Origin of the sequence: Corynebacterium singulare, assembly GCF_000833575.1 — a bacterium.
GTDB classification, from domain to species: Bacteria; Actinomycetota; Actinomycetes; order Mycobacteriales; family Mycobacteriaceae; genus Corynebacterium; species Corynebacterium singulare.
This window is the reverse complement of record NZ_CP010827.1, coordinates 2351871-2408438: the sequence shown is the minus strand read 5'-3', so window position 1 is coordinate 2408438 and position 56568 is coordinate 2351871. Positions and strand designations below refer to the sequence as shown.

General features: G+C 61.0%; 51 protein-coding genes, 1 tRNA gene and 2 pseudogenes (2 of these 54 running past the window's edge). 29 read left to right on the top strand and 25 right to left on the bottom strand.

Annotated elements, in window-relative coordinates; genetic code table 11:
- Positions 1 to 126 carry the 3' portion of a hypothetical protein gene (locus CSING_RS11180; protein ID WP_042532315.1) on the top strand. Its footprint begins 84 nt before the window's first position, so 126 of the gene's 210 nt are visible here — the last part of the coding sequence; the start codon falls outside the window, past its left edge; it ends in the stop codon at positions 124 to 126.
- A gap of 42 nt (positions 127 to 168) precedes the next feature.
- Positions 169 to 396: a hypothetical protein gene (locus CSING_RS11175; protein WP_042532313.1), complete on the top strand. Its 228-nt coding sequence runs from the start codon at positions 169 to 171 to the stop codon at positions 394 to 396.
- A gap of 164 nt (positions 397 to 560) precedes the next feature.
- On the opposite strand, the gene CSING_RS11170 is transcribed toward CSING_RS11175, so the two are convergent.
- On the bottom strand, positions 561 to 1136 hold the full coding sequence (locus tag CSING_RS11170; protein ID WP_042532311.1) for a hypothetical protein: 576 nt from the start codon (positions 1134 to 1136) through the stop codon (positions 561 to 563).
- A gap of 282 nt (positions 1137 to 1418) precedes the next feature.
- Here CSING_RS11170 and CSING_RS11165 point away from each other — a divergent pair, with 282 nt between their 5' ends.
- The 11 genes from CSING_RS11165 (at position 1419) to CSING_RS11120 (ending at position 10459) form a co-directional block, all read left to right on the top strand.
- Entirely contained in the window at positions 1419 to 2003 is a 585-nt protein-coding gene (locus CSING_RS11165; protein ID WP_042532309.1) for a CarD family transcriptional regulator, read from the top strand.
- Positions 1975 to 2724 carry a 2-C-methyl-D-erythritol 4-phosphate cytidylyltransferase gene (ispD, locus tag CSING_RS11160; protein WP_042532307.1) on the top strand — a complete coding sequence of 250 codons (750 nt, stop codon included), beginning with the start codon at positions 1975 to 1977 and terminating at the stop codon, positions 2722 to 2724. The genes CSING_RS11165 and ispD overlap by 29 nt, the downstream gene beginning before the upstream one ends.
- Positions 2717 to 3208: a 2-C-methyl-D-erythritol 2,4-cyclodiphosphate synthase gene (ispF, locus tag CSING_RS11155; RefSeq protein ID WP_042532304.1), complete on the top strand. Its 492-nt coding sequence runs from the start codon at positions 2717 to 2719 to the stop codon at positions 3206 to 3208. The genes ispD and ispF overlap by 8 nt, the downstream gene beginning before the upstream one ends.
- Before the next feature lie 27 nt (positions 3209 to 3235).
- Positions 3236 to 3436 (top strand): hypothetical protein, encoded by a 201-nt coding sequence (locus tag CSING_RS11150; RefSeq protein ID WP_042532302.1) that lies wholly within the window; start codon positions 3236 to 3238, stop codon positions 3434 to 3436.
- A complete protein-coding gene (locus CSING_RS13025) occupies positions 3437 to 4171 on the top strand; it encodes a hypothetical protein (RefSeq protein ID WP_052471422.1) in 735 nt (244 codons plus the stop codon).
- A gap of 33 nt (positions 4172 to 4204) precedes the next feature.
- Positions 4205 to 5611, top strand: coding sequence for a cysteine--tRNA ligase (cysS, locus tag CSING_RS11140; protein ID WP_042532300.1), 1407 nt, complete (start codon positions 4205 to 4207; stop codon positions 5609 to 5611).
- A gap of 55 nt (positions 5612 to 5666) precedes the next feature.
- Entirely contained in the window at positions 5667 to 6614 is a 948-nt protein-coding gene (gene rlmB / locus CSING_RS11135) for a 23S rRNA (guanosine(2251)-2'-O)-methyltransferase RlmB (protein WP_042532298.1), read from the top strand.
- Positions 6615 to 6917: 303 nt separating this feature from the next.
- Positions 6918 to 7217, top strand: coding sequence for a lactococcin 972 family bacteriocin (locus CSING_RS13395; RefSeq protein ID WP_321969366.1), 300 nt, complete (start codon positions 6918 to 6920; stop codon positions 7215 to 7217).
- Positions 7218 to 7223: 6 nt separating this feature from the next.
- Positions 7224 to 9209: a hypothetical protein gene (locus CSING_RS11130; RefSeq protein ID WP_042532296.1), complete on the top strand. Its 1986-nt coding sequence runs from the start codon at positions 7224 to 7226 to the stop codon at positions 9207 to 9209.
- Positions 9210 to 9212: 3 nt separating this feature from the next.
- Positions 9213 to 9839 (top strand): heme ABC exporter ATP-binding protein CcmA, encoded by a 627-nt coding sequence (gene ccmA, locus CSING_RS11125; RefSeq protein ID WP_042532294.1) that lies wholly within the window; start codon positions 9213 to 9215, stop codon positions 9837 to 9839.
- 143 nt (positions 9840 to 9982) lie between these two features.
- Complete coding sequence (locus tag CSING_RS11120) at positions 9983 to 10459, top strand: helix-turn-helix domain-containing protein (RefSeq protein WP_144403140.1); 477 nt, start codon at positions 9983 to 9985, stop codon at positions 10457 to 10459.
- Between the two features lie 142 nt (positions 10460 to 10601).
- Here CSING_RS11120 and CSING_RS11115 read toward each other — a convergent pair whose 3' ends face one another.
- The 4 genes from CSING_RS11115 to CSING_RS11100 are packed head-to-tail and all read right to left on the bottom strand — an operon-like array spanning position 10602 to position 14183.
- Positions 10602 to 11402: an alpha/beta hydrolase family esterase gene (locus CSING_RS11115; RefSeq protein WP_042532290.1), complete on the bottom strand. Its 801-nt coding sequence runs from the start codon at positions 11400 to 11402 to the stop codon at positions 10602 to 10604.
- Positions 11403 to 11413: 11 nt separating this feature from the next.
- A complete protein-coding gene (locus tag CSING_RS11110; protein WP_186302162.1) occupies positions 11414 to 12367 on the bottom strand; it encodes a metal ABC transporter permease in 954 nt (317 codons plus the stop codon).
- Positions 12345 to 13046 (bottom strand): metal ABC transporter ATP-binding protein, encoded by a 702-nt coding sequence (locus CSING_RS11105; RefSeq protein WP_042532286.1) that lies wholly within the window; start codon positions 13044 to 13046, stop codon positions 12345 to 12347. The genes CSING_RS11110 and CSING_RS11105 overlap by 23 nt, the downstream gene beginning before the upstream one ends.
- Complete coding sequence (locus tag CSING_RS11100) at positions 13047 to 14183, bottom strand: metal ABC transporter solute-binding protein, Zn/Mn family (protein ID WP_042532284.1); 1137 nt, start codon at positions 14181 to 14183, stop codon at positions 13047 to 13049. It abuts the gene before it with no gap.
- 73 nt (positions 14184 to 14256) lie between these two features.
- Here CSING_RS11100 and CSING_RS11095 point away from each other — a divergent pair, with 73 nt between their 5' ends.
- Positions 14257 to 15381, top strand: a complete 1125-nt coding sequence (locus CSING_RS11095; RefSeq protein WP_042532282.1) for a LacI family DNA-binding transcriptional regulator — start codon at positions 14257 to 14259, stop codon at positions 15379 to 15381.
- On the opposite strand, the gene otsB is transcribed toward CSING_RS11095, so the two are convergent.
- The 5 genes from otsB to thrE are packed head-to-tail and all read right to left on the bottom strand — an operon-like array spanning position 15378 to position 20127.
- Positions 15378 to 16121, bottom strand: a complete 744-nt coding sequence (gene otsB / locus CSING_RS11090; protein WP_042532280.1) for a trehalose-phosphatase — start codon at positions 16119 to 16121, stop codon at positions 15378 to 15380. The two genes, CSING_RS11095 and otsB, sit on opposite strands and share 4 nt — an antisense overlap.
- A 16-nt stretch (positions 16122 to 16137) precedes the next feature.
- Positions 16138 to 16638: a hypothetical protein gene (locus CSING_RS11085; protein WP_042532278.1), complete on the bottom strand. Its 501-nt coding sequence runs from the start codon at positions 16636 to 16638 to the stop codon at positions 16138 to 16140.
- Positions 16638 to 18050 carry an alpha,alpha-trehalose-phosphate synthase (UDP-forming) gene (locus CSING_RS11080; RefSeq protein WP_042532276.1) on the bottom strand — a complete coding sequence of 471 codons (1413 nt, stop codon included), beginning with the start codon at positions 18048 to 18050 and terminating at the stop codon, positions 16638 to 16640. Before CSING_RS11080 ends, CSING_RS11085 begins: the two co-directional genes overlap by 1 nt.
- A gap of 2 nt (positions 18051 to 18052) precedes the next feature.
- Complete coding sequence (locus CSING_RS11075) at positions 18053 to 18400, bottom strand: hypothetical protein (RefSeq protein ID WP_042532274.1); 348 nt, start codon at positions 18398 to 18400, stop codon at positions 18053 to 18055.
- Between the two features lie 50 nt (positions 18401 to 18450).
- A complete protein-coding gene (gene thrE / locus CSING_RS11070; protein ID WP_042532272.1) occupies positions 18451 to 20127 on the bottom strand; it encodes a threonine/serine exporter ThrE in 1677 nt (558 codons plus the stop codon).
- Between the two features lie 185 nt (positions 20128 to 20312).
- Between thrE and CSING_RS11065 the strand changes: the two genes are divergently transcribed.
- Positions 20313 to 20385: transfer RNA gene (locus tag CSING_RS11065), tRNA-Thr, on the top strand.
- Positions 20386 to 20405: 20 nt separating this feature from the next.
- Here the strand turns inward: CSING_RS11065 and CSING_RS11060 are convergent.
- Positions 20406 to 20933, bottom strand: coding sequence for a TetR/AcrR family transcriptional regulator (locus CSING_RS11060; protein WP_042532270.1), 528 nt, complete (start codon positions 20931 to 20933; stop codon positions 20406 to 20408).
- Entirely contained in the window at positions 20917 to 22428 is a 1512-nt protein-coding gene (locus CSING_RS11055) for an MFS transporter (protein WP_042532268.1), read from the bottom strand. Before CSING_RS11055 ends, CSING_RS11060 begins: the two co-directional genes overlap by 17 nt.
- Positions 22429 to 22597: 169 nt before the next feature.
- On the opposite strand from CSING_RS11055, the gene CSING_RS11050 reads away from it, so the two are divergent.
- Entirely contained in the window at positions 22598 to 24343 is a 1746-nt protein-coding gene (locus tag CSING_RS11050) for a pyruvate dehydrogenase (protein ID WP_042532265.1), read from the top strand.
- A gap of 35 nt (positions 24344 to 24378) precedes the next feature.
- Here the strand turns inward: CSING_RS11050 and CSING_RS11045 are convergent, their stop codons facing one another.
- Entirely contained in the window at positions 24379 to 25668 is a 1290-nt protein-coding gene (locus CSING_RS11045) for an MFS transporter (RefSeq protein WP_407637930.1), read from the bottom strand.
- 79 nt (positions 25669 to 25747) lie between these two features.
- On the opposite strand from CSING_RS11045, the gene CSING_RS11040 reads away from it, so the two are divergent.
- The 3 genes from CSING_RS11040 (at position 25748) to CSING_RS11030 (ending at position 28821) form a co-directional block, all read left to right on the top strand.
- Complete coding sequence (locus tag CSING_RS11040) at positions 25748 to 26521, top strand: MerR family transcriptional regulator (RefSeq protein WP_042532260.1); 774 nt, start codon at positions 25748 to 25750, stop codon at positions 26519 to 26521.
- Between the two features lie 144 nt (positions 26522 to 26665).
- A complete protein-coding gene (locus CSING_RS11035) occupies positions 26666 to 27370 on the top strand; it encodes a response regulator transcription factor (RefSeq protein ID WP_042532258.1) in 705 nt (234 codons plus the stop codon).
- Positions 27371 to 27372: 2 nt separating this feature from the next.
- Complete coding sequence (locus tag CSING_RS11030) at positions 27373 to 28821, top strand: sensor histidine kinase (RefSeq protein ID WP_042532256.1); 1449 nt, start codon at positions 27373 to 27375, stop codon at positions 28819 to 28821.
- A gap of 9 nt (positions 28822 to 28830) precedes the next feature.
- Here CSING_RS11030 and CSING_RS11025 read toward each other — a convergent pair whose 3' ends face one another.
- On the bottom strand, positions 28831 to 29256 hold the full coding sequence (locus tag CSING_RS11025; protein ID WP_042532254.1) for an HIT family protein: 426 nt from the start codon (positions 29254 to 29256) through the stop codon (positions 28831 to 28833).
- Between the two features lie 34 nt (positions 29257 to 29290).
- Here CSING_RS11025 and purD point away from each other — a divergent pair, with 34 nt between their 5' ends.
- Both purD and purB read left to right on the top strand, forming a co-directional pair.
- A complete protein-coding gene (purD, locus tag CSING_RS11020) occupies positions 29291 to 30565 on the top strand; it encodes a phosphoribosylamine--glycine ligase (RefSeq protein ID WP_042532253.1) in 1275 nt (424 codons plus the stop codon).
- 28 nt (positions 30566 to 30593) lie between these two features.
- Positions 30594 to 32033, top strand: coding sequence for an adenylosuccinate lyase (gene purB / locus CSING_RS11015; protein ID WP_042532251.1), 1440 nt, complete (start codon positions 30594 to 30596; stop codon positions 32031 to 32033).
- Between the two features lie 80 nt (positions 32034 to 32113).
- Here the strand turns inward: purB and CSING_RS13390 are convergent, their stop codons facing one another.
- Genes CSING_RS13390 through CSING_RS10990 form a run of 3 tightly spaced genes read right to left on the bottom strand, consistent with a single transcriptional unit; the run spans position 32114 to position 35810 of the window.
- The gene (locus CSING_RS13390) at positions 32114 to 33598 is read right to left on the bottom strand and encodes an IS30 family transposase (protein ID WP_070536961.1); all 1485 of its coding nucleotides are present in this window, start codon (positions 33596 to 33598) and stop codon (positions 32114 to 32116) included.
- Positions 33526 to 34995 carry a hypothetical protein gene (locus CSING_RS13665; RefSeq protein WP_042532244.1) on the bottom strand — a complete coding sequence of 490 codons (1470 nt, stop codon included), beginning with the start codon at positions 34993 to 34995 and terminating at the stop codon, positions 33526 to 33528. The genes CSING_RS13390 and CSING_RS13665 overlap by 73 nt, the downstream gene beginning before the upstream one ends.
- Positions 34995 to 35810 (bottom strand): hypothetical protein, encoded by an 816-nt coding sequence (locus CSING_RS10990; RefSeq protein ID WP_042532243.1) that lies wholly within the window; start codon positions 35808 to 35810, stop codon positions 34995 to 34997. The genes CSING_RS13665 and CSING_RS10990 overlap by 1 nt, the downstream gene beginning before the upstream one ends.
- A 64-nt stretch (positions 35811 to 35874) precedes the next feature.
- Between CSING_RS10990 and CSING_RS13660 the strand changes: the two genes are divergently transcribed.
- The 3 genes from CSING_RS13660 to CSING_RS10975 are packed head-to-tail and all read left to right on the top strand — an operon-like array spanning position 35875 to position 39597.
- Positions 35875 to 36732, top strand: a complete 858-nt coding sequence (locus tag CSING_RS13660; RefSeq protein ID WP_042532241.1) for a phosphoribosylaminoimidazolesuccinocarboxamide synthase — start codon at positions 35875 to 35877, stop codon at positions 36730 to 36732.
- Between the two features lie 9 nt (positions 36733 to 36741).
- Positions 36742 to 38850 (top strand): S9 family peptidase, encoded by a 2109-nt coding sequence (locus CSING_RS10980; protein WP_042532239.1) that lies wholly within the window; start codon positions 36742 to 36744, stop codon positions 38848 to 38850.
- 60 nt (positions 38851 to 38910) lie between these two features.
- Positions 38911 to 39597, top strand: a complete 687-nt coding sequence (locus CSING_RS10975) for a DUF2334 domain-containing protein (protein WP_042532236.1) — start codon at positions 38911 to 38913, stop codon at positions 39595 to 39597.
- Positions 39598 to 39656: 59 nt separating this feature from the next.
- Here CSING_RS10975 and CSING_RS10970 read toward each other — a convergent pair whose 3' ends face one another.
- Together CSING_RS10970 and CSING_RS13940 are read right to left on the bottom strand one after the other, a co-directional pair.
- Positions 39657 to 40757: an HNH endonuclease signature motif containing protein gene (locus CSING_RS10970; protein WP_042532235.1), complete on the bottom strand. Its 1101-nt coding sequence runs from the start codon at positions 40755 to 40757 to the stop codon at positions 39657 to 39659.
- A gap of 105 nt (positions 40758 to 40862) precedes the next feature.
- Positions 40863 to 44918, bottom strand: coding sequence for an ExeM/NucH family extracellular endonuclease (locus CSING_RS13940; RefSeq protein ID WP_201773955.1), 4056 nt, complete (start codon positions 44916 to 44918; stop codon positions 40863 to 40865).
- A gap of 228 nt (positions 44919 to 45146) precedes the next feature.
- Between CSING_RS13940 and purS the strand changes: the two genes are divergently transcribed.
- From purS to purL, 3 genes are read left to right on the top strand one after another with little or no spacing between them, the layout of a single operon-like run.
- Positions 45147 to 45377 (top strand): phosphoribosylformylglycinamidine synthase subunit PurS, encoded by a 231-nt coding sequence (gene purS, locus CSING_RS10960; protein WP_039676532.1) that lies wholly within the window; start codon positions 45147 to 45149, stop codon positions 45375 to 45377.
- Positions 45377 to 46045 (top strand): phosphoribosylformylglycinamidine synthase subunit PurQ, encoded by a 669-nt coding sequence (gene purQ, locus CSING_RS10955; protein WP_042532233.1) that lies wholly within the window; start codon positions 45377 to 45379, stop codon positions 46043 to 46045. Before purS ends, purQ begins: the two co-directional genes overlap by 1 nt.
- Before the next feature lie 34 nt (positions 46046 to 46079).
- The gene (gene purL, locus CSING_RS10950) at positions 46080 to 48371 is read left to right on the top strand and encodes a phosphoribosylformylglycinamidine synthase subunit PurL (protein ID WP_042532231.1); all 2292 of its coding nucleotides are present in this window, start codon (positions 46080 to 46082) and stop codon (positions 48369 to 48371) included.
- A gap of 77 nt (positions 48372 to 48448) precedes the next feature.
- Here the strand turns inward: purL and CSING_RS10945 are convergent.
- Positions 48449 to 49341, bottom strand: a pseudogene (locus tag CSING_RS10945) (Abi family protein).
- Between the two features lie 363 nt (positions 49342 to 49704).
- Positions 49705 to 50742, bottom strand: a complete 1038-nt coding sequence (locus tag CSING_RS10940) for an alpha/beta hydrolase (RefSeq protein WP_042532229.1) — start codon at positions 50740 to 50742, stop codon at positions 49705 to 49707.
- A gap of 291 nt (positions 50743 to 51033) precedes the next feature.
- Between CSING_RS10940 and trhA the strand changes: the two genes are divergently transcribed.
- Positions 51034 to 51687: a PAQR family membrane homeostasis protein TrhA gene (gene trhA, locus CSING_RS10935; protein WP_042533436.1), complete on the top strand. Its 654-nt coding sequence runs from the start codon at positions 51034 to 51036 to the stop codon at positions 51685 to 51687.
- Positions 51688 to 51717: 30 nt separating this feature from the next.
- Here trhA and CSING_RS13645 read toward each other — a convergent pair.
- A pseudogene (locus CSING_RS13645) lies at positions 51718 to 52340 on the bottom strand (DUF6891 domain-containing protein).
- The gene (locus CSING_RS13370) at positions 52256 to 53251 is read right to left on the bottom strand and encodes a LysR family transcriptional regulator (protein WP_083280805.1); all 996 of its coding nucleotides are present in this window, start codon (positions 53249 to 53251) and stop codon (positions 52256 to 52258) included. Before CSING_RS13370 ends, CSING_RS13645 begins: the two are co-directional and overlap by 85 nt.
- 79 nt (positions 53252 to 53330) lie before the next feature.
- On the opposite strand from CSING_RS13370, the gene CSING_RS10920 reads away from it, so the two are divergent.
- The gene (locus CSING_RS10920) at positions 53331 to 54347 is read left to right on the top strand and encodes a TDT family transporter (RefSeq protein WP_052471420.1); all 1017 of its coding nucleotides are present in this window, start codon (positions 53331 to 53333) and stop codon (positions 54345 to 54347) included.
- Positions 54348 to 54460: 113 nt separating this feature from the next.
- Here the strand turns inward: CSING_RS10920 and CSING_RS10915 are convergent, their stop codons facing one another.
- Positions 54461 to 55096: a DUF6891 domain-containing protein gene (locus CSING_RS10915; RefSeq protein WP_042532223.1), complete on the bottom strand. Its 636-nt coding sequence runs from the start codon at positions 55094 to 55096 to the stop codon at positions 54461 to 54463.
- A 92-nt stretch (positions 55097 to 55188) separates the two neighbouring features.
- Positions 55189 to 56568, bottom strand: partial view of an acyl-CoA dehydrogenase family protein gene (locus tag CSING_RS10910; RefSeq protein WP_042532221.1) — the 3' portion only. 699 nt of this gene lie beyond the right edge of the window; 1380 of the gene's 2079 nt are visible here — the last part of the coding sequence; the start codon falls outside the window, past its right edge; it ends in the stop codon at positions 55189 to 55191.

Here is a 56568-nt window from a genome sequence, read left to right as displayed (position 1 = left end):
GCTCCGCAGCCGCTCGCAGATGTTCTGACCCAGATCACGAACGTTGCTGGCTACGATGCGCAGAACGTCATTCTTGTTCCGGCAGCCCTGTCCTCCTTGGGCTTTATTTCGAACGTTCTGTTCTAACCACGTAACTATCCCCTTCAAAGAATCATTCAAGGAGACACAATGAAGAAGATCCGCCGTTCCCTCATTGCACTTGCCGCCGCATCCGCCATCGCTGTGGCTGGCACCCCGGCCGCTTCCGCTGCGACGTACCCGGAGCCGCTGAACCAGGTTATGGACAAGATGATTGAGTACGGTGGCCCGCAGGCCCCGAACCTCCTGCTGGTTCCGGCTACGCTGTCCACCATCGGCTGGCTGCAATCAATCATCGCTAGCTCTTCCGTACGTTAGTAGCTGACAAGCCCAGCGCACTTTCACCGCCGTGCACATTTGTGCGCGGCGGTCTTTGTGATCGTGTCACCTGTGCGGCGGGGGAACTGTAGAGATGCTAAACCGCCCTCACTAACTGAAATTCAATCAGTGAGGGCGGTGAAAAGCAGGCAGAGGCCGGTGTCTTACTTGGACTCGGTGTAGCCTTCTTCGGACTGAGAATCACGGTCGAATTCGCCGGACTGCAGCGGGGAGGCGGACACGGTGGCATCCAGCTCGATGGTGCCGGTGTTGAAGGTGAACGTGACCGGGCGGGAGCCGCCGAAGGCAAAGCCATCGTTCTCCAGGGAGGTGGTCACGTAGGTGACGTTGCTGTCCTTCTCATCCTTCGGAACGTTCTCCAGGTTGGTGGCGGAATCGCCGTAGAGAGCCTGATCGCGAGCAATCGGGGTAGCGCCCTCGAGGACAACGTCCTGACCATCTACGGTGACGGAATCGAGGGTGACCTCGTCAGTCTTGTAGCCCTGGTTTACAGCAATGAACTTGAGGGAGGTCTCACCGGAGTCCGGCTCAACCTGAATGGTGACGTCACGTACGGTCACCTTGCCATCTTCGGTGCTGGCGGCTGCGCCGTCGACAGCTGCAACCTTCTCTGCGGTTTGCGCAACGTGGCCGGCCGAGCAGGACGCCAGCGCCAGCGCGGAGAGGGCGGTAACTGACATGATGGCACCGCAGCGAGCGGCGGACTTCAGGGACTGCACTGTGAGTGTCCTCCATTGAATTGCGATCACAAAGCTTATCAACGCTTTAGCCTAGTACCTATCCGGGAAAAGCACACAGTTTCCAGCAAACACCTTGGGTAAACCGGGGGTAGCCGTGCTTCACGGCATCCTCGTCGTGGTGTATGGCCTACTCCCGGCTGCCTCAGCGGGCGGGGGTGAAAACCCACGTGCTAGAATTGACTCCCTGTATATGCGGCCCACCGAGCGCATGTCACGCGCGCACGGCTGGGCACCGTCTCAAAGGCTTCACAAGGAGTGGCAATGGAATTTAAGGTCGGAGAGGTCGTCGTCTACCCGCACCACGGCGCCGCCAAGATTACGGCGATTGAAACGCGTGAGATGGGTGGCGAGACCCTCGAGTACCTCGTCCTCCAAATCAACCAATCCGACCTGGTTGTGCGCGTTCCCTCCAAGAACGTTGAGATGGTCGGCGTCCGTGACGTTGTGGGTAAGGAAGGCCTGGAGAAGGTCTTTTCCGTGCTGCGTGAGGTGGATGTCGAAGAAGCCGGCAACTGGTCCCGCCGCTACAAGGCCAACCAGGAGCGTCTTGCGTCCGGTGACATCAACAAGGTGGCCGAGGTTGTTCGTGACCTGTGGCGCCGCGATCAGGACCGCGGTCTGTCCGCCGGTGAGAAGCGCATGCTGGCCAAGGCGCGTCAGATTCTCGTCGGTGAGCTGTCCCTGGCCACTCCGGTTGATGACAAGAAGGCCGACACCATGATGGAGGAAATCGGCGCCACCATCGAGCGTCACCGCGCTGCTGGTCTGGTGGATGACAAGTCCATCACCACCGACGTCGATAGCGACATCGATCTTGATGACCTCTCCTTCGACGACGAAGACTAAACCCCGCGTCATCGCGCTCGTCGCCGCCGCGGGCAAAGGCACGCGCCTCGGTGCGGATGTGCCTAAAGCGTATGTCGAGCTGCGTGGGCGCACCCTGGTGGAGCGCTCCGTTCAGGCCATGGTGACCTCCGGCATCGTCGATGAGGTTATCGTGCTGGTCAGTCCGGCGATGGAAGACTTCGCTGCACGCATCCTCGAGCGCAGTGCCGCGGAAATCCCTGTCCGCCTCGTCCATGGTGGCGGGGAGCGCGCTGATTCCGTCTGGGCCGGCCTCCAAGCCATCCCGGACGAGGATGCCGTGGTGCTCATCCACGATGCCGCCCGCGCGTTGACGCCTCCGGGGATGGTGGCGCGCGTTGCCAAGCGCGTGCTCGACGGCGCCACCGCGGTTATCCCAGTCGTGCCCGTGGCGGACACGATCAAGGAGGTCGAGGGGGAGACTGTCCTGTCCACCCCGGATCGCTCGCGGCTGCGTGCGGTGCAGACGCCGCAGGGCTTTAACCTCGCAGCGCTGCGCCGCGCGAACCTTGATTATTGGGAACAGAACCCGGATTTCATCGCCACGGATGATGCCAGCCTCATGGAATGGCACGGCGCGCGCGTGGAGACCGTGCAGGGTGATACCTTCGCTTTTAAAATCACCACTCCCATCGATCTCGTCCTGGCCACAGCCGTGACGGATGAGGCCGAACCGACCATCTTTGAGGTGCCTAGTGACTAACCCCATCATCCCGCGCGTTGGCATCGCCACCGACGCCCACCAGATCGAACCCGGCAAGGAGTGCTGGATTGCCGGCCTGCTTTTCGAAGGCGCTGATGGCTGCGAGGGCCACTCCGATGGAGACGTGGTGGCGCATGCGCTTGTCGACGCACTACTGTCCGCCTCCCACCTCGGCGACCTCGGCTCCTTCGTCGGAGTAGGCCGCCCTGAGTACGACGGCGTATCCGGCGCGCAGTTGCTGCGCGAGTGCCGCGAGCTGCTGGGGAAGGAAGGTTTCGCTATCGGCAATGCGTCTGCACAGCTCATCGGCCAAACCCCGAAGATGGGTCCGCGCCGCGAAGAAGCCGAATCGGTGCTGAGTGAGATTCTTGGCGCACCGGTCTCCATTTCTGCGACCACGACTGACCGCCTCGGCTTCACCGGGCGCGAGGAGGGCCGCGCCGCCGTGGCGACCGCCGTGGTCTGGCGCGCCCCCAATTCCTAACGTAAAGTCGAGGGAGAGGAGGCTGCCGTGGCATTGACAATGCGAATTATAAATACCGAGGCCCTGCGGGCTCGGTATGGGGAACTCCTGCATGCCTTAGAAGTAGCCATTGGGGCGAACCTTAGTTCTGAAGATCTGCGCATGCTCGCAGAATCCGGCCGTTTTTCCACGGAAGAGCGCGACCTTTATGACGAACTCCGTCGCGTAGAGCTGATGCTTGAACGCTAAATGACGGTGCGCATGGGGGGACTAGGGCAACATCTGACAGCAGAATTTTTTAACTGGGTGCATGCCGTGCATGTGAAGGTTTTGCCCCTCAATGAAGATTCCGATATCCGCGTGTGGACAGATCTCAATCCAGACGATGGCACTGGATTGTTAGAACTTCACGCACCGTTGGTCTACGGGGTAGGAAGTCAGGGAGGCGATCGGTTTTCCTACAGCGACCTTTTCGAATCCGTTGTTCGCTTTCACACGTCCCTGTCGCCCGATGAATCATCTCTCAGCGTGAAGTCGAGCAAATTCGAGCTGCGTGTAGGAACAGCCCCAGGCGTTCGTTTCGAATATGAGCGAGAGAATCGTACTGCTCCGACGGCCCACATTCACCACTCAGGGGTGGCCGGACTGTTGAGTCCCGCACTAATGAAGAACTTTTCTGGGGTGAAGAACCCTCGAAAGAAGGGCCGAATTGAGGATATACATTTTCCTATTGGCGGCCGTCGGTTCCGGGTATCCCTGGAGGAATATTTTTTCTTTCTTTTTATGGAGTGTGGCTTTCGTTCACGTCCCGGTTGGAAAAGCTTTCTTGAGCAGAGCCGAGAAAAGTGGCTCGATGATCAGTTGCGCGGAGCGGTAGCCGATAATCAAGAGGTTGCTGCGCAAGTACTACGAGAAATGGGCTACACCGTCGAAAGGAAAGGCACGGCACCTAGTGCTGAGGCGCGGGGGCATCGGCCATGGTGAATTCCCACCGGAGGGTCAATTAGACTAGTCGGCGTGAGTACTTTGCGCATTTTTGATACCGCCACCCGCACCCAACGCGACTTTGAGCCGGTTCGCCCCGGCCATGCCTCGATTTATCTCTGTGGTGCCACTCCGCAATCCCAGCCGCACATCGGCCACCTGCGCTCCGGCGTGGCCTTTGATATTCTGCGTCGCTGGCTTCTGGCGCAGGGCTATGACGTGGCACTCGTGCGCAACGTGACGGACATTGATGACAAGATTCTGACAAAGGCCGCAGAAAACAACCGCCCGTGGTGGGAGTGGGTATCCACCTACGAGCGCGAATTCACCAAGGCCTACAACACCTTGGGTGTGCTGCCGCCGTCCGTGGAGCCGCGCGCGACGGGCTTTGTCACGCAGATGGTGGAGTACATGCAGCGGCTTATCGACGCCGGATTCGCTTACGCTGTGCCCGGCGAGGGTGATGCAGGTTCCGTCTATTTCGACGTTGCCGCGTGGAATGCCGCCGAGGGCTCTGACTATGGTGCGCTGTCCGGAAACCGTGTCGAGGAGATGGAGCAGGGCGAGTCGGAGGCCGAAGGCAAGCGTAGCCCGCAGGATTTTGCGCTGTGGAAGGCCGCCAAGCCGGGCGAGCCGTCCTGGCCCACCCCGTGGGGTAGGGGCCGCCCCGGTTGGCACCTGGAGTGCTCGGCTATGTCCACCTACTACTTGGGCAGCGAGTTTGATATTCACTGTGGCGGCCTCGATCTGCAGTTCCCGCATCACGAGAACGAGATTGCCCAGTCTCATGCAGCTGGTGACAAGTTTGCCAACTACTGGATGCACAACCACTGGGTCACCATGTCCGGTGAGAAGATGTCGAAGTCCCTGGGCAACGTGCTCTCCATCGCCAACATGCTGGAGATTGTTCGCCCAGTAGAGCTGCGCTACTACTTGGGCTCCGCGCACTACCGCTCCGTACTCGAGTACTCTGAGTCAGCTCTGACCGAGGCCGCCGCGGGCTACCGCCGCATTGAGGAATTCGTGGCCAAGTTCGAGGGCGTCGAGAAGGGAGAGTGGACCCCGGCTTTTGAGGAAGCCATGAATGATGACATCGCCGTGCCGAAGGCGCTGGCAGAAATCCACACCACGGTGCGTGCAGGAAATAAGGCCCTTGCTGAAGGCCGCCGGGAGGAGGCCGAGCGCCTCGCCGGAGCAGTGCGTGCCATGGCTGCGGTTCTTGGCTTTGATCCGTGCGATGAACAGTGGAAAGATGGTGGCGAAACACGCGGCGCTGACGCGGCATTGGACGTTCTGGTCCAGGCTGAGCTGGAACGCCGTACCACCGCCCGCGCAGAGAAGGACTGGGCTACTGCAGACGCTGTGCGCGACCGCCTGACGGCTGCGGGCATTACTATCACCGATACCGCCGACGGCCCCACCTGGTCCCTGGCGGACTAACCGTCCTTTGGCTAGGCCAAGGACAACAGGCCAAGGACAACAAAGGAGAAAAACTATGGCACGCACCCACGGCCGCGGTGGCGCGGGTATTCGTAAGAGCAACAAGAAAGGCGCCACCAAAGGCTCCGGCGGTCAGCGCCGCAAGGGCCTGGTAGGCAAGGGGCCGACGCCCAAGGCAGAGGACCGCGTTTACCACGCTAAGCACAAGGCGAAGCTGGAGCGCGAGCGCCGCAACTCTGGTCGCCACCAGAAGGAGACCGCGGAGATGGTTGTGGGCCGCAACCCGGTCATCGAGTGCCTGCACGCTAAGGTGCCGGCCACCTCGCTCTACATCGTGCAGGGCACGCGCAACGACGCCCGCCTGTCAGAGGCCGTGGCCATGTGCAATACTCGCAACATCCCTATCCTTGAGGTGCAGCGCCACGAGATGGATCGCATGACCGGCAACGGCATGCACCAGGGCATTGGCCTGCAGATTCCGCCCTACAAGTATGCCGAGGTCCACGATCTCATGGACCGTGCCCGCGATGCCCAAGAGCCGGGCATGTTTGTCATCCTCGACAACATCACCGACCCGCGCAACCTCGGCGCCGTCATTCGCTCTGTCGCGGCCTTTGGCGGCCACGGCGTCATCATCCCGGAGCGCCGTTCGGCCTCCGTTACCGCGGTGGCTTGGCGCACCTCGGCCGGTACTGCGGCTCGTTTGCCGGTGGCTCGCGTGACCAACGTGACCCGCACGGTGCAGGATTTCCAGAAGGCCGGTTACCAGGTCGTGGGCCTCGACGCGGGCGGCGAGCACACGCTCGACACCTACACGGGTGGCAAGGATCCCGTGGTCATCGTCATCGGCTCTGAGGGAAAGGGCATCTCCCGCTTGGTCCGCGAGAACTGTGACGTCATCATGTCCATCCCGATGACCGCGTGGGTCGAATCCTTAAACGCATCCGTTGCTGCGGGTGCAGTGCTTTCGGAGTTTGCTCGGCAGCGTCGCGCTGCGAAGTAACAAGTAATTTGGAAGGCGTCGCGTTGTGTGGCGCCTTTTTGTTTGCCTCCAATGTGTCTGCTGGGCAGCTCCCGCCGTCCTGGTCGCAAATGTCCAGGGCTGGAAACCCAGACCACCTGTTCGCATTTTCACGCGCTTGCCGACGCCCTGCAATCCACCAGAGAGCTGCGGATTGAGGCCTGGATATTTGCGCGGAGTTGATGAATCTGCGAAAGGTAACTTTTGACACTTGAATGCGGTTTAGGGGCAGCGTATATCTTTCAGTAGCGCGCGCTATAAGTTCGGATTCTTCTCAAGAAAGGAATGCTTATGAAAGTGAGCATGTCTAAGCGAGCAGTTTCAGGAACTCTCGCAGGTTTGTTGGCGTTGGGTGGTACAGGTGTTGCTGGGGCCACGATTGTAAATATCGATGGCGGCACGTGGGACTACGGTACGGGTAGTGGCCAAGTTTGGTCGCACTACTTTCACAATGGGGTGCGGCACGGTTCAACTGCTGTTGGTACCTTCAAGTCGGATAGCGGTTGCGTCAACAAAAACACTTGGTCACGAGCAACAGCTCCCAAGAAGCCCTCTGGAAATAAGTCCTATTACCGACACTGCTAAGGCTCGATGAAAACTTCAGTCAGACTACTAACCGTAGGGATTTTGCTCTCTACGGTTATTAGCGCATTCATTGCCTTTGTCGGAGCCAGCCTCTTATCGACTCTGGATTATCGGCTTGGCAACGAGTTTGTCCAGATCGAAGACTTCAAACCTGACAGTCACACAGAAACACTGTTTCCTGAGCTTTCTGAATTTGCAGGGGACTCAGGATTTGACGTATCGATTTATTACTCCTCGCTAGCTGATTCGGATGGTGAGCTGCGAATCTACTCCTCGGCTCTGCCTTCAGGTGTAGCTAGCTTTGAGTCTCAAAAGTTTCAGAGAGGCGAAAAGCTTGTTTGGTATCCATTGTCGGAAATTCCGACTAAGGAACCGCGCCAAGTTTTTAACATTAAAGGATCGGAAAACGACGCTCGAGACCTAACGACATGGTTGGAGGAGCGCGGGTATTCCGTGATAGGGCTCCAGAACTTGACTTGGAGTTTCGTCATGACTTCGTCGCTGCCTTTGTTGGTCGCGGCTGCTTTTCTACTCGCGCTCGTGTTGGGTGGCGGGCACTGCCTAGTGCGGGCTCGCGAAATCGGCATTCACAGACTTTTGGGGCTAAAGCTATCGCAGACGCTAAGGCTTGATGTAACGCGGCTTGCCAAGCAAACATGGCTACCATTTTTTCTTGCGATCATTTTTATTGCGGCGGCATTGTATCTTTACAACGACTGGGCAGAAGCGACGTTGTTTTGGGCCTTTTTCGGCGTTTCTGTGTTGCTCCAATGGGTCGGTTTGGCGCTGGGCTATGTGCTCGGGCAGTTATTGGTTCGAAATATTTCGATCCCGCAGGCCATCAAAGGCAAGGTTCGGGCGCGTCCAATTACCTACGCACTGTATGCTGTCCGGCTATTGGCACTCTTGACGAGCCTGACGGCACTTTCGCAGATGGTTGATACCGGTGCTGAGGTGTCCGCGCGAGAGGAATTGCAACCGTATTGGAGCGGACATGCCAATGAGCAAGAGTTTGCCCTGAGCTCGAATATCACTCCGGATGAAAAAGAACAGGCTGCAGCTGCAGCGCCCTTGCGTCAGGCGGACCGCGAAGGAAAGCTACTCTTAGCGGATCCTTTTTGGCTTACCTGGCCGACTCAACTGGAAGCCCCGGTTATTCTCAGCAACCATCGGTTCGCCGTTCAAGCTGGTGTTTCCCCTTCTGAAGAAGACGTAACCGTTTGTGCTCCCGTTGCCCTCAGTGAAGAATCCAAACAGACGATTATTGACTCCGTTGCATTTGAAGCCGAACTCGCGAAGAAGAAAGTTCCAGATTTTAACTGGAAAGAGGATTGTTCGCTTGGGCAAGTCTTTTCCTATGACGTTGAGCTGCGGCCAGTAATTAATGACCCCATTGTGGTCTCGTTACCAGTGGGGCTTGAAGCTATCGGTGACCGGAATTTACTCGCGAAAGCCTCGCAGAAAGTCCTCCTTGCCATCGAGCCAACTGTCGTTGGTGAGCTGAAAGATGGGACGGTGGGCAAGGTGCTTGCCACGGCACAACCGCATGCTGATTCCTGGCGATCGTCCCTTGAGGAAGCCAAAGATCAATTCAGCCTTTGGTCGTTAAATACGGTCGTAGCGATATTACTGGTTTCCTTGTTAATCGTCGCGGGGCTTTTCAGTTTCCAGGTGGCGTTCCGGCGAGAGCTCTATGTTTCCTTCATTTGTGGGCGCAGCCCGTGGAAGATGTGCAGGAAGATTCTGCTGGCCGAGCTATTCTTTTTCGTTACCACCATCGGCTGGGTTTTGTATCGTTTGCGCGAGCATAAGGAACAACTGGAATCGCACTATCCATCAACGTGGTCGATGGGGTTTGAAAACAGGTGGTCCACGGCAACCGTTCTTGCTGTCGTCGCATTTTCGATCGTGTGGATGTGTATTTCAATCGGTTTGACCTGGTGGATTAGTGCGCGAAATCAAATGCGCTGGACAGACAGCGAGGGAAATTAGGATATGGAAATTCAGGTTGAAGACCTTCACTACAGTGTGAAGGGAAAAATGATTCTTTCCGGCCTTACGCGGTCTTTTGCGGCTGGCCGGGTGACTGCATTAACCGGTGTCTCCGGAAGTGGGAAAACCACCCTGTTGAACCTCTTGGGCGGTCTGATCTCGCCGGACAAAGGCTCAATCATGTGGGATGGAAACAACATTGCATCGCTATCGGCAGGTCGACTGCGCAAGTATCGACGCGAATGCGTTGGGTATCTTTTTCAAGATTACGGCTTGGTTCCTGACCTCACCGTTGTCGACAACGTGAAGCTCGCAGCCAGTAACGTTTCGCGCCGTGCTTTCGACGAGGCGCTAGACAGCGCTTTGGCGCAGGTTGGTTTACGCGGCTATGAAAAGCGTGTGGTCAGCGGCTTGTCGGGCGGCGAACAACAACGAGTAGCCTTGGCGAGGATCCTCGTTTCCAAGCCCAAAATCGTATTGGCGGACGAGCCAACCGGTGCGCTTGACGAGGACAATGCTCAGCTGGTTGTTGAACACCTTCGTGCTTTCGCTGACCAAGGCGCCGTTGTCGTCGTCGCGACGCATTCCAAGCATGTAGCCGACCAAGCAGACTGCGAGGTAACGCTTTAGTGTGGCGATTGAAATACTCGGATATGCCGTGTCTGCTCGCTGGCATCCGAGACGATGAGCAACCGATACTCGATGAGCTAAGACGCTACTTCCTCTGGCCCCAGGTTGAATGTGCGTCCACTCAAAGGGAGCTGCTGAATGCATTGTCTCGCTCACAGGAGCAATTGCTGGTGTTGTGCGAGCGCAAAGACTCGGCGACCTGGGTATGGGATATACAAGAGTTAAAGAGCAGCGATTTCATTTACTTGGTGGATTATTCACAGCATTCGCGTGAGAAGCTTCAAAAGGCAATCAATTTGGGCGCGTCTGCACATTGTGTGGTTACCCGGGAAGCTCGCTCCGGCCATGGGGGCCTCAAATTAAGTTGTTGCTTCGATATAAACGGCGTAGCTGTTGGGACAATGCCTGAACCAGATATGCAGCGAAACCTCGAGCGACTATCCGCAATTCAGCTTCGAATTCTAAACGGAATTGTATGTGGGCACTCAAATAATGGCATCGCGGAAGAAACACATCTTTCTGTGCCGATGATCAAGAAAATAGTTTCCCAGCTGCTTGACATCTTTGCTGCAGAGAACAGAGTCCAGTTAGCCATCAAAACCTTACCCGCTATGGGTTGAGCTGCCAATCCTGTTGCAAATTCCCAGGGCAGGAAAACCAGACCTCCTGTTCGCATTTTCACGCGCTTGCCGACGCCCTGCAATCCACCAGAGAGCTGCATTTCCAGGGCTGGGTAGGTGGTGGGGGAGGCGAGCCGCGGGGCTAAAAGCCGAAGAAGTCCTCCACCACCTGGGCTGCGATGAAGCTATCGGTATTCGGGCCCAAGCGCGCGTCGAGCCCGTTGCCCGAGGGGATGACGTGGCCCACGCCTTCCATGGTCCACAGTTCGACGGGGTTGTCACCTTCCCAGGAGTGCAAAGACACATCAGAAAACGGGCGGGTTACCTTGGCCTTAGAGCAACCGTTCATCGTGGCGAAGCGCTGCGCAGTCCACAACGCGGAAGTAACCTCGCCGCGGGAGCTATTCGCGAGGCCAGCTTGGCCGCCTTCATAAGGCGCTAGCGGGTCCGCAGTGCCGTGCATCATGAGAATTGGGGTGGGCTTATAGCCCTCGGGATTAGACGGCGCATGGTTAGCGCCGCTGCCCATCGTCGAGGCGAAGATGCAGGCGCCGTCGAGGAAGCCGGGGGCGTCGAAAAGCAGGCGTATTACCATCTGCCCACCGTTGGAATAACCGCAGGCGTAGGTGCGCTGCGTGCCGTATTCCTCCTGCACGGTGGCGGCGACGTGCTGGAGAAAGGCGACGTCGTCAATGCCAAGCTCACGGGCCTTGACCGGCAGTACCCCGCGGGCGTCGTTGAAGTGCCTATCCACACCGTCGGGGTAGACAACCACCGTGCCCGTGCGGGCGGCGAGCTCATCAAAAGTGCCGTTTGTAAAGCGCCGCATCACGCTGCCATTTTGCAGCGAACCGTGGAGGAAAAGCAGCTGGTTCGGGCCGGGATCTTCCGGCGCGACGACGGTGTATTTACGCTTGAATCCCTGAAATTCCACGATGGTCATGGAACAAAAGTTTAGTCGGGGTGGGCGCAGTGCTCGTCGTGGGTGCTGGTGTGGTGCTTTTCCGAATCGCTGCGGCCCTCGAAGTGAGCTTTGGTGACGCGGGCGGCGGCGATGTCGTCGCGAACCGCGCGGCGGTTGCGTAGCCAGCCGATTAGACGGCAAACCAGGTAAATGACAAAAGAAATAGTGGTCACGAAGACCGACACCGGCAGGCCCGGCGCTAGCGACAGAATAAACCCTCCCACGGCGGAGACCTCCGCGAAGATGGTTGCCCACACCACCGCGCGCAGCGGGGAGGAGGTAATCTGCACCGCCGCCGCGCCGGGTGTGATGAGCAAAGCCATGACGAGCAGCGAGCCGACGATCTGCACCGACTGCGCGGCGGTCAAACCGACAAGAACTGCGAAGACCACGGAGAGGGCTTTCACCGGCACGCCCGCTGCCTGCGCCATGACAGGGTCCGCGGAGGCAAAAAGAAGCGGGCGCCACAAAATAGTAACGGCTGCGACAATGATGACGGTCGTCGCCGCCAGCAGCCACACGGACGCCGAAGATACACCGACGATTTGTCCGGTCAGCAGCGTCATAGCGGTGTTGGCGTTGCCAGGGTAGAGGTGCAGGAATAACACCGACAAGCCTAGGCCAAAGCTCATGACCACGCCGATGGCGCTGTCCTGTTGGCCTTTGAGGCCGAGCACCGCCAGAATGATGGCGGCGACGATGGCGCCGGCAATCGCGCCGAAGCCGATGTTCAGTCCGAACAACAGCGCTGCGGCCGCACCCATGAGCGCGAGCTCCGAGGTGGCATGCACGGAAAAAGACATCTGGCGCAGCACAATTAAGGAGGTCATCACGCCAGAAAGGATGCCCAGGAGTGCGCAGGCGATGAGTGCATCCTGTACGAAATCGACGCCCAGCAAATACTGAGTATCCTCGAGGAACTTAGACAACGATGAGCCTCCCATCGACGTTGAGGACCTTCACGGACGAGCCGTACAGCTCCGAGAGCACCTCCGAGCGCATGACCTCATCCACCGTGCCGAACATGTGCCCGTTGGGCGCGAGGTAGAGCACCTTGTCCACCACACCCAGCACGGGATTGATGCCGTGGGTGACGAAGAGGATGGAGGTGCCGCGTTCGTGACGCCACGCATTGAGCTTCTCGACGGTCGCCTGCTGCCTTCCCGGGTCCAGCGACAGCAGCGGCTCATCGGCAAGGATGAGTTCTGGGTCGTTGGCGAGGGCTTGCGCCTGGCGGATGAGCTGCTGCTGGCCGCCGGAGAGCTGGCCCACGCGCCGATCCGCTATGCCCGTTGCGCCGACTTCCTCCAGCAGTGCGTCGACGCGGTGGTGGGGTGGGCGGCGGCGTCGGAAAGCGCCGTGTGCCAAGGAGAGGGACACGAGGTCGCGGGCGCGCAGCGGGAGGTCAGCGGGGAACATGCGCTGTTGGGGGATGAAGCCCACGCGACAATCGACGTCCACCGTGCCCGTCGTGAGCTTCCGCGTTCCCAGGATGGTGCCGAGCAACGTCGACTTGCCCACGCCGTTGGGCCCTAAAACGGCGATGAACTCGCCGCGGTCCACGGCGAGATTCAGCTCCGACCACAGTGGTTCCACTGCAGCATTGTGAAAGGAGACGAGCACTTATGCAGCCTCGAGAGCGCTGACGGCTTCCTCGTAGTAGTCAAGGAAGTTGGTGTTCTCCGGCGGGGTCTCTCCAATCTCGACGACCGGGATGTCCTTGTCCTCGGCGGCCTGTCGGATGCGCTGGGTCATGTCGGTTTCGGTTTGCGGGTTGAAGATGAGCAGGTCCACCTCGCCGTTGGTGATGGCCTCGAGGAAGCTCGCTAGGTCAGCGGCACTCGGCTCGCCCTCGGCAACGGTGGCCTTGCGGTAGCCCTCCGGGGTGACGTCGGTGCTGTCGGTGTACTTCATGATGTAGTCCGCAATCGGCTCGGTCTGCGCGTAGTTCTTCGTGGGCAGCTTCTCGACGCGCGCCTTAATCTTCTCCACCCTCTTCAGCAGCGGGTTCGCGGTTGCCTTGGCATCCGGGTTGGTCTTGTTGACCATGGCCGCGACCTCGGTGGCGACTTTCTCGATGGCGGCGGCGTCGTACCAGACGTGCTCATTGCCTTCGATGTTGGTGATCTTCTCCGGGTGCTCGGCGGCGATCTTCTTGGCCTCGTCCATGCTGACGTGCTCGTCGCTATGCGCGTGCTCGTGCTCGTGGCCTTCTTCGTGCTCGTGTTCGTGGCCTTCTTCGTGCGCGTGCTCGTGCTCGTGGCCCTCTTCGTGCGCGTGTTCGTGCTCGTGGCCTTCTTCGTGCGCGTGCTCATGATCATGACCCTCGTGGTCGTGGTCGTGGTTGTGCTCGGTCAGCGGAAGGGCGTGGATGATGTTGTCCTGGTTCTTCACCGCCTGGTAGAGCCAGGCGTCGTAGCCGCCGCCACCGGCGATGATGACATCGGCTTCGTTGGCCTTGGCAATGTCGGCAGCTGTTGGCTCGAAGTGGTGAGGGTCTACGCCGTTGCCGGTGACAATGGCCTCGACGTCGACATTGACGTCAGTCTTCGCGGTGTCCACCACTGCCTGCGCTACGTCGGCCCAGATGGAGGTCGAGGCGACGACGTGGATGGTGTCATTTTCCGCGTCTGCGCCATCAGAACCGTTGGCATTGTCGCTGCTGGAGGAACAAGCGGTCAGCGATGCGCAGCCAAGGGTGGCGGCGAAGAGGAGGGCGGTGGGGCGGCGCCAAGCGCGGCGTGAGAGGGGTGTAGTCATGTTGCCCATTCTAACGCGTTAGTGAAAAACGTTGTCAAATGATAATGAGTTGAAAAAGGGTAAGGTAACCGGCATGTCCACTCGCAGCACGACGCTGGCCTCTCTCGCCGCCGAACTCGGGGTCTCCCGCACCACGGTGTCTAACGCTTACAACCGCCCTGACCAACTGGCGCCGGCCACCCGCGAGCGCATCCTCGCTGCGGCCGCTGCGCGCGGCTACACGGGTCCAGACCCCACCGCACGCAGTCTGCGCACACGCCGCCAGGGCTCGGTGGGGGTTCTGCTTACCGAGCACCTGTCCTACGCCTTCGAAGACATGGCTTCGGTGGATTTTCTCGCGGGCATGGCGGAGGCCTCCGCGGGCGCAAGCACCACGCTCACGCTCATCCCGGCAGGTCCCGACACGGTGGGCGCGCCTGACGACGCCCACGCGGCCCAACTCGTTGGCTCAGCCGCGGTGGACGGGTTCGTGGTGTACTCCGTTGCTGCGGGTGATGCCTACCTTGAGGCCGTGCGGCGCCGCGGTCTGCCCGTCGTGGTGTGTGATCAGCCCACGGATTCCGGCTTGCCCTTCGTCGGCATCGATGACCGCGCCGCGATAGCACTGGCGGCGCGAGCACTTGTTCGCGCCTCCCATACCCGCATTGGCATCCTTGCCATCCGCCTGCACCGCGAGCGCCTCGACGGTGTGGTCTCGCCGGAGCAACTCGCAGAGGCCGATATGCACGTCCAGCGCTCGCGCGTGGTGGGAGCTCTCGACGTCTTTGCGGACGCGGGCCTGCCGCCGGAGTCGATTCCGGTGGTTACCCGCCACATCAATGATGCCCGCACGGCCTATGCGGCAGCGGAGGAATTGTTGAACGCGCACCCAGAGCTCACCGCGGTGTTGTGCACCACGGACTCGATGGCGCTCGGCGTCCTGGCCTATGCCCGTGACCACGGCATCGCAGTCCCCGAGCAGCTCTCCGTCACTGGCTTCGACGGCATTGCCCCAGCACTGGCCGTGGGCTTGAGCACCGTTGTGCAGCCCAATAAGGCGAAGGGCGCCGCAGCCGGACACATGCTGGCTGACCTCATCGACCGCGCCGCCAGTGAACCCGCTCCCCGCGCTGCCTCAGTCAAGAGAGAGGAGTCGCCGCGGAAGGTCCTGCGCACGAGCTTCCATGAGGGCCGCACGGTCGCGCCGCCGAACGTCTAGTGCAGTGCTCTGCCGCGGGCAGTGGCGAGCTGCTCGAGGAAATCCGACACCGCGGCGATGTCGGGCACGCGGTGTGCGGCCTGGGTTGCGCCTTCGCCGACCTTCACGCCGAGGTCCGGCGGCTGGTTGAGCACGGCAAAGCCATCTTCGTCGGTGGTGTCGTCCCCGAGGAACACCACCGCCGTGGCGCCGACACGCTCCCGCAGGCCCGCAATCCAGGTGCCTTTCGTCGCCTGCGTGGCGGAGAATTCGACGACACATTTGCCGGTTGTCTTGGGGTAACCATCCGCGCTCAACGCCGCGCCCTCCTCATAAGCAGCAGCCGCGGCGGCAGGGTCCTGTAGCTCCAAAGCACGCAGATGCAGCACGCGCTGGAAGGGCTTGACCTCCAGTTCCGCGCCGGGATGGCGGGCAATGATCTCCTTGATCTCGGCTTCCTTCCGTGCCAGGTGCGCTTCCATTTCTGGGGTGAGGGAGGAGTCCTCCCACGAAGATTCCGCGCCATGCGAGCCTCCCATGAGTACCGGCTCGCGCAGGGGGCACACACGCTTGAGGCCGTCCAGGTGGCGGCCGGACAACACCGCCACCGTGGTGTTCGGCAATTGCGCCAGGGCCGCGAGGGCGTCGAGGGAGCGCTGCTCCGGCGTTACGGCATAAGGGCTGCGAGCAAAACCCGCCAGCGTGCCATCGAAATCGGAGACCACCGCAAGGTGCTGTGTTGAGGCAAGAGCATTGATCATGCTCCCAACCCTAGTGCTACAGCGAGGCCATGCGGATGATGGGTGAATCCACCTTGTCTGTGCGCAACGTCAGCACGAGTTGATTGTTCTGGTTGAGTGTGAAATCAAACTCATGGCCTTGCGCGATGAGGCTGCGCAGCAGTTTGTCTGCCCACTGTGCTGAGCCCGTGCATTCCTCACCCGCGGCTACCGACTCATAGTCGACCTTCTCCACGAGCATGCCGTCGGCATCCCAAATCGTGGAATCCTTCTCACCCTCGGTGAAGGACACCTCAGCGGTAAACGGCACACAGCCCGTCGAGCCCACCACCGTGTGCTCGCCAAAGCTCATGTGCGGTACCTGTGCTGTGTCCGGCGCAATTGCTGAGCGTGCCTCCGGCGTGGTGTACAGGTTGGTGACTTGCCACTGCTTGCCCACGATGAGGTCGTCTCCCCGTGGGGCGGGAGCGTCATCGGAGGAGCACCCGGGGAGCGTGGCTAGGCACAGCACCGCTGCCATTACTGCCAACTTGCGCATTACGCCTCCTCCTCCAGCGCGCCGAGGAAGGACTCTGACCACAGCACGATGTCATGTTCGTGCACCTGGCGGTGCATCGCCTGCATGTGTTCGCGCATGAGCTCTGGGGACTCATCGAGCGCCTTGACCGCGGAGAGCAGAGCGCGCTTAATAGATTCGATATCGAAAGGATTACACAGGTTGGCCTGCGTCAGCTCCGCCGCAGCACCAGCAAACTCGGATAGCACCAGCGCGCCCGAGCCGTCGCCATGACTGGCCACATACTCCTTGGCCACGAGATTCATGCCGTCCTTAAACGGCGTCACCAGCATGACATCCGCCAGACGGTAGTAGCGGCGCAGTACGTCCTTCGGCACCGAGCGGTGCTGGTAGTGGACAACCGGCTGGCCCAGCTGGCTGAAGCGCCCATTGATGCGGCCCACGGCCTCTTCCACCTTGGACCGCGTGGCGCGGTAATGGTCGATGCGCTCGCGCGACGGTGTTGCCAGTTGCACCAGCGTTACCTCCGCCGGATCCAGCGCACCGGTCTCCAGCAGCTCCTCAAACGCGGTGAGGCGCTGCAGGATGCCCTTCGTATAATCCAGGCGGTCTACACCCAAAATGATGCGTTTGGGGTCGCCCAATTCGGCGCGGAGCTTGGCCGTGTCTCCCTCATCGGCCCCTTCATCCTCCGCCGCGATCGAAATGGGGAAGGCGCCCACGCCTACGGAATGGCCGCTGCTCGTTGTGATGCGGGCAGTGACCTTCCGGGTGCTGACCTCGCCCTCGACGCTCAGGCCCTGGGTGCGGGCGAGCTCGAGGAAGTTGCGGGCGTTGGATTCGAGGTGGAAGCCGATCAGGTTGGCGTCGAGAAGCCCGCGCACCAACTCCTCACGCCACGGCAACTGGCGGAAGAGATCCGGTGAGGGAAAGGGAATATGCAAGAAGAAGCCGATGGTGAGGTCTGGGCGCAGCTGGCGCAGGATGCCGGGGACGAGCTGAAGCTGGTAATCCTGAACCCAGACCGTGGCATTCTCGGCCGCGACGGCGGCGACTTCGTTGGCAAAACGCAGGTTAACCTCGCGGTAGGCATCCCACCAGTCGCGGTTATACACCGGCGTGACGATGAGGTCGTGGTAGAGAGGCCATAGCGTGGCATTGGAAAAGCCCTCATAGAAGGCCTCATAGTCGTCCTGGGTGAGGCGCACCGGGTGGAGCAGGACGCCGTTGTCGGTGGTGAAGGGCTCCGGAGCCGCATCGGCTACACCAGGCCAGCCCACCCAGCAGCCCTGGTGTTCCTCCAGAATCGGGGAAAGTGCGGTGACGAGGCCACCGGGGGAGGCCTTCCACGTGCGGGTGCCGTCCAGGTTCGTCTCCAGATCCACCGGCAGGCGGTTGGCCACGACAACGAAGCTATTGGTGCGCCCAGGCATCTTTAGGCCTTCTTGGTGGACTTCTTAGTCGCCTTCTTGGTGGATTTCTTGGTCGACTTCTTAGCGGCCTTCTTCGTAGCCTTTTTGGTGGATTTCTTGGTCGACTTCTTAGCGGCCTTCTTCGTAGCCTTCTTGGAGGCCTTCTTTGGCGCGGCATCTTCCTGCTCGGCCAGAACCTTGCGGTGAACCAAGCCCTCAGGCTCGACGCCCAGCATCGACATGAGCGTCACGCCGTCCAGGAAATCCTCGGCGTAGGTGGCGACGACGCGGCGCGCGGCGCGGGCGGTCTCTTCCTCGACGGCATGAGTCTGGTCAGCGGCAGGCTGAGTATCTGTGACCTTGGGTGGCACGGAGTCCTCCTGGGGTGAAGTGTGAAAGCTTTCAGACGGGTTATTCTACGCTATTGCTCGGCTGATGGGGTGGTCGGGGCATCCTTGCCCGGCACCGTGTAGGTGGGGCGCTGCGCGGGGAATTGAGTGGTGGCCGGCCACATGTCCGTAACCGCGTCGCCCTGCTGGAAGCGGGCCTGCTGGGCTGGTGTGGGCGGCTTGGGCCCGTACTGCGGCGGTCGGGCGGGCAGATTATGACGCGGGGCAAAGGGGGACATGGGAACACGGGGGATGCGGGCGCGCTGCGCCAGGCGGGTGGCGCGGGAGAAGGAAAAGGTGCCCAGGCGCTTGAAGGCGGTGTAGGGGCGGAAGTACTTCGGGCGGCGCAGGCGGCGCGCCACGCGCTCACCAAAGACCACGCCGGCCGCCAGCGCGCCGGAGATGGCCAAGGCGCTAGCTAGGTTGGTCAGCCCGGTGATGATTTGCTCGTTGAGCATGGCATACATGCCGCGGTACAAGGTCAGGCCCGGCAGCATGGGGGTGTAGCCCACAATCATGGTGATGAGCGGCGGCATCATGTAGCGGCGAGAGAGCAAACCACCGGCCAGGCCCACGGCCACGGCTGAGAATCCCGAGGCCACCACCGTGCCCACACCGAAGGGCACGACCACGAAATAGTAGAAGACCATACCGGCGGCGGCCGTCAGGCCCGAGATGGCGACTTCAGACCACGAGGCGCCCAGTGCTAGCGCAAAGCCCGCAGAGCCGATGCCACCGCACACCACGAGTAGTGGGATCTGGTGGTACACCGGCGGTGCCAGCGTGGCGAGCGGCGGGAGGCTGAAGCCCAGCCAGGAGGCCACCTGGATACCCAGGCCCACGCCGGCGATGATGGCGCCGGTGGACATGAGCGCTTCAAAGAACTTCGCGGAGGACGTCACCGGCGCGCGCGTAATGCCATCCACCAAGCACTGCACCAGCGTCAAGCCCGCTACGAGGACGATGATGCCGGAACCAATGATCTGGGATGGCAACATTTGGATGCCAAAGCGCGCAAACACGTTGTACAGGATGGCTGCCGGCACAACGGCCATGAGGCCGCCCACGAGGTTTTGATAGAACGGCGGCAGGCGGTACTGGGCCAAAAACATGTTCGTGCCCATAATTAGCGCCGAGATGAAAAACGTGACCACACCAACGAGCAGGTCGCCGCCCAGCATCACCGCGATGAAGGCGCCCATGGCGCCCCACGCGCTGACGATGGTTGTCTTGGAATAGGGATTTTCCATTGCCTCGATGTCATCGAGGGCCTTCTCCGCCATGGCGGGCGGCGTGGCGCCTGAGTGGATCGAGCGGATGAGGTGGTCCACGGCCGACAACTTGGTGAAGTCCACGGCGATGCCCGGCGCGACGCGGAAGACGTGCAAGTTACGGCGGTTCGGGCCGGTGCCGATGGCGGTGTGAATCGTGATGGTGTTCATCAGAATCGACACGTGGCAGTAGTGCAGACCGTATGAGGACGCCACGAGGTGAATCTGTGCCTGGGCGTCCGTGTTCGCCGTGCCGGCGGCGATGAGGATCCCGCCGACGCGCGCGGCGATCTCCATAACACCAGTGACCTGCGCCGGGTCGGTGAGATCAACCGGGGCGAGCGGGGAGGGCGGCGGGGCAGCCTTGGCGGCGTCGATGGTGGCGACGTGCGCCGAGCCATAGCGCAAGCGCTGGCGGAGCGTAGAAAGAACAGACACGGAAAAGACAGACCTCAACAACACTTCTGGATTCGGTAAATCAGCACTTTAGTAACTACCGCCGATTTATGCACCTGCCAGTGCTTTTAGTGTGGCGCGGCGCACGATTTTGTGCAGCGTACGCACCTGGCTTTCCGTCTTCGGGGTGGTCTCGGGTACGATTCCCCTAGCGGATTATCCGCGGTGCTGGAGTGGCGCAATTGGTAGCGCAACGCACTTGTAATGCGTAGGTTGCGAGTTCAAGTCTCGTCTCCAGCTCAAATTGCTCGGCGAGTTAATCACTCGGCGAGGTGGGCCAGGGCGACGTCGATAAGCGCGCGGCGCCGAGCCGGCGGCAGGGGGCGTTCGGTGAGATGATCATGCACCCACAGCCCGCTGCCAATCACCGATGCGAGCACGACGGATTCATCCTCCGTGGCGGGGTCCGGCAGCCAGCGCTTGTCGACGCCCCTCCATACCTCCTGAAAGTCCGGATGCGACTGCGAGTGGATGGACATGAGCAGCTCAATGAGCGGATCGTTCTTTCCCATCGATTCAAGTGCTGCGCGGTAGCGCTGGCGTGCGGTTAGTTCATCGGCCGGTTTGCCCCCGGAGAGGTGGACGAGTTCCTCCTCCCAGCGCTCCGCGCACAGCGTGTGACAATCGATGAGGAGCTGGTGGCGAGTGGGGAAGTGATAGATGAGCCCTGACTTGCTCATACCGGTGGCGGTGGACAGGGAATCATAGGTTAGTGCGTGGACGCCGTCCTTCTCGATGATGAGCAGCGCCATCTCCAACGCCTCGACCTTTTTACTCACGCGTGGCATCGGCGCCTCCTGAGGTGGGGTTGTGGCGGAAGCACCAGCCGGTTACTGCAGCAAAGAGCAGCATGACCACGGCAAGCCCAGCGGCGGTGGTGAGGTAGGCGTCGGTATAGGCCCCCGCGGGTGCGGCACCCAGGTCAGGGCTGTGCAAGGCTTCCATGCCCAGCTCTTGGACGTCCTCTGGGAGGCCGCGCTGGAATAACAATGGTACGAGTGACCCGGTTACTGCGATGGACAGCAGCGTGCCGAACTCATAGGAGACCTCTTCCACACCAGCGGCCATGCCGGAGCGCGACGCGGGGGCCGCGCCGATGATGGCGGTGGAGGACACCGACATCACAAGGCCCGCGCCCACGCCGGTGAGGAGGAGACCCGCCAGGTATGCAGCGAAGATGTCGCGGTTGCCGCCCCACACTACGCAGGCGATGCCGGCGGCCATGAAGAGGAAACCTCCGCAGATAATCGGCAAGAAACCCCATCGGTGCAGGTTGGCACCGCCCAGCGCGGACATGGGCAGCGCGGCCAACGCAATGAGGGAGATGATCAGGCCCGCATGCAGCGGCGAGTACTGGTCCACGAGCTGCAGCTTCTGCGTGGTGGTCATCTCTAGTCCCGCCATGCCGAACATCGCACCCGCGGCTGCTAGGACGCCGCCGGTGAAGATGGGGGAACGGAAGATATCGAAGGTAAGAAGCGGTTCCTTGAGCTTGCCTTGGCGGCGGGTAAACAGGATGGCCCCGATGAGGCAGGCGGCCAGGGCGCCGCCAATCAGCGTGGCGTTGAGATGTGAGCTGGCCAGTGACTTAATGACGAGCACGAGTGAGGCCAAGGTCACCAGCGCGTAGAAGGAGGACAGGGCATCCCACTGCTTCGCCGGGTTCGCCACATTCGGTGGGGCAAGAAACGCCGTGAGCACAAGCGCGATGACCACGATGGGGACGTTGACCAAGAAGACCGAGCCCCACCAGAAGTGTTCGAGGAGAAAACCGCCCACCGTGGGGCCGGCCGCCGCGCCGACGACGGCGATGGAACCCCAGATGCCGATCGCAGTGTTGCGCTCAATCTCATCCTCAAAGGTCAGGCGGATGAGCGCAAGGGTTGCGGGCATCATGATGGACGCGCCGAGTCCCAGAAAGGCGCGGGCCGCGACGAGCTCCCACGCGCCGGGGGCGAGGGCGGCGGTCAGCGAGGCGATGCCGAAAATCCACAGACCGATGACAAACATTCGGCGGTGCCCAATCTTATCGCCCAACGTGCCGGTGCCGAGCAGCAGGCCGGCCAGCATGAGCGCGTAGGCATTGATGATCCACAGCTGCTGTAGGGAGGTGGCGTGGAGTTGCTCGGAGAGCTCCGGCAGGGCGGTGTACAGGATCGAGTTGTCCAGCCCGATCATGAGTAGACCGAGGGAGATGACACCAAAGAACGTCCATCGGCGCGGTGCTGAGGAGCGGAGGGCGTCAGTGGCGTCAGTGAGGTCTGTCGTTTGGGCGTCTGTCATGCTGCGAAACTATAGCGAACGGTCGTTATAGTTTCAATCCATGCAGGGCGAGTTGTTGTTGGGGTCACAAAACGACCGTTACGTGAGAATTGAGGTTTAAGGTGGCGAAACCACTCTGATTGGAGCAAAACTGGGACCTGTTCACAACAAAGTTAGAGAGGAAGACAACATGGCACGCACGTATGCCACACAACTTGTTGAGATGCTGGAGGCGCAAGGCGTCGAGCGCATTTATGGCCTGGTGGGTGACTCCCTGAACCCCATCGTCGATGCGGTACGCCGCTCCTCTATCGAGTGGGTCCACGTCCGCAACGAGGAAACCGCTGCCTTCGCTGCAGAGGCTGATTCCCTCACCACCGGCAAGCTCGCTGTCTGCGCTGCTTCTTGTGGCCCGGGTAATACTCACCTTATTCAGGGGCTTTATGACGCCCACCGTAACGGCGCCAAGGTTCTCGCCATTGCTAGCCACATCCCGTCGCGCCAGATTGGTTCGAAGTTCTTCCAGGAGACCCACCCGGAGTCCATCTTCCAGGAGTGCTCCAGCTACTGCGAGATGGTGAACTCGGCTGATCAGGGCGGCGTCGTTCTGCACCACGCCATCCAGAACACCATGGCGGGCAACGGCGTCTCCGTCCTCGTTATCCCAGGCGATGTCTCCATGCAGGAGGCTGAGGATGACACCTTTACCTCTTCGGCTATCTCTGCTGGCCGCCCGATTGTTTTCCCGGACCCGGCTGAGGCAGCCGCGCTGACCCAGGCGATTAATGAGGCTAAAACCGTCGCACTCTTTGTCGGTGCCGGTGTGAAGAATGCCCGCGAGCAGGTCTTGGCCCTTGCGGAGAAGATTAAGGCTCCGATTGGCCACGCCCTCGGCGGCAAGATGTATATCCAGTACGACAACCCCTTTGACGTTGGCATGTCCGGCCTGCTCGGCTACGGTGCTGCCCACGAGGCAACCCACGAAGCAGACCTGCTCATCCTGCTGGGCACCGACTTCCCGTACAACGACTTCCTGCCGGATGCCAACGTGGCGCAGGTCGATATCGACGGCACTCACATCGGTCGCCGCACCCGCATCAAGTACCCGGTGACCGGTGACGTTGCCGCCACCATCGAGAACATCCTGCCGCACGTGGATGAGAAGAAGGATCGCTCCTTCCTCGATAAGATGCTGAAGAAGCACTACGACAAGCTCGAGCATGTCGTCGAGGCCTACACGTCGGGCGTCGAGAAGCACACGCCGATTCACCCGGAGTACATCGCGGATCTCATTGACAAGGAAGCCGACGAGGACGCCATCTTCACCGTCGATACCGGCATGTGCAACGTGTGGGGCGCGCGCTACATCACCGCGAATGGCAAGCGCGAGCAGATTGGTTCCTTCCGCCACGGCACCATGGCCAACGCCCTGCCGATGGCCATTGGCGCTCAGGCTGCGAACCCGGGCCGTCAGGTCATTACCTTCTCTGGTGATGGTGGCCTGTCCATGCTCATGGGTGAGTTGCTCACCGTGAAGCTGCACAACCTGCCGGTGAAGACGGTGGTCTTCAACAATTCTTCCCTCGGCATGGTGAAGCTGGAGATGCTGGTGCAGGGGTTGCCAGAGCATGAGACCGACCACGAACATGTCAACTTCGCCAAGATTGCAGAGGCCGCTGGCATCAAGCACTTCCGCATCGAGGATCCGAAGAACGCGCCGAAGGAGATCAAGAAGGCGCTGGCCTACGATGGGCCTGCGCTTATTGACGTCGTCACTGACCCCAACGCCCTCTCCCTGCCGCCCACACTCACCTTCGAGCAGCTCCTTGGCTTCTCCAAGGCCGCCACCCGCACTGTCTTCGACGGTGGCGTGGGCCAGATGCTCACCATGGCGAAGTCCAACTTGCGCAACATCCCGCGCCCGCAGGACTTCTAAACCCACGGTTCACAGCCAGACCCCGCCTTGAGGCATCACGCCTTAGCGGGGTCTTTGACTGGGATGAGGACAAGGGCTCCCACGAAGAGGACGAGACCGATCGCGAGCACACCGCCGCGGTCGCCTTGACCCATGAGGGAGACAAACACGCCGAAGAGGAAGGGCGTCAGCCACGAGACTGCGCGTCCAGTCGTGGCATACAGCCCAAACATCTCACCCTCGCGCCCTGGCGGGGCCACTCGAGCCAGGAAGCCTCGTGCTGAGGCCTGCGCTGGGCCAACACACAGGCAGAGGATGAGCCCGCAGATCCAGAAAGCCGTGGCGCCTTCGGCGAAGAACATGATCCCGGCCATCGCAGTGAGTGTCACCAGGCAGGCGAGGATGATGGCTTTGGGGCCCACGTGGTCATCAATAAGCCCTCCGGCCACCGCACCCAGCGCGGCCGCAACGTTGGCCGCAACGCCGAATATCAGGACATCACCTGGTGAGAGCCCATACACCGACACTCCCAGCACCGCGCCGAAACTGAATACCGCGGAGAGCCCATCGCGGAAAATGGCGGAGGCGAACAGGAACGCGAAGGCGTTGCGGTCCTCCTCCCAAAGCGAGCGCAGCGTGCGCCACAGCTCGCGATAGGACTGCGCGATACCACCCGTGGTGTCGCCGGAGGGAGCAATCTCCGGAACGCGCAGCAGCACCGGAATCGCGCTGAGCCCGAACCAGAACGCCGCCAGCAGCGCTACCAGCCGAATGTTCCAGCCACCTTCGGTGCTCAGGCCCAGCGCACCACCCTCCCCAGCGACGAAGCCGATATAGCACACAAGCAGCAGGACGATTCCGCCGAAATAGCCCGCGGACCAGCCCAAACCGGACACACGCCCCACCTTGTCCTCCGTGGCCACCTGGTTGAGCTGCGCAAAGTAATTAACCTCCGCAAACTGGATGGTCACGCTTCCCACCGCCAAGCCCAGCAGGCCGAGCCAGAAATACTCGGGTGCGTCGTTGCGAATGAAGAACAGCCCAGCCATGGTGACGAAGGTCAGAAGTGACCAGAAACCCAGCGCCCGGCGCCGTGTGCCTAAGCGATCCGAACGCTGGCCCATGATTGGGGTGACCGCGAAGATGACGAGGCCCGCCACCGCCATGGACCAGGACAGCCACTGCGCCGGGCTAAACCGCGAATCAATCTGTTGGCCCACTGAATCGGTGAGATAGACCGAGAAAATGAACGTCACCAGCACCGCATTGAAGGCGGCAGACCCCCAGTCCCACAGGGCCCACGAGGCGACGGTGAGGCGGTCGGTGCGTTTCGAGGTAGTCATCATGGTTTATTAGCGTAGGAAAAATATCTGCCGTGCGGCGAGAGTTGCACTTAACGCGAGGTGAACTTTTAGGCTCAAGGTCATGCGTAATGACCACAGCATCGGCGACGTGGCTGGAATCTTGAAAGTCACCACCCGCACGCTTCGGCATTGGGACGATATTGGGTTGCTGTGCCCCCAATATCGCACCGCGGGTGATCATCGCCTCTATACCGAAGATGACGTGCAACGAGGGATGGACATTCTGATTTATCGCAGTGTCGGGATTGAGCTAAAGGACATAGCACAACTGGTTGACGCGCCTGCGTCCACCACCCTGGCTCGTCTTCGCGCCCAACGTACAGCGCTACTCAAGCGGCGAGCTGATGTTGATGCAATGGTGAACGCAGTGGAAAGACTGATTGAGGAGACTGAAATGGATAGCAATCTAAGCCCGAGCGAGAAGATACACAATGTTGGTAAGGCCTGGCCGGACCTGCACAACGAAGCCCACCAAAGGTGGGGAAACAGCGAAGAATGGGCACAAAGCACTTCTGTTGCAGAAGAGATGGGTCGAAAGGATTGGGAGGATTTTTCCGTGGACCATGAAGCCTTTGCAGCCAAGCTCGAAGAGGCCGCTGCCGCGGGAGTTGCGGCGGGCAGTGAGGAGGCGAAGGAAATCGTCGATAAGCATCGCTCCCTCATTGCTCAGTGGTATCCCGTGTCGAGGTCCAAGCAGGTAATCCTGGCGCGCATGTACTGCGAAGATCCCCGATTCGATGATACTTACCGTGGAAACGCCGACTACCTACGTCAGCTCATTGAAGCGCAAGCCCAGGCAGAAGGCGTGGATCTGGACAACCTCGCGTGGGACTAACTCTGTTCTTCGTGGTTCACAGCGCGCATACAGACTCCGCTCAGTACCCTGGGAAGGCAGAGTGCCATACTTCTCAGTCTGAATGAGAGATTCCCCGACGCTATCCGGCGTCAGGAGAAGCGGAGAAAGGATTTAAGCGGGACCATGGAGGATTCCAAGGACATCAAGGTGCTCGTCGTTGATGACGAGCCCAATATCGTCGAGCTACTCACCGTCTCCCTGAAGTTCCAGGGGTTTGATGTGTATAGCGCCAACTCCGGCAATGAGGCCTTGCGCATCGCGCGCGACATCAACCCGGATGCCTACATCATGGACGTCATGATGCCGGGCATGGACGGCTTCGAGCTGCTGGGCAAGCTGCGCAGTGAGGGCCTCGACGGACCCGTGCTGTACCTGACCGCTAAGGATTCCGTGGATCAGCGAATTCACGGCCTGACCATCGGAGCGGACGATTACGTTACTAAGCCTTTCAGCCTGGAGGAGGTCATCACCCGCCTGCGCGTCATTCTGCGTCGCGGCAGCGCCACGGAAGGCGCTGATGACGGCGCCACCATGACCTACGCTGACCTCACCCTCAATGATGACACCCACGAGGTCACCAAGGGCGGCGAGATCGTTGAACTGTCGCCCACGGAGTTCAACCTTCTGCGCTACCTCATGCAGAACCGTGAGGTTGTGCTGTCCAAGTCCAAGATTCTGGACAACGTGTGGCACTACGACTTCGGCGGCGACGGCAACGTGGTGGAGTCTTACATTTCTTACCTGCGCCGCAAGATCGACACCGGTGATACCCCGCTGATCCACACGGTGCGCGGCGTGGGTTACGTCCTGCGTATGCCGCGCTCGTAAGCATGAGCGAACCCACCGAGAACATCCAGGCCCCGGACTCCGGGGTCACTCTCGTGCGCGAGAAATCCCAGCGTCGCCGCATTCAGCGCCCCAAGGCCTTGCCGCTGCGCACGTGGTTGCTCGTGCTTATGGTGCTGGTGTCGGGCATTGGCCTAGCGATGTCCTCGTTGGCGGTGTCATCGATTATGCGCAACGTGCTCTACACCCGCGTGGACACTGAGCTCAATGACGCCCTTCATTCCTGGGCCAGCAACCTTGACGAGACCTTCTACACCCAGGACCGCAGCCGCCGCCCACCGACGGATTACGTGGCTATGGCCTATTATCCCAACGGATCCGTGGTCTCTACGGGTCCAACCGCTGCGATTCCGGATGCGCGGGGTGTGTATGTCGGTGGCGAGCCCATGACGGTGCCCTCAACGAAGGGCGATACCGAATGGCGGGCGGTGGCCGCGCTGAACCCGGATGGGTCCGTGGTGGTCGTGGCCAAGGACATGACCACGGAGAATTCCATCCTTAAGGGCTTGGCAATCGTTCAGATCATCATTGCCGCCGTGGTCATGCTCATCATCGCCATCGTCGGCATGTGGTTTATCCACCGAGCCCTGCGGCCCCTGCGGGTGGTGGAGAAGACGGCATCGCAGATCGCGGCAGGTAACTTAGACAAGCGCGTTCCGGAATGGCCGCTGCACACTGAGGTGGGGCAGCTCGCCGCGGCACTGAACGTCATGCTGGGTCGACTACAGAAATCCGTCGTCCACGCGCAGGAGAAGGAGCAGCAGATGCGCCGATTCGTCGGCGATGCCTCCCACGAGCTGCGCACCCCGCTGACCAGCCTGCGCGGCTATACGGAGTTGTATCGTTCGGGCGCGACGAAGGATGCGGAGTTCGTCTTCGGCAAGATTGATGCCGAGTCCAAGCGCATGTCCCTCCTCGTGGAGGACCTCTTGTCCCTGACGCGTGCGGAGGGCTCGCGCCTGGATATGCGTCAGGTGGACATGCTGGAGCTCGTGCTGTCTGTGGGGTCGTCGGCGCGCGCGGCCTTTGCTGGCCGAACCATTAACGTCAACAACGAGGCCACGAGTATCCCCATGGTCGATGGTGACGCGGACCGCCTCCACCAGGTTTTGCTCAACCTGGTGTCCAATGGCATTCGCCATGGTGGCGAGGATGCCGTCGTTACCCTCACGCTTCGGGATGATGAGGAGCACGTGCTTATCGACGTCTCCGATGACGGCAAAGGCATCTCCCCGGAAGATACCTCCCATATTTTCGAACGCTTCTACCGGGCGGATTCCTCACGCACCCGCGACACGGGTGGTTCGGGCCTTGGCTTGGCCATCGTGAAGTCGCTCGTGGAGCAGCACGGCGGCTCGATCTCCGTGGAATCCGAGCTGGGCCGCGGCTCCGTTTTTACCGTGCGCCTGCCCAAGGCGGCAGACGCTGCCTAACGCGGCGCGTTAGTTACGCTTGCCCTCCTCATCGGTGCCGAGGTGCTGGCGGATGCGCGCGGCGGCCTCATCCATGGCGGCGGGGTCGGTGGCGTCAGCGTCGAAGGCCTTGGCGAAGTCGTAGTCCTCCATCTTCTCGGCGGGGAAGAGATGGATGTGGGTATGCGGCACATCGAAGCCGGCAATGATGTAGCCAGTGCGCGGGGTATCGAAGGCGGTGTTGATGGCACCGCCAATCTCTAGGGCGATGGCGTTGAGGTGTGCCCAGGTCTCAGGATCCAGATCGGTCCACTTATCCACTTCCTCGACCGGCACCACGAGGGTGTGGCCGTAGCGCAGCGGCTCGATGGACAAGAATGCGACGCACTTCTCGTCGCGATACACAAAGCGAGCGGGCAGCTCGCCGTTGATGATCTTAGTAAATACAGAAGACATGGCTCCTAGGCTACCGGCAGTTAAGATAGACGGCATGCGCATACTCGTAATCGGCTCGGGCGGCCGCGAACACGCCCTGCTCACCGGCCTCAAGGCTGATCCTTCTGTGACCGATCTGCACATCGCGCCGGGTTCTCCGGCCCACGCGCAGCAGGCCACCGTCCACGCGGAGTACTCCCAGGTAGATGACCCTGCGCGCATGGTGGAGCTCGCACTCGACATCGCCGCCGACCTCGTCGTCATCGGCCCTGAGGTCCCTCTGGTCGCTGGCGTGGCGGATGCCTTGCGGGAGAAGGGCGTGGCGGTGTTTGGGCCGTCGGCAAGCGCGGCTCAGATCGAGGGCTCCAAGGCCTTTGCCAAGGATGTCATGGCAGCTGCCGGCGTGCGCACCGCCCGCGCGGAACAGCTCGCGCCCGGCACCGCGGAGGCTGACATCGAGGCCGCACTCGACCGCTTTGGCCCGCACTTCGTGGTCAAGGACGATGGTCTCGCCGGCGGCAAAGGCGTTGTGGTCACCGACTCCCGCGAGGAGGCCCGCGCCCACGTGGACGCCGTCCACGCCGCCGGCAACCCCGTGTTGCTGGAGTCTTTCCTCGATGGCCCCGAGGTCTCCCTGTTCTGCCTCGTCGATGGCGAGACCGTCGTTCCGCTGCTGCCGGCCCAGGACCACAAGCGCGCCTACGACAACGACGAGGGCCCCAACACCGGCGGCATGGGTGCCTACACCCCGCTGCCGTGGCTGCCGGAGGATGGTGTCCAGCGCATCGTTGACGAGGTCTGCGTCCCCGTCGCCCGCGAACTTGCTCACCGCGGTACGCCCTACACCGGCCTGCTCTATGCTGGCCTGGCATGGGGCGCAGAGGGCCCGGCCGTAGTGGAGTTCAACTGCCGCTTCGGAGACCCCGAAACCCAGGCGGTCCTGTCCCTGCTGACGTCCCCGCTCGGTGAGGTCCTCAAAGCAACTGCCACCGGGCATCTAGCGGAGCTTAAGCCGCTGGAGTGGAAGGAGGGCTACGCCGTCACCGTCGTGTTGGCGGCCGAAGGTTACCCGGCCTCGCCGCGCAAGGGTGATGTTATAAGCTCCCCAGACCTCGAGGACCCCACGAAGATCCTGCATGCGGGCACCGCGACGTCGGACAGCGGCGTGGTTTCCAACGGTGGCCGTGTCCTTAACATCCTTGGCCAGGGCGCCACGTTGGATGAGGCACGTGCCGCTGCCTACGCCGTCCTCGACGGCATCGAGCTCGAGGGCAGCTTCTTCCGCACCGATATCGGTGCCCGCGCTGCCGCTGGAGAAATCAGCATCTAATACCCCAGGGGTGGGGCGGCGTGGAATAATGAGCGACGTGGCTGAAAAGAAGAACATTTCCAACGTCCTGTCCGCTCGATATGCCTCTCCTGAGATGGCTGAAATCTGGTCTCCAGAGCACAAAATCATCCTGGAGCGCCAGCTGTGGATCGCGGTGATGAGCGCGCAAAAAGACCTCGGCGTCGACATCCCCGCTGAGGCCATCGCCGCCTACGAGGCGCAGGTGGACAACGTCGACCTCGCCTCCATTGCGGAGCGCGAGCGCATCACGCGCCATGACGTCAAGGCCCGCATCGAGGAGTTCAACGCCCTGGCCGGCTTTGAACACATCCACAAGGGCATGACCTCTCGCGACTTGACAGAGAACGTGGAGCAGCTGCAGATCTTGCGCTCCCTAGAGCTAGTTCGTGACAAGGCCATCGCGGTGGTCTCGCGCATCGGTGAGCGCGCTGCGCAGTACCAGACTCTGGTTATGGCTGGCCGCTCGCACAATGTGGCGGCGCAGGCCACGACGCTGGGCAAGCGTTTTGCCTCCGCCGCGGATGAGATGCTGCTGGGCATCGAGCGCGTTGAGTCTCTTCTGGGCCGTTACCCGCTGCGTGGCATCAAGGGCCCGATGGGCACCTCCCAAGACATGCTCGACCTCATGGGTGGATCAGAGGACAAGCTTGCCGCCTTGGAGACGCGCATTGCGGACCACCTGGGATTCTCCCGCGTGTTCAATTCGGTGGGCCAGGTTTACCCGCGTTCCCTCGATTTCGATGCCGTCTCCGCCCTCGTGGAGCTCGGCGCGGCCCCGTCCTCCCTGGCCACGACGATTCGCCTCATGGCTGGCAACGAGACGGTAACGGAGGGCTTCAAGGAGGGCCAGGTTGGCTCCTCTGCCATGCCGCACAAGATGAACGCTCGTTCCTGCGAGCGCGTCGGCGGCTTCCAGGTCATCCTGCGCGGCTACCTCACTATGGTGGCGGACCTGTCCGGCCAGCAGTGGAACGAGGGCGACGTGTTCTGCTCAGTGGTGCGCCGCGTCGCGCTTCCGGATGCCTTCTTCGCCCTCGACGGCATGTTTGAAACCTTCCTCACGGTTCTGGCCGAGTTCGGCGCCTTCCCCGCCATGATTGACCGCGAGCTGGAGCGCTACCTGCCGTTCCTGGCTACCACCCGTATCCTCATGGCGGCGGTGCGCGCGGGCGTGGGCCGCGAGACTGCGCACGAGGTCATCAAGGAAAACGCCGTGGCTGTAGCGCTCAACATGCGCGAGAACGGCGGGGAACAGGACCTAGTGGAGCGCTTGGCTGCGGATGAGCGCCTGCCGCTCGATGCCGCCGCTCTCGAGGCCGCGCTGTCGGACAAGCACGCGTTCATCGGCGCGGCCGAGTCCCAGGTAAGCCAGATCCTCGGCCGTATCAAGGCGCTTGCGGATCAGCACCCGCACGCCGCTGCTTACACCCCGGGCGACATCCTCTAACAGCGCGCGACGACCTGGTCCATGTACGTTTCGATCAATTAAGTCCCCAGATCTTCAGGCGGTTTCAAGTGGTGGATGCATCACTTGAATAGTTCTTGGATTTTCTCTTCTGGTGTGTACCAGTTAAGGACTTTTCTGGGGCGCCCGTTGAGTAGGTCTTGAATCTGCTGAACGCCCTTGTCTGTCAGGGTACTAAACTCGCTTCCTTTGGGGAGAAAGTCTCGGACTAGCCCGTTGGTGTTTTCGTTGGTAGGGCGCTGCCACGGTGAGTGTGGATCGCAGAAGTAGACTGCTAGTCCACGTGCGATGCTCAGCTTGTCTACTTGGGCTAATTCAACGCCTTGGTCCCAGGTCAGCGTTTTGGTGATGTTGCGTATTTTGCCGGTAAACATCTCGATTAACTTATCGACAGTCGTGGCGGAATCATGCACATCAAGTTTGCGGATCATGGTGTAGCGGGTACTGCGCTCTACACAGGTTACGAGTGCAGTGGTTCCTCCTTGTCCGATGATGAGATCGCCTTCCCAGTGTCCTGGAACAGCGCGGTCTTCAACGCTGGCAGGGCGCTTGCTGATGCGGTAGTCTTCACCAATCCAGCTTCGATTACCGCGGGCTGGCAGGCGTGATTGTGGTTTTCGGCCGGTACGCCCAGAACGCAGGGCTTTTTCTACCTTCAACTCCTGGCGCAAAGCACCTTTAGCTTGGATGTAGAGAGCTTGGTAGATGGTTTCATGGCTAATCGACATATCCCCACCTTTACCGAAGCAGCGGGCAAGATAGTTCGAAATCTGCTCCGGCGACCACTTCTTGTTCAACCCTTCAATGACCAAGGCACGCAACTGCGGGTTGGTATCGAGTTTGCGGGGTTTAGGCCTGGCTAAACGGTCCACAGCCCGCTTTTGCGCCACGAGGGCATCGTAGCCATGCTCAGTCATCCCACGGGCGATTTCCCTGCTAATCGTCGACTGATTCCGGCCCAGCTGGGCTGCAATCTCACGGTGAGTATGGCGCTGTTTCAGCAGGTAGGCTATCGCTATTCGGTCATGGCGGATAAGACGCTTTCCGCGTCCTACCTTCGATTCGGATTCAGTGGGATGATCATTGAGTATCAAACGCCCAGACATGTGATCATGATGCCACGCTTTGACCGTGTCAGCGCTGCGATCAACTACCTGGCCGGCCTGCTTATAGCTTTTGCCAGCTTCAACCAGCTTTAGAGCTTGGGCGATGCGATCCCGGTCATGTTGTGCCGTTCCACCGCGATTTCCTCGGACGAGCTCCAACCCGTCCTGAGCAAGGTAGCGATAAGCCAGCCTTTGAGGAAACCCGACCTCTTCAATTGCGCTGAGCACAGATCGGCCACTTTCAACCAGAGCGACAACTTGTTGATACTGCTGGTCAACCAAACTCCGCTGACGCCGAGCACGGTTAAGCCCCTCGCTTTGACGCCATACCCTCGCCTGAACCTTCGAGACGCCCAACTCCTTCAGTATCACTGGCACCGGACGCGCATCATGCAGATACGCCTCCACAAACCGCTCACGTAGCTTCTCATCACCTGACATCTACACAACCTCCTAGCTGTATAGATGCATTCACCACCTGAGCCCGCCTCAGTTTTCTGTTCCTTATTTGATCGAAACGACCACCACGTAGGTTTTGAGCCGATCGGTGCGTCTTCGTCCTCGGTGCCTCTCGTCGCGGATCCGATGGCGCTGCGGGCGGCCCCTTCGATCCCATCGCGGGTTGCTCCCCAAATCTGGCGGGTGTGGTGGGCTACGGTGTCGCTGGCCTCTGCGGCGCGCTGCTGGGCTGCGCCGGCGACCTCGCGGGCGCGGGCGGTACTCGAAGCGGTGAGCTCGCGGGCAGCGTCGAGGTGCCGGACCTCCTCGAGGTCCTCGGCTCCGTCCACGGTGAGGTTGGCTGCCTCGGAGAATTCACGCAGCTGGCCAAAGAAGCGGTTGACCTCGTCGACGGCGCGAGGAGAGTTCCAGTCAACGGCTTTGCGGAACGTCGAGAAGCTACCCAGCTCATGAGCTGTCTGGGCGATCGCGGACAGGGTCTCCAGAAGCCGTGTTGCGCGCTTGTCCCGCGCGCGGGCAACTGCGGCGACGTAATCGGTAGCGGCTTCTCCCTCCACGGCGGTGACGCGGTTGAGCTGGAGCACGTACATCTGGTTCTGCAGCTGCACGGTGCGGGCGAGCTCGTAGAGCCAGAAACGCGCGTCGTCGTTGGTCTCCTGGAAAGTCTCGCGCACCTTGCTGGGTGAGGTCTTCGACTGCGCCATGCGTTCCGCCACCGCAGTGAGGTGGCGCAACACCTGGCCTTGCAGTTTCGCCAAGTCAGCGCTGACGTGTTGCACGGTGGCCCACTGCGTATCGGTCACCGAAGTGGTGCCGTCCAGAATGAGGGCGGCCTCCGCGAGCGTCTCCGCAACGCCGTCAATATCGCCCGCCAAGGAATCCTGCTGGAAGCGCAGAACCGAGTCGATTTTGGAGTCGATGCGCTCCAGGTAATCCTGCATCTGCGCCATCTGCTTTTCGACGGCCGCCTGCTGCACCATCGACGCCATCACCATGGGCGCTGCTGGCGTGAGTAGCCCAGCTTTGTCGAAGGTCAGGTGCTTGAGCACGCCGCCGCCCGTGTGCGGTGCAGCGCCGCGCGGCACGTCTGTCGCACGGATGACGCCAGTGTGGACATCGCCAGGTTTAATACCCATGCGCTTGAGGTAGTTAGCGGAGTCCGCATCCAGTTTGAGCCAGCGCCCTGATTCCTTCTGGTAGCGCTCAAAGCCCGAGAGAGCTTGGCTCGCGCGGTGCAGCAGCTCCGGCGTGATGGGAGAGGAATCGGCATCGGCACCGGCGGAAAGGCGCTCGAGCGCGGACTCGGGGCCCAGGACTAAGGCGCCTTCCTCACCCACGATGACGGCGAGCTCGTCATCTGGGACTAGATTCTCAGCCATTAGCCGAGCCCCGGAACGCGCAGAACCGGCAGCTCGAAGCCGCCGAAGCTGCCAATGGACTTGCCATTGGAGGCGAGGTAGCCGCCAAGCACTATCGCGGTGAGCGCCACCATGACGCCGATGACGGCGGCGCCCGTAGACGAGCTCTTCTCCTGTGTGGTCTGACCCGGAATGGTCAGCTCGGGCACCTCCTGGATGCCTTCTTCCGCACCGTGGCTGCGCAGCTCAGAAACACACTCGGCAAAGGCCTGCGCCTGGGCAGCGTTGAAGGCATCGACCGCTTCTTTTTCCTGTGCCTGGTTCTCTGCCAAAGCGGCGCGGAGGGTGGGGCTGAAATCACTACCCGTCGACAGGAGCGGTGCCGGGCCCTTCTCCGCGCGGGCGGAAGCCGCATTGATGGAATACTCGGCGTCGTCAGGCAGCAGCACCGACTCGTCCGCCACGAGTGCTTCCGGGGCCGACGCGCCAACCAAAATGATGAGCATGTCCGCGCCGGTGTAGCCGGCCTTGCCCAGCGCCGCCACCGTCGAGGCATAGCCTGGAGCCTTGCTCACATCGCGCGAGGTGTACGCCGAGAAGTCCAGCTTCGGAAACTGTGCTTGAATTTGCTCGGAGGTCGCACGGATGGTGGCGATGTAGCCGGCGCGAACGTCGCGCGCCAGCTCACGGTCGGCGGCCGAGGGGGAGACTGTGCACAGCCACTGGCCGTGGGCGGACTCGCGCACGGAGACATCGGCTGCGTGCGCAGCGGGCACAGACAGGGCGCCGCCCACGACGGCAACGGAGGTAACAAGGGAGGTCAGACGAGTACGCATGGCTAAGGCTCCTCGGGATAGGGACGTATCTTGAAGCAGTGTAGACGGGGCTAGGATGGATGTCATGCGTCCAGAACTTTCTTCCTACACCCACATCGCTTCCGGCAAGGTACGCGATATTTACGACATCGACGACAACACCCTGCTCATGGTGGTCTCCGATCGCATTTCCGCTTTTGACTATGCGCTCGAGCCCGCCATCCCCGATAAGGGCCGCGTGCTCACGGCGACGTCGAAGTTTTTCTTCGATGCCATCGACTTCCCTAACCACTTGGCGGGCCCGCTCGATGATGAGCGCATCCCAGAGGAGGTCCTCGGCCGCGCCATGGTCGTACAGAAGCTGGACATGCTGCCGTTTGAATGCGTCGCTCGCGGTTACCTCACCGGTTCCGGCCTGAAGGAATACCAGGAATCCGGCAGCGTGTGTGGCGTCGACCTTCCAGAAGGCCTGACGGAGGCTTCCCGCCTGCCCGACCCCATTTTCACCCCGGCCACCAAGGCGGAGCAGGGCGACCACGATGAAAACGTCTCCTTCGACGTCGTCGTGGACAAGCTGGGCCGCGAGCGCGCCGAGGAGCTGCGCGAGGCTACCCTGCGCATTTACTCCGAGGCCGCGGCATTGGCGGAGGCGAAGGGAATTATTTTGGCGGATACGAAGTTCGAGTTTGGCGTCGATAAGCACGGCACCCTCATCCTTGCCGATGAAGTCCTCACCCCCGACTCCTCGCGCTACTGGCCGGCCGATACGTACGAGGAAGGCAAGGTTCAGCCTTCCTTTGACAAGCAGTACGTGCGCAACTGGCTGAGCAATTCTGGCTGGGACAAGGAGTCCACGCCGCCGCGCCTGCCGGAGGACGTTGTCAACGCCACCCGCGCGCGCTACGTCGAGGCCTTTGAACGCCTGTCCGGAACGACCTTGTAAGGAGACTGCATGAGCGCACCGATTGCCGCCAAACACCCGGTAACCCGAGAATTTCACGGACGTAGCTTCGTCGATGACTATGAGTGGCTACGCGAAAAGGACGCACCGGAGACCCGTGCGTACCTCGAGGCGGAGAACGCGTATACCGCCGAGCGCACCGCGCATCTGGACACACTGACGGAGAATATCTTCACCGAGGTCAAGTCCCGCATCAAGCAGACGGACATGTCCGTGCCCCAGCGCCGTGGACAGTACTGGTACTACGGCCGCACCGAGGAGGGGCAGGAGTACGGCTACAGCTGCCGCATCCCGGTGTCGGAGGGCTCCGATCCGTGGACCCCGCCCACCATCCCAGAGGAAGGTGCACCAGACGGGGAGCAGGTGCTTCTCGACGTCAACTCTCTCGCCGAAGGCCACGATTTCTTCGCCCTAGGTGCCTCCACGGTGAGCGATTCCGGGGACTTGCTGGCCTATTCCGTGGACGTGGCCGGTGATGAGCGCTTTGAGCTGTTTATCAAGGACCTGCGTACAGGGGAGCTGTTGGAAGACCGCCTTGAGGGAATCTTCTACGGCGCGACGTGGGTAGGGGAGGAGTTCATCTTCTACACCACCGTCGATGACGCCTGGCGCCCGGACACCGTGTGGCGCCACCGCGTTGGAACCCCGCAGTCGGACGACGTTGTGGTCATGCGCGAGGAGGATTCGCGCTTCGGCATTGGTGTGGGGACGACCCGCAGCGAGAAGTACATCATGATCGTGTCGAGCTCGAAGATGACGAGCGAGACATGGGTGCTCGATCAATCCTCCCCGGAGGGCGAGTTCCGCCGCCTGTGGGAGCGCGAGACCGGAGTGGACTATGACGTCGACCATGCGGTTGTAGAGGGCACCGACTACTGGGTTGTCACGCACAACGTCACTGGGCCTAATTTTGAGCTGGGCTACTGCGCCGTGTCTGAGGAGCTGCCGGCCCTGCGCAACCTCACTGTGCTCATGCCGCACGACGACTCCGTGCGCATTGAGGGCGTGGATTGCTACTGCGATCAGATTGTCGTGGGCTACCGCCGCGGCGGCATCGGCCGTGTGGCGGTGATGGATGTGCGCGAGGGGTGGGCGCCCTTCGACGAGCTTCACTTCAACGAAGAGCTCTACACCGTCGGCGTGGCCGGCAACCCCGAGTGGGACGCGCCGGTGCTGCGCGTGAGCTATACCTCCTTCATCCAGCCGGCCCAGCTCTTTGACTACCGCGTGGCCACCGGGGAGTACACGCTGCTCAAGGAACAGGAAGTCCCTGGCGGCTATGACAAGGATGAGTACGTGGCCTACCGCGTGTGGTCTGAAGCGCCTGACGGGACGAAGGTGCCGGTGTCCATCGTGCACCGCGCGGACCTCGACCGCACCAAGCCCAACCCGACGCTGCTCTACGGCTACGGCTCCTATGAAGCGAACATGGACCCGTATTTCTCGGTCTTCCGTTTGTCTCTCATGGACCGCGGCATGATTTTCGCCATGGCGCACGTGCGCGGTGGCGGGGAGATGGGCCGCCAGTGGTATGACGATGGCAAGATGCTATCCAAGAAGAACACCTTCACCGACTTCATTGCGGTGGCCGACGACCTCATCGCGCGCCGTGTGACCACGCCGGAAACCTTGGTGGCTGAAGGCGGCTCCGCCGGTGGCCTGCTCATGGGCGCGGTGGCCAACATGGCGCCGGACAGGTTTAAGGCCATTCAGGCCAACGTTCCCTTCGTCGACCCACTGACTTCGATCCTCATGCCGGAGTTGCCGCTGACGGTGGTGGAGTGGGAGGAATGGGGAGACCCATTCCATGACCCGGAGGTCTATGACTACATGGCCTCGTACTCGCCGTATGAGAACATTTCGGCGCAGGATTATCCCAATATCCTGGCGCTGACCTCTCTCAATGACACTCGCGTGCTCTACGTGGAGCCCGCGAAGTGGGTGGCTAAACTTCGCGAGGTTGCCACCGGCGGCGAAATCCTCCTCAAGACCGAGATGGCCGCCGGTCACGGCGGTGTGTCGGGCCGCTATGCCAAGTGGAAGCAGAGCGCGTTTGAGTACGCGTGGCTGATCAACCAAGCCACGGGTGCTGAGGCCTAACCGAATAACACAGCCCCACTCGGCGCGCGCCGGGGCGGTGGCTGTGCGATAATTTTCCTTATGCATGGCCACCTTCTGGTTTCGATTTCCAGTATTTTTGACGACACCCGAAGCCAGGCCTCCGGCCTGCTTGCCTCGTTTGACAAGGCGGACATCCCGGTGTCCCTCCTGGTTGCTCCGCATATTGACGGCAACTGGCACCTGGCTAAGGACTCCTCCACGCGGGCATGGCTGCGCGAGGAAGCTGAGTCGGGCCGAGTGCTCATTCTCAATGGCTTTGACCAGGCGGTTCAGGGCCGCCGCGCGGAGTTTGCCAACCTTGATGCGCACGAGGCGCGCTTGCGCCTGAAGGGGGCGACGCGTCAAATGGCAAAGATCGGCTTCGAGCCTACTATTTTTGCGCCGCCGCGCTGGCGCATGTCGGAAGGCACGCTCACTGTCCTTCCCGAGTTCAATTTCGACTTCGCTGCCTCCACCCGAGGTATCCACGACTTGCGTTCCGGCGAGCTCCACCAAGCCCGCAACTTATCCTTTGGTGAGGGCTTTGGTTCGGCCAAGTGGTGGCGTCGCAACATCATCCGCGCCGCGGAACGCTCCGCCGAGCGCGGCAATACCGTGCGCCTGTCCATTTCGGGACGCAACCTTGATGACCGTAAGGTCGTTGCCGACTTCCTCAAGGCCGCTGAGCGCGCTGCCGCCGCAGGCGCTCGTCCTGCTGACTATTCCGTCTTTACGCACGCCGAATAGCCCACCAACCTCCTGTGGTTGGCGGGTTTCGTGGTTGTGTTTAGCCTGCGCTGGGGTGTTTATCCGGTATCCGGTGGTTCTGCTGCTTTTTTGTTGCTTGCTTTTTCGGCGTTGAGTCTGGCTATGGCTTGTTGGTATTCGGGTGTGGCGGTAATGGGCAGGCCCCAGGGTGGGATGTGGGTGATGCCTCCGGGGATTCTAAAGACGTAGCCACGGCCGGTGGGCCGCGATGGGTCATCATCGTTAATACCGTTGTGGTAGGCACACAGGAAGGTCAGGTTCTTGATGTTGGTGTAGCCACCGGCTTGCCAGGGGATGATGTGGTGAACCTGGCAGTAATCAGCTGGTTTGTTGCAGCCTGGCCGTGAGCAGGTTTGGGTTTCAGCACATAAGGTAAGGCGTTGTTTCCAGCTGGCGTGGCGTTGGAGGTCGTAGGAGTTGATGGGGCCTTCCACGGGGTGGATGATGGTGGCATAGCCGATGGAAGCGAATTTGTGGGCCAAAAATTCTGCCCCGGTCATGCGCCCACCATTCGTCAGCTGTAACTCAATTTCGTCGCCGTCGCCGTTGATGATGCGGTCGAATTCATCCAAGGTGACGACGACTTGGGCATGGATGGCGGGTTTAGTCCCGACACTGCCGGTGACGATTACGGTGCGTGCGGCCTCGAGGAGATTGTGTTTGTTGACGGATTCTAGGGTGCCGCGGATATCAGCGATAACTTGTGCGTCATCGGTAATCGTCATGGAGTTGGGTCCGGTGGAGCGGTAGGTGAACCGGACTCCGGGTTTGGCTTCGCGTTTGTTGCGTAGTTCTTTGAGTCTTTTGACTGCTACTTCGCGGATCCGATGTGCTGGTGTGCCGGCGAGTTTAACGCGGAGGTTCCAGGCATCGAGGTCCTTTTTGACTTTGGCGGTGTAGGTCTCGATGAGTGCCAGGGTGGCAAGCCCATGTTGTTGGCTTACGGCTGCAGCACGTGCTTTTCTTTGTTTTCCGGTGAAGCGGGTGTGCCCGAAGTAGGTGCGGTGTAGGTGGGAAAGCTCAGTGGCGTCGGAAGCGTCGGCGCCGAGCGCGCGGAGCTCGTCGGGTGAGCTGGATGCGTGTTCCACGAGCGCAATCCCCGAATTGCGGTAGTGGAAGTAGGTTTCTAATACCCCCATGACCACAGAGAGTAAAACAGGTTTAGCAACCCCGCAACCGGAATGAGAAAAGCCCCTCTCACGAGGGGCTTAACCTGGGTGAGCAGAGACGCTCAGGAGAGCTCTTTACTCAGGCTCGGTCGGCGCGCAGGCTGCGGCGATGATGCCAAGCGCAGCCAGTAGACCAATGCCACCGGCAGCGTACTGAGCCTCACGCGGGAAATTGCGAGTGATCGACTCAATCTGCTTCTTCACTGGCTCAAGGCCTGGGATGTTGAGCTTTGCGCCGAAGTTGCCGAGGAAGGCCAGCGGAATGGCGAGGGCTGCAGGAATGGTGAGGCCGAGGACCGTCGGCAAGCAGCGCTCACTCACAGAGGAACCACCTGCCGGAGCGGCTGGCTTGTCGCCGGACTTGACGGTTTCTGAAGTGCCGTCGGTGTAGGTGATGACGAGGTTACCGTCGGCATCCGTGGTCACGGACTTAATGCCGCGGCCGTCCTTGCCGTCTTTACCGTTTGCGCCGTCGCGGCCGTCGGTGCCGTCGCGGCCTGGTGCGCCATCGAAGCCATCGCGGCCCGGCGTGCCCTGGTCGCCCTTCGCGCCGGCGAGGGTACCGAGAATCTCAGAGGTGCCGTCGGTGTAGGTGACGACCACCTCGCCCTTGTCGTTGGTAGTCACGGACTTGATGCCACGGCCGTCTTTACCGTCGGCACCGTCCTTACCGACCTTGCCGGCGTCGCCCTTGTCGCCGTCCTTACCGTCGGCACCGTCCTTACCGTCCTTGCCGGCGTCGCCCTTGTCGCCCTTGTCGCCCTTGCCGCCAGCGTTACCGTCGGCACCGTCTTGGCCGTCCTTGCCATCGGAGCCAACGACCTTGCCAACGTTCTGCTCTTCGCCATCAGTGAACGTCACAATGAGCTCACCCTTGTCGTTGATGCGAACAGACTCGATGCCGCGGCCGTCCTTGCCCGGCTCACCCTTGTCGCCCTTCGGGCCAGAAACCTTGCCGGCGTTCTCGGTGGTGCCGTCGGTGTAAGTGATGATGAGGTCACCCTCGTCGTTGGTAGTCACGGACTTAATGCCGCGGCCGTCTTTACCGTCGGCGCCGTTCTTGCCATCGGTACCGTCCTGACCGTCTTTACCGTCCTGGCCGGCATCGCCCTTGTCGCCCTTCGGGCCTTGGGCGCCGTCCTGGCCGTCGGCGCCAACGACCTTGCCGGCGTTGACAGTGGTGCCGTCGGTGTAGGTGATAATGAGCTCACCGTTGTCGTTGGTGGCTACGGACTCAACGCCACGCCCGTCTTTACCGTCGGCGCCGTCCTGACCGTCTTTACCGTCTTGGCCGGCATCGCCCTTGTCACCCTTCGGGCCCTGAGCGCCGTCCTGACCGTCTTGGCCGTCCTTACCGTCCTGGCCGGCATCGCCCTTGTCGCCCTTCGGGCCTTGGGCGCCGTCCTGACCGTCTTGGCCGTCCTTACCGTCCTGGCCAGCATCGCCCTTGTCACCCTTCGGGCCTTGGGCGCCGTCCTGACCGTCTTTACCGTCCTTACCGTCCTGGCCAGCATCGCCCTTGTCACCCTTCGGGCCGGCGACGCTGCCGAGGTTCTTGGTGGTGCCGTCGGTGTAGGTGACTTCGAGGGTGCCGTCGTCAAGCACGGCGACGTCAGCAACGGTCTTGGGTTCGGGAGTGTCGCAGCCCTGAAGCTGGTCAGCGGAGCGCTCGACGGTGCCGAGGTTGAAGCCCACCTTGACCGGGTCGTGGTCGGAGGAGCGGTACGGGTTATCGGACTCAAAGACATCGCCACCGGTGTAGTTGCGGCGAGAGTACTCCATGGCAATCGGCTCGTCGGAGTTGATGTTCCAGGTCTGCGCAGCCTCCGCGTCGACGTGCTCGTTGGCCAGGATGTGGTCGAGGGAGCCGATGCGGCCGGAGAACTGGTAGGACGCGACGGCCTGCCACTCAGTCTCCGGGTTGAGCTCCTCGACCGGGATGGTGTAGCCCGCGTTGCGGAAGATCGAGATGGCGTCTTCCTTGGAGTAAGTGTTCAGGTCACCCATGACGAAGGTTGCCTTCTCCTGCCACTGCGGCTGCTTCGCCAAGCCATCGAGGACAGCCTGGGCGTGGGCATTGCGCACGTTGGGGTTGTTGCCCTGGCCATCGCCGGTGTCCTTGTCGCCGTTAGCTACCGAACCTTTGGACTTGAAATGGTTGGTGACCACAACGAAGGAATCCGGACCCTCAGCAGCGCACTTATCCTGCACCGGCACGAACTCGGCAGCCAGCGGGGTGCGGGCGGTGCCTTTGAAACGCTCGTCCTCCAGCAAGGTGGCCTCACCTACTGGCTCGACGCGGTCCTTCTTGTAGATGATCGCGGTGCGGATGACATCCGTGTCCGCCGCGGAGTTCGCCGGGGCCTTGACGTAATCCCACACCTCGGAACCTGCGCGGGAGTTGAGCTCGCCCACGAGGTACTTCACGGCGTCATCGTAGGAACCGCCCACGGTGTTGGCGGCGTTCTCAATCTCAGACAGGCCGATGACATCGGCGTCGAGTCCCTCCAGCGCAGTGAGGATCTTGCCCTTCTGGTCCTCAAATGCGGAGGCAGACCACGCGCCACGGAACGTACCGCTGTCAGAACCCACGCCGTTGCCAAAGCGGTCCTTATAGGACTTCGCACCGTTGTCCTCACCCAGGTTGATGAAGAAGTTGAGGACGTTAAACGCAGCAACGGTGTAATCGCCGGCCACCTGTGGGGCCTCCGGGCGTGCCGGATCCCAGGTGATTGGCAGGTCAGCGGTGGCGGAGTCACCGGTAATCAGCGTGGTGGGCTGGAAGCGCCACTGGTCGTGCCCGTAGCCCAAGATAACGCCAGACTCGGCGAACTCCACCTGGTTGGTGGTACGGATGGTCTTCACATCCGAGCCGTTTTGCATGATGTACGGCAGCTTGGTGGAGGCGCCATCGCGGGTGAAGTCACGGGTGGAGCCGTCATCCAGGATGACGTACTTCGCAGCGTTGGACTCCTCGAGGGCGTGCATCTCCGGGGAGCCGGGCGCGAACTTGTCGGTGGGCTGGCGCAGTGCCTCAGTGCCCGGGGCTAGGCCCAACTCGCCGTAGCGGTTGAGGCCGTAGTTATCCGTCACTGTGTGCACGCCCGGCTTGAGCAGCATGGACTCGAGCTTCTCTCGAGCCTCGTCGCCCTCCGGCAGGGCATCGATGGCAAGCGGGGTTACGGGATCGAGTGCAGTCTCGAGGACGGAGCCCGAGGACAGGACCACCTGGGTCTGGCCGTAGTACTCGTCGACGGAACCGGTGACCTCGACGGATTCCCCAATCTTTGGGTAGAAGCCGGTGCCGCCGGTGTAGACGAAGACAGCCTCAGAGGCCTCTGCCGGTGCGGCGTCGCCCGTTCCCGGGGTCTGGATGGTGAAGCCATTGAGGGACTTCTCGCCCTGCCACACGGCGGTGACAACGCCCTGAGTGGTCACGTTCTGGCCCTTGAGCGGGGACTCCGTGCCGGTGCCCTGGATCTCCGGGATGGTCACGGTCGCGCCCGGCTCGACCGGGTCCGGCTGTGGTTCTGGGGCTGGCGGTTCAGGGTTGGTTGTGTCGCCGCCTGCAGACTTCGGTGTTGGGGCGCCCGTGCTGAAGTCAGCGGAGTTGTCGTCGGTGTCCGCGCCGGCTGCGTTGCGCTGTGTGGAGGTCGTGTTGCTCAGGGCGGGGGTGGGAGAGCCTTCGCTTATCGACGCCGCGCCGTACCCCACCACGTCAACCTCGGCCCCGGAGGCGTCGTACAGCTTGACCGAGCCCTTGGAACCGGACATGTTCAGGCTGCCCTCCGCATCCGGGGTGGGAAGCGGTTCACCGGTGCCGCCGCCACCTTCCTGGATGAGGTAGTGCCCGCTGGCCGGGATGGAGCCGGACAGGGCGGTCTTTCCGCCGGAGTTGCCCTTGGAGGAGAAGTACTCCACAGACCAGCCGGTGAGGTCGATGGGGGAGTTAGTCGGGTTGTAGAGCTCGATGAAGTCATTGGTGAAGGGGGCGCCCTTGTTGCCGCCGCCACCATAGACCTCGGAGATGACAGCGGTGGAGCCATCCACCGCGGCAGTGGCCTGAGGGACTACCACGCAGGTGGAAACCAGCGCGGCGATGGCGAGCGAGCCAATTCGCTTGAGATGCATGAGACAATCCTTGAGTCGGGGAGATGAGTGATTGTGCATCTCGTTCTACCCGCTGGGTAGCTGGTGCGATACCGGAGAGCTGAGAACGAGCTGGGAGTTAAGATGCGATTCCTCAAGAATTCTTGAGGCGTTTAGTGCTCGTTCACCCCCTGAAGATTCCGAAACTGTCCGGGTTGGGGGATACACTGGCAGGGCACCCATACTCACGCACAGTAAGGCAAAATTTTCATGGCTCGTGTAGTTGTCAATGTCATGCCCAAGGCCGAGATTTTGGACCCGCAGGGTCAGGCCGTCGTTCGCGCGCTGGGGCGCCTGGGGGTTGCTGGGGTCAGCGACGTGCGCCAGGGCAAGCGTTTTGAAATCGAGGTCGATGATTCCGTGAGCGCCGAGGAGCTGGAGAAGGTTGCTTCCACGCTGCTGGCGAACACCGTCATCGAGGACTACGAGGTCATCCAGTAATGAAGATCGGCGTTATTACCTTCCCGGGCACGCTTGATGACGTAGACGCGGCCCGCGCCGCCCGCACCGCCGGCGCCGAGATGGTGTCCCTGTGGCACGCGGATGAAGACCTGCGCGGCGTCGATGCCGTCGTGGTTCCTGGCGGCTTCTCCTACGGTGACTACCTGCGTTCCGGCGCGATTTCGGCGCTGGCTCCGGTGATGCGTGCGGTCGTCGATGCAGCAAATAAGGGTATGCCGGTGCTCGGTATCTGCAACGGCTTTCAGATTCTGACTGAGGCCGGTTTGCTGCCCGGCGCTTTAACCCGTAACCAGGGCCTCCACTTCCACTGCGTGGACACGTACCTCGAGGTGGCGAACGCGGAGACCGCGTGGACCAGCGAGTTCGAGAAGAACCAGCGCATCCTTATCCCCGCCAAGCACGGTGAGGGCCGCTTCCAGGCGGATGCCGAAACCGTAGAGCGCCTCGAGGGCGAGGGCCGCGTGGTCTTCCGCTACACCGAGAACTTCAATGGCTCCATCAATGACATTGCGGGTATCACCAATGAGGCCGGCAACGTCGTGGGCCTCATGCCGCACCCAGAGCACGCTATTGATCTGCTGACCGGACCGTCCACCGACGGTCTGGGCTTGTTTGTGTCCGCCATCAACACCCTGGCCAGGGCCTAAATCGCCGGCGGCTGAAAGGGAACAAGGAGAAACCATGACCGTACACAACGACACCGTTGAGCAGGCTACCCAGCAGTCGGATATTGAACAGCCCTACCGCGACCTGGGCCTCAAGGACGACGAGTACGCCCGCATCCGCGAGATTCTGGGCCGCCGTCCTACCGACGCCGAGCTGACCATGTACTCCGTGATGTGGTCGGAGCACTGCTCCTACAAGTCTTCCAAGACGCACCTGCGCTACTTCGGTGAAACCATGACCGAGGAGATGGGATCGAAGATTCTTGCTGGCATTGGTGAGAACGCTGGTGTGGTCGACATCGGAGACGGCAACGCCGTGACCTTCCGCGTCGAAAGCCACAACCACCCCTCGTACGTGGAGCCGCACCAAGGCGCGGCCACTGGTGTGGGCGGCATCGTCCGCGACATCATGGCCATGGGTGCTCGCCCCATTGCCGTGATGGACCAGCTGCGCTTCGGCGCTGCCGATGCCCCCGATACCAAGCGCGTTCTCCCCGGTGTTGTCGACGGTATTTCGCACTACGGCAACTGCTTGGGCCTGCCCAACATTGGTGGTGAAACCGTCTTCGACGAGTCCTATGCTGGAAACCCGCTGGTTAACGCCCTGTGTGTGGGTACCCTGAAGGTGGAGGATCTCAAACTGGCCTTTGCCTCGGGTACCGGCAACAAGGTCATGCTTTTTGGTTCCCGCACCGGCCTGGATGGCATTGGCGGTGTGTCCGTGCTGGCGTCTGACACCTTCGAGGACGGCGCGGAGCGCAAGCTGCCGGCCGTGCAGGTCGGTGACCCGTTTGCAGAAAAGGTCCTCATCGAGTGCTGCCTGGACCTGTACAAGTCCGGCATCGTCGTCGGCATCCAAGACTTGGGCGGTGCGGGCCTGGCCTGCGCCACGTCCGAGTTGGCTGCCTCCGGTGACGGTGGCATGGAGATCAACCTCGACAACGTGCCGCTGCGCGCCAAGGACATGTCCGCCGCGGAGATCCTCGCCTCCGAGTCCCAGGAGCGCATGTGCGCCGTGGTGACCCCGGAGAACGTGGAGAAGTTCAAGGAAATCTGTGCGCACTGGGACGTTACCTGCGCTGAGATTGGTGAGGTCACCACCGGCAAGCACCTCATCATCCGCCACCAGGGCGAGGTCGTCGTCGACGCACCGGCCCACACCATTGCGAACGAGGGTCCGGTTTATGATCGCCCCTACGCCCGTCCGGAATGGCAGGATGCGCTGCAGGAATTCCAGGGCGTCGAGAAGCACGGCCTCGTGCAGGCGCTGACTAAGCTCGTGGCCTCCCCGGCGCTGTGCTCGCGTGATTTCATCACGAATCAGTATGACCGCTATGTGCGCGGCAACACCGTGCAGGCCCAGCACGCCAACGCCGGTGTGCTGCGCATCGATGAGGAAACCAGCCGTGGCGTGGCCGTCTCCGCGGATGCGTCTGGCCGTTACACCAAGCTGGATCCGAACATGGGCGCGCGCCTGGCGCTGGCGGAGGCCTACCGCAACGTTGCTGTGACCGGTGCCCGCCCCGTCGCCATCACCAACTGCCTTAACTACGGTTCCCCGGAGAACCCGGACGTCATGTGGCAGTTCCGTGAGTCCGTGCATGGCCTTGCCGATGGCGCCGTGGAACTCGGCATCCCCGTCTCTGGCGGCAACGTGTCCTTCTACAACCAGACCGGTGAGGAGCCGATCTTGCCGACGCCCGTCGTGGGTGTCCTCGGCGTTATCGATGACGTCCACAAAACCATCGGCAACGAGCTCGGCCTCGTTGAGGAGCCGGAAGTGCTGGTCCTCTTGGGCGAGACCAAGGACGAATTCGGTGGCTCCATCTGGCAGCAGGTGAGCGCCGACGAAGCAAACACGGATACAGGACTCAATGGCCTGCCGCCGCAGGTGGACCTGGCCAATGAGATGCGCCTCGCGGACTTCTTCGTGGGCAATGAGGGCGTGACCGCAGCGCACGACATTTCTGAGGGCGGCCTTGCCGTCACTGCGTTTGAGATGGCAAAGAATAGCGGTACCGGCCTGAAGCTCGACCTGTCGAAGGTGCATGAGGATGCCTTCGTGGCTGCTTTCTCCGAGTCGGCCTCCCGCGTGCTCGTCGCCACGACCGCAGACCGCGTCGACACCCTGCTGCACCGCGCTGAGGAGTGCGGCGTGCCGGCCGTCGTCGTCGGTGAAACCACCGATACGGGCGAGTTGGAGCTCGGCGAAGAATCCATTGCCGTCGCCGCGCTGCGCGAGGCTTGGTCTGCTACCTTGCCGCTGCTCTTTGGTCACGCGGTGGGTGCCAACTCCGTCGTAGAGTAAAACACACAGTTCCGCTCAGCAGCGTTGACGCTGCATCAGCCCGGCTTCGGCCGGGCTTTTTCCGTTTTCTGAGTCATCTAAAGTGTTTCTCCATCCCAGTTGCCGTGAACACCGATACTGGCTTTTTCGACAAGAGGATTGGTGAGGAAGTGCTCATTTAACAAGGCCACTACTTTTTCAGGCCACGTGGTTCCGGGAGGCACGGTCCGCAGCAAATGCGCCATGATTATTAAAGCACCGAATAGCTTTTCACTTTGATTCTCTGGAAGGATGTGTAGGTTTCCATTGTTCCGGATAACCTCAGTTGGAGCCGGAGCAAATGAACGATTCCACAGCCTTCCATGGTGGGCACATGTATTCCGAATGACAGTTAGCTGCTCGAGCCAACTCGCCAGCGGATGTTTCTTCGTAAGTCTTTGCTTCTGATTCCTATTCAAACTAGAGAAGTTGATTTTGATATCCAGCGCTTCCGAAATCGAACGTTGATCGTTGGATCCAATTCTGCATAGAGCTTTGAAATGTCCGAAAAGTCGAGCACTTCAGCCACAACCCACATGGGATACTGTCCACCGTATTCATCAATGTAGTGCTTCACGGCGTCGCTCTTCTTTGCTCTCGCAAGCCGACCGTACGCTGTACTCAGCCACGACACGTGGTCAAAGTTTGGCCGAAAGTCGTCTGATTTGAGGTAGAAGGTAGGATCACCCGGGTGTCGAGCACACAGCAACTCGATTATCTTGGTGCGCATCGCAACCTCGATTCGCTCCATACCATCATGAATCAGGGTACGGAGTTTCCGATCGGCTTCATATAAGGAGACGACGTCGGCAAAGTCAGTACCATCGACGAAGCTGCTAATTCGGCTAGTTCCGTCTTCAGTGAACTGTCTAGCCGGATACCAATAGGCGGAAAGCCGGTAGTAGCTGACGTGTGAAAACCATTGTTCAGCTAAAGCTCTGTCGATCTTCATGCCGCGGCTTTGAAGACGAAGAATGTGTTCGCCAATGGTCGCTGCTGGCTTGAGCGTAGAAGACATGAAAAGCCAATCTAGAGGTGGGATGTGTTGCCACGGCGACAGTGTTGGCGACACTGCGCAAATAGAGATCCAGCCCACTCCGTGTTTCCGAAGGGAACCGGGCGGGCTGAACTATTAACCAAAATTTTACCGCAGAATCTTGACATGCGTCAATCCCTTTTTTCGGGCAAACGTGAACTTTGAAGATCTAGTTGTTTAGCTGAGGGTTAGTGGAATCAAAACCTACAGTGGGTATATTCCGTGGTCGTGGTGATGAAGGGGGCTTGCGTCTGCAGTGAAGCGACAACCAGTCAAAACTTAGGCGCCGATAGCGCGGGCAATAGTCTGATCCCAGCTCAGCTTCATCTGGTGGGAGAAAAGGTTGAAGGTGTGTGAACCGTAGGGGCTGAAGTAGCGGTTCACGCGCACTCCGGCTTTGCGGGCGTTGCGTGTAAATTCCTCCGAACACTGGTTGGCCACCATCTCTACCGCGTGGGGCCCGAGCCACTGGGCGGGGTTGGTGGTGCCATCGATGGGGCCCGGCGTTCCGGAGGCGGAGCCTACGAAGACTTCAACGCCGCGCAGGCGAGCGGGGTTAGCATTGGGGTCGTGGTCCAGCCATTGCGGGGAGCCTGGCAGACCCCACGCGTTGAGGGAGGAGCCGCCGCCGTAGGCAATCATCGCGGTGGAGGTGGGGAAACCAATCGCGCCGGAGCGCACCGGGCAGCCGGAATAGGAGGCAGCGGCCTTGTAGCGCTGCGGGGCATGGCCGGCGATGTCGAGTGCGGCACCAGCGGTGGAAGAAATGCCGCCGATGGCATCGCGGCCGGTGCCGTGGAATTCGGCGTCGATAAGCGGCGGCAACTCAGTGGTCATGTAGGTGTTCCACTTGTTGACGCCCAGGATGGGATCGTCGGCGTTCCAATCGGTGTAGAGGGAGTAGGCGCCGCCGAGTGGCATCACCACGTTGACGTTTTTGCCCACAGCCCACCTGCCGATATCGGAGTGGGTCATCCAATTCATGCCCGCCTGGCCGCCCTCCACTCCGGGCAGCAGATAGAAGGAAGGCCGGGGCTTATCGCCTGCGGGGAGGAGGACGTTATTGGAAATCACCGCACGGTTGGCCGGGGACCACACGTCCACCACCCAGTGGTTGCCGTGCACGTGGCGCTTTGAGGTGATGAAAGGCTTGTTGCCAAGCCAGGGTTGCGGGTTGGTCACGCGCGAGGAAGCCTCACCGATCGTGCTGGACTGTGCGGAGGCAGGGCCGATGCTTGCCGACGTCGCCCCCAGCGCCACCATGGCGGCTGCGAGCAAAGCCGTGGTGCGGCGCGAGTGTGAGAAATAGGAAAACATACTGTGCGTAGTGTATGTGGCCAGGGCTCTCGATCTGTGGCAATCGGTAGAAAATACGGCGGTAACTTTGCTTTTAGTCTTGTCTGGAGTGTTCCTCACCCGTATAGTTACGGGCACGTAAGTTTTGGAGGTGAATGCGTTATGCGCATGACCCGCATCTCAGGCAAGGCAAGGCCCCTCACTATGAACGCACCCATTGCTCACACATCTTCCCCGCACGATTTTCCGGCTGAAGGTGGCGCTGCGCGCGGCGGCGATACGATCGAGCACCGCATCCAGCGCTCGTACTGGATGGCAGACCGCGGACCGCGCCCCCTCACGCGCGGCTGGGGGCACTTCTTTGCGGCTATCCTTTCGCTCATTGCGTCGACGGTCCTTATTACCTTTGCGTGGATGACGCTTCCGTGGTGGCAGGGCCTTGCGGTAACGGTGTACGGCGTCGGCGTGGTGGGGCTCTTCGGGGTCTCGGCGCTGTATCACCGCTGGCCGTGGGTATCCATGCGCGCGGTGCAATGGTGGCGGCGGGCAGATCACGCGACGATTTCGGTGTTCATCGCGGCGACTTACACGCCTTTGTGTGCCATTGTTCTGGACCCCACGCAGGCGCTGTGGATGCTGAGTGCGGCGTGGGTGGGAGCCATCATGGGGGTTGTCCTGAATCTGGTGTGGATTAACCACCCACGCTGGCTGGATGTGGTGGTGTATCTCGTGCTGGGCTGGCTTATTTTGCCGCTGCTGCCGAACCTGTGGGAATCCGCCGGGCCAGCCGTGGTGTGGCTGCTCTTTGCCGGTGGGGTGGTCTATTCACTGGGAGCCTTGGTGTACGGCTTCAAGTGGCCGGGGCGCAATGCGCGGTGGTATGGCTACCACGAGCATTTCCACACCGCGACGATTGCCGCGGCGGTGGTGCACATGGTAGCCATTTGGATGGTTGTTGCGGGCTAGCCGAATGAGGGGCTGACCATTTGGGGGCGCCTAGTCGGTGAGGTCGTCCGCGAGGGGGAATTCGAGGGCGACGTCGTGGCATAGAATGCGCGCTTTCGTCGAGCCGTTCCATTCGGGGGCAAAGCCTACGGCGCGCAGGGCGTCGACGAGTTGCTCGCCGACGTTGATTGTTGCCTCTTCGCTTTTTCCATGGCGGAGAAACCGAAGTATAGTTCGCCGTTGTAGATAGCCCGGCTGATGTCCTGGCGGTGGCAGTAGACATAACCGCTGTGGCCTTCTTCCTCAGCGAGCTCGGAGCCTACCCAGGCTCCGTCTGACATATCCCATGCTTCGTTGAATGTGAAGGATATGTCGCGCTGAGCGAGCTCGTCGTGTAGGGCATCAAGGCGCTTAGCATCTTCCGACTTTTCTGTGACGAGGCGGCGGTATTCTGCGGCGACTTCGTCGATGATGCCGTCGAAATCCTCTGGATAAGGTTCCGCGTGGTTGGCTTTCCACTCGGACGGGTCATCGAGGACTTCAAAGAAGTCGTTTTCACGTCCCCTGGCCTGACTGCGGGTTCTCTGGGCTATGCCCTCCCCGCATCCGCGTAGTCCACGAGAAAGCGCAGGAACTGATGAGCAGGATCGGAAAGTCGGTTCTGCGAGCTCCACACGACTCGTAGCGGACGGTCAAAACTAATACCAGCCACCGGTACTTCGACATACTCACCCGTTTCCAGCTGGGACGCCACCGCACGTCGCGCAATTATTCCAGGAGCTCCTAAAGCACCTATGGCAGTACGTTGCGCACCCAGAGAACCAAACTCTCCCGCAGGCGAGGCGAGCATCCCCAGAACATCGGCTACAACTTCGCGCGTACCACTTCCATGCTCACGCAAAACCAGAGGCGTAGATTGCAACTCCTCTTTAGTCACCGCCGCTATTTCAGGAGCCGATGTGGAAACTTCAGTACCGCTTGGTTGACGGGGATTTTTCGTGTCAGCCCAGCGATGCGCTGCGGGGACAACCACCACCAACTCATCGTGCCCGACTACACGCTGATGCAGCTCGTGCGCTACCCAGTTGCCTTCAACAATGGCTAGTTCCGCATGTCCTTGAACAACATGATTCTGCGCCTCCCGGCTGTTGAGCTGACGCATGTGCAAATGGGTATGCGGGTAAGCACGCTGATAGGCCGCAGCCCAGCGAGGATAGTCCACTTCGGCGATCGTATGAGAAACCACCAGTTTGACTTCCTCGGTGGGACTTCCTCCTACAGCAATTTCGAGACCCCTCGCGCATTCGTCTAGGGCACCGTGCAGACCTTCGAGCACGCGAACGATCCGGCTCCCCGCCTCTGTGGTGAAGCTACCCGCCGCTCCGCGCCAAAAAATGCGTTGACCTAATCGCATTTCAAGTTTCGAAATACGCGTGCTTACCACTTGTTGGGAGACTCCCAAGTGATGAGCGGCCTTATTCATACCCCCATACCGAACAACGGCAAGCACCGCATCAACTGTTAGAGCGTCGGGAACGTAGCCGCGTCGAACTGGAAAAAATTCATCACTATCGTTATTTCGCATGGGGTACATTCATTTATTGTAACCCCGTTCGGTTTGTGCGCTCTCCCGCTTCGTCGCGGCAGTACCTAGCCTGAAACCCATGTTAAAAATTCAAGATGAGATAGATCTCCCACCTCTAGGCCCTGCCTGGGCTGGCTCACTCATGGGTCTATCGATCTCATCGACCCTTATCAACATTCATCTGACGCCAGTTGTGGGTAGGCTGCCCGCCGCATTCATGCTTGGGATTGCAACCTCTCTAGCCCTAGCGCTCCTGATCGGCTTCTTGAGAAACCGCGTTCCTGGATTTCACTCCACTGTAATGCCATCGTGGGGTATGGCTTCAATGGGCATCCTCGCCTTGGGGAGCGCATACTCCGGTGTTTTCACTGCTTGGACAATCCATGCGCTGTGCTGGGGAGTAGGAACAGTCCTTGGCGTCGTTACCTGCCTTCGATTTCTCCATTTCCTTATCGTCACACGCCCCTCTGGGCCGGCATTCACCTGGGGATTGCCCCTCGTAGCACCCATGGTGGCCGCTACGTCCTCAGCGCAATTGACACCACATGCTGGCGAGTGGGCTTCGGTAGTCCACGGTATCGGTGTGGCCTGCTTTGTGCTGGCATGGACTACCGCGATACCCACGTTTGTCTTCGTCTACCTGCGCACTTTTCCCAAGCTTCCCACCAGCTTCGCCGCCACTGCTTGGATCCCACTCGGCCTGGTTGGCCAGTCCACCGCAGCCGCGCAGCTACTCGCTGGTGACAAATTGCTCGACGGAGATCAATGGCATCTTCGAGCTGCGGTCTACGGCGCCGCGATGCTCAGCCTCGGTGTCCCGTTAGCTGTCTATGCCGTCACCAAACACTGGGGGGCAGTCTTGGGCAGCACTCCAATGTCCTACAACCCTTCGTGGTGGGCCAGTACTTTTCCTGTAGGCACGTGTTGCCTCGGTACTCATGCCTTGTCTACGCAGGGCACTATGCTGTCGTGGAATGTGGAATGGTTAGATACTGTCAGCGCCGCCCTGCTTATTCTTCTTCTTGTGCACATCGCTTGGGCGACTTTCGGTGCTGTCGCAATAACTTGGGGGAGGGCTCGCAGTTCATCCAGTTAAGGCAATAAACACTGAGGCGGCGCACTGGAAGATGTCAGCCCTGCGAGCACATGGTAGCCATCTGGATGGTTGTCGCGGGCTAGCCGAATGAGGGGCTGACCTTCTGGGGCCGCTTAGTCGGTGAGGTCGTCCGCGAGGGGGAATTCGACAACGAGGCCTTGGCACAGGACACGCGCGTTGGGGTTGCCGTCCCACTCAGGGTCAAAACCACTGGCACGTAGTGCTTCGACGAGCCGCTCACCCACGGCCTCGGCCGTGCTGAGTTCGGCATCGGTTTTCATGGTGCCAAAGCCGAACAGGAGGTCACCGGTATGAATCAACCGGTCGACGTCCTGCATGTGGCAATAAACATAGCCCGCGGCATCATCTTCTTCCGCCTTTTCAGCACCGTACTCGGCTCCTTCGGAGGCATCCCAGCCCTCGTCAAAGCTGAAGACCAGGTCGCGTTGCTGGAGTTCATCCCGGAGGTTCTCGAGGCGCTGTGCGTCAGCAGACTTTTCTGTAACTTTCTGTGCGTACTCAGCGGCTACCTCGTCGATGATGGCATCGAAGTCTTCGGGGAACGGGTCCTTGCGCACCATCTCCCACTCGGCTGGGGAATCGAGCAGTTCGAAGAAGTCGTTGTGAATGTCCCGGCGTGAGTGGCCGTGACACAAATGCAGCGAGATGTCGTTGCGCAGAGTGCCGGAGACCAAGAGATCATCGGAGGGCGGAAACGAACTGGAGAACATTGGATGCTGTGTGGTCATAGCTCAGAGAGTAAACAACTCTAAAAGGTACTGTCCGAAAACAGGGAAGACACCCCGCCTGCGGGGTGTCTTCCGAGAAATGCGGTAGTGGCTTACTTGTGGAGCGGATCCACACCGGCCTCGTTCAGCATCGGAATGTTGTGAACCTCGGACGGGACGCCGAAGGCATCCACGAGCACGACGGACCACGGGGCCAGCGAATCGACGAGGTCGTTGATGGCGGCGCGAGCAGCCTTGATGCGGCCGGCCGGGATGAGGTTGTGCTCCTGGTACCAGCCGGCGTGCTGCACGATGGTGTCGAAGACGAAGAGGTGACGCAGCTGCTCGAAGACCTGGCGGGCCATCGAGCCCTCCTCGAGACGCTCCTCAGCCTCAATCATTGCTTGCACGAGCAAGGTGTCGACGCGGGCCCAGCCGGCGGCGATGAGGTGGTCCTGGCACTGGTCCACAATCGCGGCTGCCTGCACCTTGTCTGCCTTGCGGGCCGGCTGGATGCGGCGCACGAGGGAGAAGAGGACGGACTGGGCGCGGTCGTCGATAAGCTTGGCCTGGTACGTGGCATCGAAGAGCGAGGCCTCGGACGGATTCACGCGGTCGACCAAGCCCTGTAGGCGGGTGGTGAAGCCGTAGCGGCGTTTGACCACATCGGTGGCGGTCGTCGCCGCGTACTTCACGGTGTCCCACGGGCTCATGTCATTCATCTCACGGCCGTAGGCGGTGAGGAGGTTCTTGCCCACCATCTGGATGAGGACGGTGTTGTCACCCTCGAAGGTGGCGAAGACATCCGAGTCGGCGCGGTAGGTGGTCAGACGGTTCTCCGACATGTAGCCAGCACCACCGCATGCCTCACGGCACTCCTGGATGGTGCGGGTCGCGTGCTGGGTCTGTGCGGACTTGATGGCGGCCGCGAGGGATTCCATCTCGCGGGAGGCGAACTTCTGCTCCTCGGTCGGCTCCGTGACGGACCAGGTGCCGGCTTCGTGCTGGTCGTTCTGCTCCTGGTAGCGCTCCAGAATCTGGTTGTAGAGCAGGTGGAGTGCGTAGGTGCGGGCCAGCGGGATGAGCAGGCGGCGGCGGTGCTGGCGGTGCTCGATGAGGCGCTTCTCGGCGCCGGTTGCGCCTTCGAACTGGCGGCGGCGGTTGGCATAGCGAACCGCGATGTCGAGGGAGGCCTCGGTGGCAGCACCAGCGGCACCAGACACGCCAATGCGGCCGCGAATGAGGGTGCCGAGCATGGTGAAGAAGCGAGCGTTCTTGGATTCGATGGGGGAGGTGTACTTACCGTCCTCATCAACGTCCGCGAAGCGGTTGAGCAGGTTCTCGCGCGGCACGCGGACGTGGTCGAAGCGAAGGGTGCCATTGTCGACGCCCACCAGGCCGCCCTTGTGGCCATGGTCGCCCAAGGTCACACCCGGCAGTTCATTGCCCTCTTCATCGCGAATGGGCACGATGATGGCGTGAACGCCGTGGGA

Excerpts from the sequence above, each read along its gene's own strand:
- CSING_RS11175 (WP_042532313.1), top strand. The coding sequence starts at position 169 with ATGAAGAAGATCCGCCGTTCCCTCATTGCACTTGCCGCCGCATCCGCC.
- CSING_RS11165 (WP_042532309.1), top strand. The coding sequence starts at position 1,419 with ATGGAATTTAAGGTCGGAGAGGTCGTCGTCTACCCGCACCACGGCGCC.
- ispD (WP_042532307.1), top strand. The coding sequence starts at position 1,975 with ATGACCTCTCCTTCGACGACGAAGACTAAACCCCGCGTCATCGCGCTC.
- CSING_RS13025 (WP_052471422.1), top strand. The coding sequence starts at position 3,437 with ATGACGGTGCGCATGGGGGGACTAGGGCAACATCTGACAGCAGAATTT.
- rlmB (WP_042532298.1), top strand. The coding sequence starts at position 5,667 with ATGGCACGCACCCACGGCCGCGGTGGCGCGGGTATTCGTAAGAGCAAC.
- CSING_RS13395 (WP_321969366.1), top strand. The coding sequence starts at position 6,918 with ATGCTTATGAAAGTGAGCATGTCTAAGCGAGCAGTTTCAGGAACTCTC.
- CSING_RS11130 (WP_042532296.1), top strand. The coding sequence starts at position 7,224 with ATGAAAACTTCAGTCAGACTACTAACCGTAGGGATTTTGCTCTCTACG.
- ccmA (WP_042532294.1), top strand. The coding sequence starts at position 9,213 with ATGGAAATTCAGGTTGAAGACCTTCACTACAGTGTGAAGGGAAAAATG.
- CSING_RS11115 (WP_042532290.1), bottom strand. The coding sequence starts at position 11,402 with ATGACCATCGTGGAATTTCAGGGATTCAAGCGTAAATACACCGTCGTC.
- CSING_RS11110 (WP_186302162.1), bottom strand. The coding sequence starts at position 12,367 with ATGGGAGGCTCATCGTTGTCTAAGTTCCTCGAGGATACTCAGTATTTG.
- CSING_RS11100 (WP_042532284.1), bottom strand. The coding sequence starts at position 14,183 with ATGACTACACCCCTCTCACGCCGCGCTTGGCGCCGCCCCACCGCCCTC.
- CSING_RS11095 (WP_042532282.1), top strand. The coding sequence starts at position 14,257 with ATGTCCACTCGCAGCACGACGCTGGCCTCTCTCGCCGCCGAACTCGGG.
- otsB (WP_042532280.1), bottom strand. The coding sequence starts at position 16,121 with ATGATCAATGCTCTTGCCTCAACACAGCACCTTGCGGTGGTCTCCGAT.
- CSING_RS11085 (WP_042532278.1), bottom strand. The coding sequence starts at position 16,638 with ATGCGCAAGTTGGCAGTAATGGCAGCGGTGCTGTGCCTAGCCACGCTC.
- CSING_RS11080 (WP_042532276.1), bottom strand. The coding sequence starts at position 18,050 with ATGCCTGGGCGCACCAATAGCTTCGTTGTCGTGGCCAACCGCCTGCCG.
- CSING_RS11060 (WP_042532270.1), bottom strand. The coding sequence starts at position 20,933 with ATGCCACGCGTGAGTAAAAAGGTCGAGGCGTTGGAGATGGCGCTGCTC.
- CSING_RS11055 (WP_042532268.1), bottom strand. The coding sequence starts at position 22,428 with ATGACAGACGCCCAAACGACAGACCTCACTGACGCCACTGACGCCCTC.
- CSING_RS11050 (WP_042532265.1), top strand. The coding sequence starts at position 22,598 with ATGGCACGCACGTATGCCACACAACTTGTTGAGATGCTGGAGGCGCAA.
- CSING_RS11045 (WP_407637930.1), bottom strand. The coding sequence starts at position 25,668 with ATGATGACTACCTCGAAACGCACCGACCGCCTCACCGTCGCCTCGTGG.
- CSING_RS11040 (WP_042532260.1), top strand. The coding sequence starts at position 25,748 with ATGCGTAATGACCACAGCATCGGCGACGTGGCTGGAATCTTGAAAGTC.
- CSING_RS11035 (WP_042532258.1), top strand. The coding sequence starts at position 26,666 with ATGGAGGATTCCAAGGACATCAAGGTGCTCGTCGTTGATGACGAGCCC.
- CSING_RS11030 (WP_042532256.1), top strand. The coding sequence starts at position 27,373 with ATGAGCGAACCCACCGAGAACATCCAGGCCCCGGACTCCGGGGTCACT.
- CSING_RS11025 (WP_042532254.1), bottom strand. The coding sequence starts at position 29,256 with ATGTCTTCTGTATTTACTAAGATCATCAACGGCGAGCTGCCCGCTCGC.
- purD (WP_042532253.1), top strand. The coding sequence starts at position 29,291 with ATGCGCATACTCGTAATCGGCTCGGGCGGCCGCGAACACGCCCTGCTC.
- purB (WP_042532251.1), top strand. The coding sequence starts at position 30,594 with ATGAGCGACGTGGCTGAAAAGAAGAACATTTCCAACGTCCTGTCCGCT.
- CSING_RS13390 (WP_070536961.1), bottom strand. The coding sequence starts at position 33,598 with ATGTCAGGTGATGAGAAGCTACGTGAGCGGTTTGTGGAGGCGTATCTG.
- CSING_RS13665 (WP_042532244.1), bottom strand. The coding sequence starts at position 34,995 with ATGGCTGAGAATCTAGTCCCAGATGACGAGCTCGCCGTCATCGTGGGT.
- CSING_RS10990 (WP_042532243.1), bottom strand. The coding sequence starts at position 35,810 with ATGCGTACTCGTCTGACCTCCCTTGTTACCTCCGTTGCCGTCGTGGGC.
- CSING_RS13660 (WP_042532241.1), top strand. The coding sequence starts at position 35,875 with ATGCGTCCAGAACTTTCTTCCTACACCCACATCGCTTCCGGCAAGGTA.
- CSING_RS10980 (WP_042532239.1), top strand. The coding sequence starts at position 36,742 with ATGAGCGCACCGATTGCCGCCAAACACCCGGTAACCCGAGAATTTCAC.
- CSING_RS10975 (WP_042532236.1), top strand. The coding sequence starts at position 38,911 with ATGCATGGCCACCTTCTGGTTTCGATTTCCAGTATTTTTGACGACACC.
- CSING_RS10970 (WP_042532235.1), bottom strand. The coding sequence starts at position 40,757 with ATGGGGGTATTAGAAACCTACTTCCACTACCGCAATTCGGGGATTGCG.
- CSING_RS13940 (WP_201773955.1), bottom strand. The coding sequence starts at position 44,918 with ATGCATCTCAAGCGAATTGGCTCGCTCGCCATCGCCGCGCTGGTTTCC.
- purS (WP_039676532.1), top strand. The coding sequence starts at position 45,147 with ATGGCTCGTGTAGTTGTCAATGTCATGCCCAAGGCCGAGATTTTGGAC.
- purQ (WP_042532233.1), top strand. The coding sequence starts at position 45,377 with ATGAAGATCGGCGTTATTACCTTCCCGGGCACGCTTGATGACGTAGAC.
- purL (WP_042532231.1), top strand. The coding sequence starts at position 46,080 with ATGACCGTACACAACGACACCGTTGAGCAGGCTACCCAGCAGTCGGAT.
- CSING_RS10940 (WP_042532229.1), bottom strand. The coding sequence starts at position 50,742 with ATGTTTTCCTATTTCTCACACTCGCGCCGCACCACGGCTTTGCTCGCA.
- trhA (WP_042533436.1), top strand. The coding sequence starts at position 51,034 with ATGGCAGACCGCGGACCGCGCCCCCTCACGCGCGGCTGGGGGCACTTC.
- CSING_RS13370 (WP_083280805.1), bottom strand. The coding sequence starts at position 53,251 with ATGCGAAATAACGATAGTGATGAATTTTTTCCAGTTCGACGCGGCTAC.
- CSING_RS10920 (WP_052471420.1), top strand. The coding sequence starts at position 53,331 with ATGTTAAAAATTCAAGATGAGATAGATCTCCCACCTCTAGGCCCTGCC.
- CSING_RS10915 (WP_042532223.1), bottom strand. The coding sequence starts at position 55,096 with ATGACCACACAGCATCCAATGTTCTCCAGTTCGTTTCCGCCCTCCGAT.